The organism is Leifsonia shinshuensis (assembly GCF_013410375.1).
GTDB classification, from domain to species: Bacteria; Actinomycetota; Actinomycetes; order Actinomycetales; family Microbacteriaceae; genus Leifsonia; species Leifsonia shinshuensis.
The window spans coordinates 957216-1012442 of record NZ_JACCFL010000001.1 but is presented as its reverse complement, the minus strand read 5'-3'; the positions used below and the strand labels follow the sequence as shown (position 1 = coordinate 1012442).

The 55227-nt window shown below is 70.5% G+C and carries 53 protein-coding genes and 4 tRNA genes (2 of these 57 running past the window's edge); 22 read left to right on the top strand and 35 right to left on the bottom strand.

Annotation, left to right across the window (positions count from 1 at the left end):
* Positions 1–1964 carry the 5' portion of a vWA domain-containing protein gene (locus tag HNR13_RS04900; protein ID WP_179604719.1) on the bottom strand. The gene continues 142 nt to the left of window position 1, outside the view, so the window shows 1964 of its 2106 coding nt (coding positions 1–1964); its start codon is at positions 1962–1964; the stop codon falls past the left edge of the window.
* Positions 1965–2581: 617 nt separating this feature from the next.
* Between HNR13_RS04900 and HNR13_RS04895 the strand changes: the two genes are divergently transcribed.
* Positions 2582–3079: an NADPH-dependent FMN reductase gene (locus HNR13_RS04895; protein ID WP_179604718.1), complete on the top strand. Its 498-nt coding sequence runs from the start codon at positions 2582–2584 to the stop codon at positions 3077–3079.
* A 406-nt stretch (positions 3080–3485) separates the two neighbouring features.
* Positions 3486–4202 carry a GNAT family N-acetyltransferase gene (locus tag HNR13_RS04890; protein ID WP_179604717.1) on the top strand — a complete coding sequence of 239 codons (717 nt, stop codon included), beginning with the start codon at positions 3486–3488 and terminating at the stop codon, positions 4200–4202.
* Between the two features lie 22 nt (positions 4203–4224).
* On the opposite strand, the gene HNR13_RS21840 is transcribed toward HNR13_RS04890, so the two are convergent.
* On the bottom strand, positions 4225–4356 hold the full coding sequence (locus HNR13_RS21840) for a hypothetical protein (RefSeq protein WP_281369275.1): 132 nt from the start codon (positions 4354–4356) through the stop codon (positions 4225–4227).
* A gap of 152 nt (positions 4357–4508) precedes the next feature.
* Between HNR13_RS21840 and HNR13_RS04885 the strand changes: the two genes are divergently transcribed.
* Genes HNR13_RS04885 through HNR13_RS04875 form a run of 3 tightly spaced genes read left to right on the top strand, consistent with a single transcriptional unit; the run spans position 4509 to position 8193 of the window.
* The gene (locus HNR13_RS04885) at positions 4509–5858 is read left to right on the top strand and encodes an O-acetylhomoserine aminocarboxypropyltransferase/cysteine synthase family protein (protein ID WP_179604716.1); all 1350 of its coding nucleotides are present in this window, start codon (positions 4509–4511) and stop codon (positions 5856–5858) included.
* A gap of 9 nt (positions 5859–5867) precedes the next feature.
* Positions 5868–7187, top strand: a complete 1320-nt coding sequence (locus HNR13_RS04880; protein WP_179604715.1) for an LLM class flavin-dependent oxidoreductase — start codon at positions 5868–5870, stop codon at positions 7185–7187.
* Complete coding sequence (locus HNR13_RS04875) at positions 7174–8193, top strand: DMT family transporter (RefSeq protein ID WP_179604714.1); 1020 nt, start codon at positions 7174–7176, stop codon at positions 8191–8193. Before HNR13_RS04880 ends, HNR13_RS04875 begins: the two co-directional genes overlap by 14 nt.
* On the opposite strand, the gene HNR13_RS04870 is transcribed toward HNR13_RS04875, so the two are convergent.
* The 3 genes from HNR13_RS04870 to HNR13_RS04860 are packed head-to-tail and all read right to left on the bottom strand — an operon-like array spanning position 8127 to position 11811.
* Positions 8127–9452: an LLM class flavin-dependent oxidoreductase gene (locus HNR13_RS04870; RefSeq protein WP_179604713.1), complete on the bottom strand. Its 1326-nt coding sequence runs from the start codon at positions 9450–9452 to the stop codon at positions 8127–8129. The two genes, HNR13_RS04875 and HNR13_RS04870, sit on opposite strands and share 67 nt — an antisense overlap.
* On the bottom strand, positions 9449–10783 hold the full coding sequence (locus HNR13_RS04865) for an LLM class flavin-dependent oxidoreductase (RefSeq protein WP_179604712.1): 1335 nt from the start codon (positions 10781–10783) through the stop codon (positions 9449–9451). The genes HNR13_RS04870 and HNR13_RS04865 overlap by 4 nt, the downstream gene beginning before the upstream one ends.
* Complete coding sequence (locus HNR13_RS04860) at positions 10780–11811, bottom strand: LLM class flavin-dependent oxidoreductase (protein WP_179604711.1); 1032 nt, start codon at positions 11809–11811, stop codon at positions 10780–10782. Before HNR13_RS04860 ends, HNR13_RS04865 begins: the two co-directional genes overlap by 4 nt.
* A gap of 144 nt (positions 11812–11955) precedes the next feature.
* Between HNR13_RS04860 and HNR13_RS04855 the strand changes: the two genes are divergently transcribed.
* The 5 genes from HNR13_RS04855 to HNR13_RS04835 are packed head-to-tail and all read left to right on the top strand — an operon-like array spanning position 11956 to position 17895.
* Entirely contained in the window at positions 11956–12750 is a 795-nt protein-coding gene (locus HNR13_RS04855; RefSeq protein ID WP_179604710.1) for a DUF427 domain-containing protein, read from the top strand.
* A 53-nt stretch (positions 12751–12803) separates the two neighbouring features.
* Complete coding sequence (locus HNR13_RS04850; RefSeq protein WP_179604709.1) at positions 12804–14351, top strand: ABC transporter substrate-binding protein; 1548 nt, start codon at positions 12804–12806, stop codon at positions 14349–14351.
* A gap of 46 nt (positions 14352–14397) precedes the next feature.
* Complete coding sequence (locus HNR13_RS04845) at positions 14398–15438, top strand: ABC transporter permease (RefSeq protein ID WP_343063462.1); 1041 nt, start codon at positions 14398–14400, stop codon at positions 15436–15438.
* 1 nt (position 15439) lies between these two features.
* Positions 15440–16372 (top strand): ABC transporter permease, encoded by a 933-nt coding sequence (locus tag HNR13_RS04840; protein ID WP_179604708.1) that lies wholly within the window; start codon positions 15440–15442, stop codon positions 16370–16372.
* Positions 16369–17895 carry an ATP-binding cassette domain-containing protein gene (locus HNR13_RS04835; RefSeq protein ID WP_179604707.1) on the top strand — a complete coding sequence of 509 codons (1527 nt, stop codon included), beginning with the start codon at positions 16369–16371 and terminating at the stop codon, positions 17893–17895. Before HNR13_RS04840 ends, HNR13_RS04835 begins: the two co-directional genes overlap by 4 nt.
* 35 nt (positions 17896–17930) lie before the next feature.
* On the opposite strand, the gene HNR13_RS04830 is transcribed toward HNR13_RS04835, so the two are convergent.
* The gene (locus HNR13_RS04830) at positions 17931–18917 is read right to left on the bottom strand and encodes a zinc-dependent alcohol dehydrogenase family protein (RefSeq protein ID WP_179604706.1); all 987 of its coding nucleotides are present in this window, start codon (positions 18915–18917) and stop codon (positions 17931–17933) included.
* An 83-nt stretch (positions 18918–19000) separates the two neighbouring features.
* Between HNR13_RS04830 and HNR13_RS04825 the strand changes: the two genes are divergently transcribed.
* The gene (locus HNR13_RS04825) at positions 19001–19363 is read left to right on the top strand and encodes a winged helix-turn-helix transcriptional regulator (protein ID WP_179604705.1); all 363 of its coding nucleotides are present in this window, start codon (positions 19001–19003) and stop codon (positions 19361–19363) included.
* Between the two features lie 113 nt (positions 19364–19476).
* Here the strand turns inward: HNR13_RS04825 and HNR13_RS04820 are convergent, their stop codons facing one another.
* The 3 genes from HNR13_RS04820 to HNR13_RS04810 form a co-directional block, all read right to left on the bottom strand.
* Positions 19477–20574: an FAD-dependent oxidoreductase gene (locus tag HNR13_RS04820; protein WP_179604704.1), complete on the bottom strand. Its 1098-nt coding sequence runs from the start codon at positions 20572–20574 to the stop codon at positions 19477–19479.
* Positions 20571–21083 carry a GNAT family N-acetyltransferase gene (locus HNR13_RS04815; protein ID WP_179604703.1) on the bottom strand — a complete coding sequence of 171 codons (513 nt, stop codon included), beginning with the start codon at positions 21081–21083 and terminating at the stop codon, positions 20571–20573. Before HNR13_RS04815 ends, HNR13_RS04820 begins: the two co-directional genes overlap by 4 nt.
* A 175-nt stretch (positions 21084–21258) precedes the next feature.
* Positions 21259–21348 (bottom strand) — tRNA-Ser (locus HNR13_RS04810).
* Between the two features lie 104 nt (positions 21349–21452).
* Here HNR13_RS04810 and HNR13_RS04805 point away from each other — a divergent pair.
* Positions 21453–22220, top strand: a complete 768-nt coding sequence (locus HNR13_RS04805) for an SGNH/GDSL hydrolase family protein (RefSeq protein ID WP_179604702.1) — start codon at positions 21453–21455, stop codon at positions 22218–22220.
* On the opposite strand, the gene HNR13_RS04800 is transcribed toward HNR13_RS04805, so the two are convergent.
* From HNR13_RS04800 to HNR13_RS04775, 6 genes are all read right to left on the bottom strand, one after another.
* Complete coding sequence (locus tag HNR13_RS04800; protein WP_179604701.1) at positions 22217–23158, bottom strand: alpha/beta fold hydrolase; 942 nt, start codon at positions 23156–23158, stop codon at positions 22217–22219. The two genes, HNR13_RS04805 and HNR13_RS04800, sit on opposite strands and share 4 nt — an antisense overlap.
* A gap of 288 nt (positions 23159–23446) precedes the next feature.
* Positions 23447–24808, bottom strand: a complete 1362-nt coding sequence (radA, locus tag HNR13_RS04795) for a DNA repair protein RadA (RefSeq protein ID WP_179604700.1) — start codon at positions 24806–24808, stop codon at positions 23447–23449.
* 126 nt (positions 24809–24934) lie between these two features.
* Positions 24935–25576: a hypothetical protein gene (locus HNR13_RS04790; RefSeq protein ID WP_179604699.1), complete on the bottom strand. Its 642-nt coding sequence runs from the start codon at positions 25574–25576 to the stop codon at positions 24935–24937.
* 45 nt (positions 25577–25621) lie between these two features.
* The gene (locus tag HNR13_RS04785; RefSeq protein WP_179604698.1) at positions 25622–26137 is read right to left on the bottom strand and encodes an amino-acid N-acetyltransferase; all 516 of its coding nucleotides are present in this window, start codon (positions 26135–26137) and stop codon (positions 25622–25624) included.
* A gap of 105 nt (positions 26138–26242) precedes the next feature.
* Positions 26243–28765 (bottom strand): ATP-dependent Clp protease ATP-binding subunit, encoded by a 2523-nt coding sequence (locus tag HNR13_RS04780; RefSeq protein WP_179604697.1) that lies wholly within the window; start codon positions 28763–28765, stop codon positions 26243–26245.
* Positions 28766–28868: 103 nt separating this feature from the next.
* The gene (locus tag HNR13_RS04775) at positions 28869–29300 is read right to left on the bottom strand and encodes a hypothetical protein (protein WP_179604696.1); all 432 of its coding nucleotides are present in this window, start codon (positions 29298–29300) and stop codon (positions 28869–28871) included.
* Positions 29301–29410: 110 nt separating this feature from the next.
* Here HNR13_RS04775 and HNR13_RS04770 point away from each other — a divergent pair, with 110 nt between their 5' ends.
* A complete protein-coding gene (locus HNR13_RS04770) occupies positions 29411–30394 on the top strand; it encodes a pirin family protein (protein WP_179604695.1) in 984 nt (327 codons plus the stop codon).
* A gap of 101 nt (positions 30395–30495) precedes the next feature.
* On the opposite strand, the gene cls is transcribed toward HNR13_RS04770, so the two are convergent.
* Positions 30496–31974 (bottom strand): cardiolipin synthase, encoded by a 1479-nt coding sequence (gene cls / locus HNR13_RS04765; protein ID WP_179604694.1) that lies wholly within the window; start codon positions 31972–31974, stop codon positions 30496–30498.
* Between the two features lie 67 nt (positions 31975–32041).
* Positions 32042–32215 carry a hypothetical protein gene (locus HNR13_RS04760; protein ID WP_179604693.1) on the bottom strand — a complete coding sequence of 58 codons (174 nt, stop codon included), beginning with the start codon at positions 32213–32215 and terminating at the stop codon, positions 32042–32044.
* A gap of 113 nt (positions 32216–32328) precedes the next feature.
* Between HNR13_RS04760 and HNR13_RS04755 the strand changes: the two genes are divergently transcribed.
* The gene (locus tag HNR13_RS04755) at positions 32329–33153 is read left to right on the top strand and encodes a cytochrome c oxidase assembly protein (RefSeq protein ID WP_179604692.1); all 825 of its coding nucleotides are present in this window, start codon (positions 32329–32331) and stop codon (positions 33151–33153) included.
* Between the two features lie 28 nt (positions 33154–33181).
* Here the strand turns inward: HNR13_RS04755 and lysS are convergent, their stop codons facing one another.
* The 14 genes from lysS to tilS all read right to left on the bottom strand — a co-directional run bounded on the left by lysS (position 33182) and on the right by tilS (position 45713).
* On the bottom strand, positions 33182–34708 hold the full coding sequence (gene lysS / locus HNR13_RS04750) for a lysine--tRNA ligase (RefSeq protein ID WP_179604691.1): 1527 nt from the start codon (positions 34706–34708) through the stop codon (positions 33182–33184).
* Between the two features lie 56 nt (positions 34709–34764).
* On the bottom strand, positions 34765–35640 hold the full coding sequence (gene panC, locus HNR13_RS04745; protein WP_179604690.1) for a pantoate--beta-alanine ligase: 876 nt from the start codon (positions 35638–35640) through the stop codon (positions 34765–34767).
* Positions 35641–35704: 64 nt separating this feature from the next.
* Entirely contained in the window at positions 35705–36523 is an 819-nt protein-coding gene (locus HNR13_RS04740) for a Rossmann-like and DUF2520 domain-containing protein (protein WP_179604689.1), read from the bottom strand.
* On the bottom strand, positions 36520–38139 hold the full coding sequence (locus HNR13_RS04735; protein ID WP_179604688.1) for a PH domain-containing protein: 1620 nt from the start codon (positions 38137–38139) through the stop codon (positions 36520–36522). Before HNR13_RS04735 ends, HNR13_RS04740 begins: the two co-directional genes overlap by 4 nt.
* Complete coding sequence (locus tag HNR13_RS04730; protein ID WP_179604687.1) at positions 38136–38621, bottom strand: PH domain-containing protein; 486 nt, start codon at positions 38619–38621, stop codon at positions 38136–38138. Before HNR13_RS04730 ends, HNR13_RS04735 begins: the two co-directional genes overlap by 4 nt.
* Positions 38605–39081, bottom strand: a complete 477-nt coding sequence (locus HNR13_RS04725; RefSeq protein ID WP_179604686.1) for a DUF3180 domain-containing protein — start codon at positions 39079–39081, stop codon at positions 38605–38607. The genes HNR13_RS04730 and HNR13_RS04725 overlap by 17 nt, the downstream gene beginning before the upstream one ends.
* Positions 39078–39647, bottom strand: a complete 570-nt coding sequence (gene folK / locus HNR13_RS04720; protein ID WP_179604685.1) for a 2-amino-4-hydroxy-6-hydroxymethyldihydropteridine diphosphokinase — start codon at positions 39645–39647, stop codon at positions 39078–39080. Before folK ends, HNR13_RS04725 begins: the two co-directional genes overlap by 4 nt.
* Positions 39644–40042, bottom strand: a complete 399-nt coding sequence (gene folB / locus HNR13_RS04715) for a dihydroneopterin aldolase (RefSeq protein ID WP_179604684.1) — start codon at positions 40040–40042, stop codon at positions 39644–39646. The genes folK and folB overlap by 4 nt, the downstream gene beginning before the upstream one ends.
* Positions 40035–40838 carry a dihydropteroate synthase gene (gene folP / locus HNR13_RS04710; protein ID WP_343063461.1) on the bottom strand — a complete coding sequence of 268 codons (804 nt, stop codon included), beginning with the start codon at positions 40836–40838 and terminating at the stop codon, positions 40035–40037. Before folP ends, folB begins: the two co-directional genes overlap by 8 nt.
* A 79-nt stretch (positions 40839–40917) precedes the next feature.
* On the bottom strand, positions 40918–41493 hold the full coding sequence (folE, locus tag HNR13_RS04705; RefSeq protein WP_179604683.1) for a GTP cyclohydrolase I FolE: 576 nt from the start codon (positions 41491–41493) through the stop codon (positions 40918–40920).
* Between the two features lie 12 nt (positions 41494–41505).
* Entirely contained in the window at positions 41506–43509 is a 2004-nt protein-coding gene (gene ftsH / locus HNR13_RS04700; RefSeq protein WP_179604682.1) for an ATP-dependent zinc metalloprotease FtsH, read from the bottom strand.
* A 110-nt stretch (positions 43510–43619) separates the two neighbouring features.
* Positions 43620–43970, bottom strand: coding sequence for a nuclear transport factor 2 family protein (locus tag HNR13_RS04695; protein ID WP_179604681.1), 351 nt, complete (start codon positions 43968–43970; stop codon positions 43620–43622).
* A gap of 59 nt (positions 43971–44029) precedes the next feature.
* Positions 44030–44581 (bottom strand): hypoxanthine phosphoribosyltransferase, encoded by a 552-nt coding sequence (gene hpt, locus HNR13_RS04690; protein ID WP_179604680.1) that lies wholly within the window; start codon positions 44579–44581, stop codon positions 44030–44032.
* 16 nt (positions 44582–44597) lie between these two features.
* The gene (gene tilS, locus HNR13_RS04685) at positions 44598–45713 is read right to left on the bottom strand and encodes a tRNA lysidine(34) synthetase TilS (protein ID WP_179604679.1); all 1116 of its coding nucleotides are present in this window, start codon (positions 45711–45713) and stop codon (positions 44598–44600) included.
* A 44-nt stretch (positions 45714–45757) separates the two neighbouring features.
* On the opposite strand from tilS, the gene HNR13_RS04680 reads away from it, so the two are divergent.
* Positions 45758–46249, top strand: coding sequence for an inorganic diphosphatase (locus HNR13_RS04680; protein ID WP_179604678.1), 492 nt, complete (start codon positions 45758–45760; stop codon positions 46247–46249).
* Between the two features lie 99 nt (positions 46250–46348).
* Here HNR13_RS04680 and HNR13_RS04675 read toward each other — a convergent pair whose 3' ends face one another.
* Together HNR13_RS04675 and HNR13_RS04670 are read right to left on the bottom strand one after the other, a co-directional pair.
* On the bottom strand, positions 46349–47641 hold the full coding sequence (locus HNR13_RS04675; protein ID WP_425485000.1) for an NlpC/P60 family protein: 1293 nt from the start codon (positions 47639–47641) through the stop codon (positions 46349–46351).
* Between the two features lie 55 nt (positions 47642–47696).
* The gene (locus HNR13_RS04670; protein ID WP_179609128.1) at positions 47697–48956 is read right to left on the bottom strand and encodes a peptidoglycan DD-metalloendopeptidase family protein; all 1260 of its coding nucleotides are present in this window, start codon (positions 48954–48956) and stop codon (positions 47697–47699) included.
* Positions 48957–49299: 343 nt separating this feature from the next.
* Between HNR13_RS04670 and HNR13_RS04665 the strand changes: the two genes are divergently transcribed.
* The 4 genes from HNR13_RS04665 (at position 49300) to HNR13_RS04650 (ending at position 50930) form a co-directional block, all read left to right on the top strand.
* Positions 49300–49372, top strand: a tRNA-Glu gene (locus tag HNR13_RS04665).
* Between the two features lie 40 nt (positions 49373–49412).
* A tRNA-Asp gene (locus HNR13_RS04660) sits at positions 49413–49489 on the top strand.
* Between the two features lie 65 nt (positions 49490–49554).
* A tRNA-Phe gene (locus tag HNR13_RS04655) sits at positions 49555–49627 on the top strand.
* 106 nt (positions 49628–49733) lie between these two features.
* Positions 49734–50930, top strand: a complete 1197-nt coding sequence (locus HNR13_RS04650) for an AAA family ATPase (protein ID WP_179604676.1) — start codon at positions 49734–49736, stop codon at positions 50928–50930.
* A 13-nt stretch (positions 50931–50943) separates the two neighbouring features.
* Here the strand turns inward: HNR13_RS04650 and HNR13_RS04645 are convergent, their stop codons facing one another.
* Positions 50944–52407, bottom strand: a complete 1464-nt coding sequence (locus tag HNR13_RS04645; RefSeq protein ID WP_179604675.1) for a purine-cytosine permease family protein — start codon at positions 52405–52407, stop codon at positions 50944–50946.
* A gap of 147 nt (positions 52408–52554) precedes the next feature.
* Here HNR13_RS04645 and HNR13_RS04640 point away from each other — a divergent pair, with 147 nt between their 5' ends.
* Both HNR13_RS04640 and HNR13_RS04635 read left to right on the top strand, forming a co-directional pair.
* Positions 52555–53409: a protein kinase domain-containing protein gene (locus tag HNR13_RS04640; protein ID WP_179604674.1), complete on the top strand. Its 855-nt coding sequence runs from the start codon at positions 52555–52557 to the stop codon at positions 53407–53409.
* 97 nt (positions 53410–53506) lie between these two features.
* Positions 53507–53770, top strand: a complete 264-nt coding sequence (locus HNR13_RS04635; protein WP_179604673.1) for a hypothetical protein — start codon at positions 53507–53509, stop codon at positions 53768–53770.
* A 31-nt stretch (positions 53771–53801) separates the two neighbouring features.
* On the opposite strand, the gene HNR13_RS04630 is transcribed toward HNR13_RS04635, so the two are convergent.
* Positions 53802–54563, bottom strand: coding sequence for an EAL domain-containing protein (locus tag HNR13_RS04630; protein ID WP_179604672.1), 762 nt, complete (start codon positions 54561–54563; stop codon positions 53802–53804).
* A 177-nt stretch (positions 54564–54740) separates the two neighbouring features.
* Here HNR13_RS04630 and HNR13_RS04625 point away from each other — a divergent pair, with 177 nt between their 5' ends.
* On the top strand, positions 54741–55227 hold the start of the coding sequence (locus tag HNR13_RS04625; RefSeq protein ID WP_179604671.1) for a diguanylate cyclase. The gene runs 839 nt beyond the window's last position; only the first 487 of its 1326 coding nucleotides appear in the window; its start codon is at positions 54741–54743; its stop codon lies off the right edge, out of view.

The window sequence follows — 55227 nt, the reverse complement described above, 5'->3', positions numbered from 1 at the left end:
CCCTCCGAGCCTGTCGATCCGCCCGGCGGGGTCACTGGTGGAGTCGTGCAGTCGACCACGTTGGTGACCGTGTAGTGGGAGGCCGCGACCGTAAGCGTCGCCGCGTACGGGAGGGCTGCATCCACCGTGGTCCCGTCCGCCTCGGTCACCCGTGCACTCGTGAGCGTGCAGCCCGCCAGAGTGAGCGCGGTGGTCTCTGAGAACGAGACGGGGTCGCCGATCTCGTAGCCGGGCACGACCGCACCGAACGCCTGATCCACTGGAGATCCGCCACCGGGCGGGGAGAGCCGCAGCGCGGCGGAGATACCGGACGGCTGCGAACCGTTCGCGTAGGTCACGCCATCGACGACCCAGTTCTTGTCCACCTCGACGGTCGCCGGATCCAGCTGCCGGTTGTAGACCATGCAGCCGACCGCCTGGTCGGCGCCGACCGCTACCCGGAACCCCAGGCCGCCGTCGTTGGTCACCGTCACCGGCGCGCCGTCGGCGAGGTCGGTGCAGACCGCATTGATCCCGCCCTGCGTCACGAGCGAGTACCCGGAATGCTGGGTCTCCGCCACGCTCAGCACCGCCTCGGCGCCTCCGTCGGGCAGCTCGGCGCGGAAGGCGACGCCGCCCGTCCCGTCGGCCTGCGTAGTCGCCGTGCCGGGGGTGACCGTCGCACCCGGTGTCAGCGCCGCAGCGTCGAAGGTCCAGCCCGCGCCTGCCGGCGCAGCTCCGGAGATGTCCTCGCCGATCGTCGTGCCCGGCACGATCTGCTTGATCACTGTCAGTGCTGGCGTGCAGTTGGCGAGCGCGAGCTTGCGCAGTTCGTCGCCGGCGCCGGAGAAGTCCGGGATCTGGAAGTAGTCGGCCGTCGCGACGTTGCCGGTCGCGGCGTCGAACGCCTCCTGACCGGAGATCGCGGCGAGGTTCAGGCTCGTGATGCCGGAGACACCGCTGCCGACTCCGAAGGAGATGACGCGCGTGCCCTGCGCTTTGAGGACGTTCGCGGAGAAGATGGCGGCCTCGGTGTCGGTGAAGTGCGTGCTCGACCCGTTGCCGTGCAGGGTCGTACCACCCCAGCGTGTCGGGTTGCCGTCGGTGAGGACGACAACGGCGTCGTAGTGGACGCCCGAATCGGCGACGCGCTGCAGCGCAGCGTCCCAGTTGGTGCCCGCCCCGAGGCCCCATCCCGCGTACTCCGCCTTGAACGCGTCGGCGCCGGCCTGCGTCGATACGGACTGGAGCGCGGGCCGGTTGGTATCGACGGTGCCGGTCGCCGCCTGCGTGCTCGGCGACTCGGCGGAGAAGCTGTAAGCCGCCATCCGGGAGGGCGTGCCGACGAAGGCGTCGGCGAACGAGTCGGCTGCGGTCTTGAGCGTCGGGAGGTTTGACCCGACCGACGCCGACAGGTCGAGCACGAGCGCGACATCCATTCCGCAGTTCGCGGGCAGCGGCGGATTGGTCCGCGACTGCTGCCAGACGCCGTTGGAGCGGGTCGGCTGGGAGTTGGATGCGCTGAACATGAACTCGGAGGTCGAGCGGTACGTGTTCGACGCGACCAATGTGGGCGTCTGGAACTCGTAGGGGCTGGCGACGCTCCCGCTTCCGCTGCCCGGGCCCGTGCGGAGGGCGTCGTTGGCGAACCAGCCGGCCGGGGCGGCGATCTCCTTGACCCACGGCGCCGTGCCGAGCACGCCGCCGGTCACGACGAACGAGCAGTCGCCGTCGGCGTCGGAGGTGCAGGTGAGCAACGGCGTCGTGTCGGCCTGGTTCGCATAGAGGCCGAGTTCCACGCCGGCGAGACCCGCGATGGTGGTGTCATCGACACGGTCGCCACCCACCTTCACGGTGACGACGGCGGAGGCCGGGCCCGGCGCGGGGACCGCCGCCCCCGCCGGGCTCGCAGATATCGCCACCGTCGCACCCAGTGCCACCACGGCGGCCACGACGACGGACAACGTGCGAGCCCCGATTCCCATCCTTTCAACCTTGTGGTTCGAGCAGCGTCAGCACAAGCCCTAACCGGAACCGAAGGCATCGGCATGGCCGCGGCGCTGCTCCTCGGCGGCACCGGGAAGCGGGGCTCTGTACTCAGAGCGCACCCGCCCGGCATGCAAAACGCCCCGGGTCCCTGTGTTTTCAAGGGATTCCGGGGCGTTTTCGTGGCGGTACCGGTGGGATTTGAACTCTAGTTCGGGGCTTTAAGCCCCTTAGTATTCGGAGCAACTTCCACGGAACGTCAACCAAATAGGGCTCTTGTGATCTCGTAGAACCTCATTCGAACTCACACGGTTGTAGTCAAAATGTAGTCAAAAGCCAGTAGCCCTAGCATCTGAAATTCGCGCGTTAGACTCCAGCTCGGCCGGGGCAGCTGAGGTTCAGCGTGGCCGCGCCGCCGACACCAGAATTAGGTTCCGGCAGGTCACTTGGATGGAGTGAGCCGGTTTTCGCCGCGCGTCGAGCTGGATTCGCTTCAGTGCGCGGTAACTAAGGGGCGCGACACGGGATGCCCTCCTAAATAGGACGCGCTTATCATCGCGGCGATCTATTACGCGCGTATGGAGCGAGACGTCAGTCTCCTTGCATACTCGGGCGCATGAGCCTGCATGCTGTCGCCGTCGTCGGAAATCCGAAGCCCGCCTCCCGAACGGCAGACGCCGCCGTACGTCTCGCCCGCGCACTGGGGGCGGATGACGTCGAGTTGATCGATCTCGTGGACTTGGGAGCCGGCCTGCTCGGCTGGGGCGACCCGGTCGTCGTCGACGCCGTCGCGCGAGTTCAGGCCGCCGATCTCGCCATCGTCGCGTCCCCGACGTTCAAGGCGACCTACACGGGCCTGCTCAAGCTCTTCCTCGATCAATTCGCCACCGGCACCGGATTGCAAGGTGTCGTCGCGGTCCCGCTCATGCTGGGTGCCGCACCGGGGCATCAGCTCGCGCCAGAGTTGCTGCTGAAGCCGGTGCTCGTCGAACTCGGCGCCACGGTGCCGACGCCGGCGGTGTATCAGCTCGACTCGACCTACCTGGACGACCCGAAGCTCGTCGACTGGTTGGAGCGCTGGGGTCCGACCGTCCGCACACTCGCATCACGGTAATCCCCGGACCGTCGCAGCCGAGGTCGAAGATTGTTCTCTCTACTGGCCCCATCGGTGGGCGACGACATCATCGGTGAACCCCCGCGTGCCGGTACGCCTCCATCAAGTCCTCGCGCGCCCTGCACAGTGCTTCATTCGCGCGCCGGAACTCGTCACGAGCAAACTCGAGCTCGTTCTCCCCTTGGGCTGCCCTCGGCTTCTGGGACAGCCCAATGGTCTGGGAACTGTCATTCGTGTCCATGGGCGGCACCGTACGTCGCGGTCAGCACGCGCATCCAACATCGACGTCAGAGTCCGTAACGCGAACGGCGCACCCTGGCGACCACCACCACTCTGGAGCCGCGTCGACCTTCACTGAGAGTAACGCCCGGTTGCGCGGCGGCGGCGGTCAGCACAGAGTTCACGGGTGACCGATGCCCCCGTACTCGAGCTCTCGCCCGCTGACGCCGTTGTGTTGGACAACGCCGCCTGGCACTCGCTCGCCGGCCCGCACGCCCGTTTCGCCATCGGGGGCGATCTCGTCCGGCGCTACCCGGCCGAGGTCGCCCCGTTCGTCGCCGTGCGAACCTGGGACGCTCCCGGGGTATGGGACGCACTGTCCGATCTGGTCGGACCCGGGGCGGAGGTCGGCCTCACCGGCTACGAAGGCCCGCTTCCCGAAGGCTGGCAGTACCTCGGGGGCGGCGATGGGGTGCAGCTCGTGGAGACCTCAGCACTACGCGCACGGCCCGACGACGAGGCGGTCGAGCTCGGCGCCGACGACGCGGCCGACATGCTCGCCATCGTCGAACGCAACCAGCCGGGCCCGTTCCGCCCCCGCACCTACGAGCTGGGCCGGTATATCGGCATCCACCGAGCCGGGCGACTCGTCGCCATGGCCGGCGAGCGCCTGCACCCGACCGGCTGGACGGAGATCAGTGCCGTTTCTGTCGACTCAGAGCACCGCCGGCAGGGACTCGCCTCCCGTCTCGTCCTCGATGTCGCCTTCCACATCCAGCAGCGCGGCGACCGAGCGATGATGCACGCCGCCGCGACGAATACCGGTGCCATCTCCGCCTACGAACGGCTCGGCTTCACACTGCGCCGCCGCAATCGCTTCGCCGCGGTCAGGACACCCGCCTGACCCGCGCGGTGCGGCCGCGCTGTCATCTGCGATCCGTACCCGCATCCGGCGGGGAACCCGGCGACGGTTCATCGGATTCTTCCTCGCTCGCACTCAGGAGGATCAGCCGCTCGGCCAGGGCACTGCCGCACACCCACCAGTGATCGATCACCATGGCATGTGGTCTAAACCTGCCGCAGTGGACGCGCAACGATTGTTACGAATGTGTCGGCGACGCCCGCCACGACAGGCCCTCCGCCACCTCCGAGGCGTAGTTTTACGCAACACGGGCTCTGCCGTCTGTGCCGAGGGGCGCAGGATATGCCAATGCCCGAATTCACCACAGCGCAGGTCCACGCCGGAGAGACCCGCGAAGCCGCCCACGGCGCCCGTGTCACTCCGATCTATCTGACCGCCGGTTTCGAGTTCGACAGCTTCGCGAATGCGGAGGAACGCTTCGGCGGCGACGTCCCGGGCTACACGTACAGCCGGTCGGGGAATCCGACGGCAGCTTCGCTGGAGCGGCGGGTCGCCGCACTTGAAGGCGGCAGGGAAGCCATCGCGGTCGGCAGCGGGCAGGCCGCCCTGACCGTGGCTCTGCTCGGTCTTGTGCAGTCGGGCGACCACCTCCTCTCCGCGCAGAGTGTCTACTCCGGCACCCGCGGTCTCTTCGAGACCGGGTTGAAGCGCCTCGGCGTCCAGGTCGAGTTCGTCGACGGGCCCGGCGACCCGGAGGAGTGGCGGCGGCGGATCCGTCCGAACACACGTGCACTGTTCGGCGAGTCGATCGGCAACCCGGGCAACGACGTGCTCGACATCGCCGCGGTCGCGGACGTGGCGCACCAGAACGGTCTCCCGCTGATCGTGGACAACACTCTCGCCACGCCGTACCTGCTCCAGCCGGGCGAGCACGGCGCCGACATCGTGGTGCATTCGGCGAGCAAGTTCCTCGGGGGCCACGGCTCGGCGCTCGGCGGCGTCGTCGTCGATCAGGGCAGCTACGACTGGGGCGTCTCTCCGTTCGAGCATCTGAGGGCTCCGGACGACTGGCTGCACGGCGACAGCTACGTCGGAGCGTACGGTCGCGGCGCGTACATCGCGTTCGCGCGCTCGGTCGTGGCCTCGCTGTTCGGGCCGGTGCTGTCGCCGGTCAACGCCTTCCTCATCCAGCAGGGCATCGAGACCCTGTCACTCCGCCTCCGACAGCAGTCGGACACCGCGCTGGCCGTCGCCCGCTGGCTCGAGCGGAAGCCGGAGGTCGCGAGCGTCGATTACGCCGGTCTGGAGTCGCATCCCTCGCACGACCTCGCGCGGCGTTACCTGCCGCGCGGCGCGGGTGCGATCCTCGGTTTCACGCTCGTCGGCGGCGCGGCCGCCGCCCAGCGCTTCTACGATGCGGTGACGCTGTTCAGCCGGATGACCCACATCGGGGACGTCCGCTCGCTCATCCTGCACCCGGCGACGACCACGCACGCCCACCTGCAGCGCGACGTCCGGGAGGCCACCGGGATCGGCGACGGGCTCTTGCGGCTCTCCATCGGCCTCGAAGACCCCACCGATCTCATCGCGGATCTGGAGCGCGGGATCGCCGCGGTCACCGGGCAGGCCGGGGTCGCCGCCACGACCGCCACCACCCCGAACCGCGAGCCCCGCCTCGTCGTGGCAGCAGGAAACTAGGGGGGACGCATGGCCAGGCTGCAGCACTTCGGCTGGTTCTTCGCCCGCGGGTTCGGCCCGCAGGGCTGGGGGCATCCGTACTACGAGTGGAACTACGACTGGACCAAGCCGCGCCTCTACCAGCACGCCGCGCGCGAGCTGGAGCAGGCAGGGCTCGACCTCGTGATCATCGAGGACGCCCTCTCGATCGGATTCCCGGAGACGATCGACCTGCGCGTGCGGGAGGCCTACGGAGGCCCCAAGCACGACCCGCTCATCCTGTCGCCCTACCTGCTCGACGCGACACAGTACCTCGGCGTCGCGCCCACCATCAACGCGGGCGCCTACCCGCCCTATGTCGCCGCGCGGCAGTTCGCCACCCTCCACCATCTCAGCGACCATCGCCTCGGCATCAACGTCGTCACCGACGTCGGCAGCGCTCGCCACCTCGGGCTCCCGCCGCTGCCCCACGACGCCGCGTACGACCGCGCCGAGGAGTGGCTCGGCGTCATCCGCCGGCTCTGGCACAGCTGGGACGACGACGCGCTCATCGCCGACCCGCGCACCCATCACTACGCCGACGGGTCGAAGATCCGCGCCTTCGAGCACGAGGGCGAGTACTTCCGCGTGACCGGGCCGCTCAACGCGGTCCCGTTCACGCGCGGTGACCCGGCGATCGTCTCCCCCGGCGGTTCGCCGCGCGGCATCGCGTTCGCCGGAGCGCACTCCGACGTGCAGCTCGCTCTCGCACCGCTCGACGCCGAGAGCGTCCGCGCCTACCGGCAGAAAGTGCGCCAGGCAGCGGTCGACGCCGGTCGCGATCCCGACGCGATCAAGGTGCTCTTCGTCTTCAAGCCGGAGATCGTCGCGAGCGACGAGGAGGCCGACCGCGTCGTCGAGGCATCGAAGCACCCGACGGACGAGGAGCTCTACCGCGTGCTCGCCGGCCAGTCCAGCGACCTCGAGACCGACCTGAACGCCCTCTCGCTCGACGAGCCGTTCGACGCGTCGATCTTCGGCGACCACGTCTCGCTGGGCAGTATCAAGGGGCTCTTCGGCAAGGAGGGTGTGCGGGAGGGCGTCACCCTCCGCGACCTCATCACCCCGAAGACGGTCAAGGGCCGGATCACGGACCGTGAGGGCTTCGTGGGCACGGCGGAGCAGATCGCCGACTTCATCGAGGAGCTCGGCGAGGAGGCCGACAACGACGGCCTGATCTTCTCCGGCGACCTGCACCCGGTCACACTGCACCGCAACCTCGACGAACTGGTCCCGATCCTGCGCCGCCGCGGAGTGCTGCGGACGGAGTTCGGCAACGGAGGCATCCGGGCGAACCTTGCGGACTTCTGACGCGCTCGCGGTCCGCGGCCGCACCGGCTTGGCCGCCGCGCTCGGCGCCGCGATCGCGTTCAGCACCAGCGGCATCCTGCTCAAGCCGCTGCTCGACGCCGGCTGGTCGCCTGCGGCAGCGGTGGCCGTGCGCGTCGCACTCGGCGGCCTGGTGCTCGCACCGGCGGCCCTGGTCGCACTGCGCGGAAGCCTGCGACCGTTGCTGCGGTCGTGGCGGCTGGTGCTCGGTTACGGGCTGATCGCCGTCGCCGGCACGCAAGTGCTGTACTTCGCGGCGATCCAGCGCCTCCCGATCGCCGTCGCGCTGCTGGTGCAGTACTCGGCCCCCGTGATGATCGCCGTGCTGGGCTGGGCGACGCGGCGCGTGCCCGTGCGTCCGATCGTCGTCGCCGGCGTCGTGCTCAGCGTCATGGGGCTGGTGCTCATCGTCGGCGTCGACGGGATCGGCCAGGCCGGCGACGGGCTCGACACCGCGGGAATCGCGCTCGCCCTCGCGGCCGCCGTGTGCCTCGCGGGCTACTACCTGCTCTCCGCGCTTCCGACGCCCGGACTGCCCCCGCTCGCCCTGGTGAGCTCCGGCCTGGTCGTCGGCGCGGTCGCCACCGTGGGCGTCGGCCTCACCGGCATGCTCCCGCTCACTGTCTCGACCGACCCGGTCGAGCTCGGTGGTGCGACGCTGCCCTGGTGGGTGCCCATGCTCGTCGTCGCCCTGGTCGCCACGGCCGCGGCGTACTCGCTGAGCATCGCCGGGTCGCGCCGTCTCGGATCGCGCATCGCGTCGTTCGCCGGCCTCACCGAAGTGGTGTCGGCCGTGTTTCTCGCGTGGCTCCTGCTCGGCGAGCAGCCGGATGCGCGCCAGCTCGTCGGCGGTGCGTGCATCCTCGCCGGCGTCGTGCTCGTCCGCCTCGAACGCCCGACCGACACCGCCGCGGCGGACCGTCAGGCTGGAACGACGCGCGCCGGCCTCTCCAGCCCCAGCCGGTCGCGCAGGGTGCCCGGAGCGTAGGACTCCGGGGTCAGGCCGCGGCGCTGCAGTTCCGGAGTGACCAGCTCGACGAACCGGTCGAGGCTGTACGGGAGTGTCAGCGACTGCACGATGAAGCCGTCGGCCGCGCGCGTTTCCACCCGCTCCTCGATCGTGTCGGCGACCTCGGCCGCGGTGCCGACCACGATCCCCTCGCGGAACGAGCGGGCGTACACCTGTCGCGGCGTCGCCGGGTGGTCCCCGGTGCGCAGCGCGTCTGCCCTGCGGTTCGGCGAACGTGACTCGTTCGACGTGTCGGTGTCCGGCTCGAACTCGAACGGCTCGTCGGCCGACCGCCCGGTGAGATCCTGGCCGATCGAGTGCGAGACGTCCTCCACGATCAGCGCATCCGGTGTCGACGCGAGCAGCTGCTCGGCGAGATCCTCCGCCTCGCTCCGCGTGCTCCCGACCACGGGCTGCAGCGTCGGGAGGATGTGGAACGCCTCCGGATCCCGACCGGCGTCCTCCACCTGCTGCTTGAGCCCGGCGTAGAACGCCTGCGCCTCGGCCAACGGGCGGTAACCGGCGAACACGGCGTCGGCAGTGCGGGCAGCCAGCTGCTGGCCGGCGGGGGAGCCGCCCGCCTGGAACTGAACAGGATAGCCCTGCGGCGGGCGGGCGATGTTGAGCGGCCCCCTCACCCGGAAGAACTCGCCGCGATGGTCAGCCGTGTGGAGCCGGCTGCGGTCGGCGAAGATACCGCTCTGCCGGTCGGCGGGGAAGGCGTCGTCATCCCAGCTGTCCCACAGCTCTTCGACGGTGCGGACGAACTCCTCGCCTCGCTCATAGCGGCGGGAGTGATCGAGGTGGTGATCGCCGCCGAAGTTGCGGGCCTCTTCGTCGTAGCGCGACGTGACCAGGTTCCACGCTGCACGTCCTCTGCTGAGGTGGTCGAGCGACGCCAGTGAGCGCGCCACGTGGTACGGCTCGTTGTAGGTCGTGGAGATGGTCGCCGCGAGACCGATGTGCGAGGTGTGGACGGCGAGCGCCGACAGCAGGGTCAGCGGTTCGAGCCGCAGCTGCCCGTAGTGGTCGACGCCCGACGGGTGACGATCCCAGAAGTAGAGGCCGTCGGCGAGGAAGATCGTGTCGAACACCCCGCGCTCGGCCGTCTGGGCGAAGTGCTTGTAGTGCCCGATCGTGAGGTGCCGGTCGGGCCGCGCGGTCTCATGGCGCCATCCCGTGACGTGGGCTCCGCCGGGGTGGAAGGCGAACGCGCCGAGGTGGATGCGGCGGGTCATGCGGCATACCTGCTTCCGGGTCGTGCGAGCCCGAGGTGCTCGCGGAGGGTGTCGCCCGCGTACTCGGCCGGATACACACCCCGGTCGGTGAGCCGCGGCACGATCTCGGTGACGAAGTCGGTGAGGGTGTCCGGGAGCGTCGGGAACATCAGGATGAACCCGTCGGCGGCGCGCTCCTCGTAGGCGGTGGCGAGCTGGTCGGCCAGCGAGTCCGGCGTCCCGAGCACGAAACGGCGGCGCAGCACCGTGCGGCACAGCTCCCGGAGGGTGTAGTCGCGCTCACCCAGGAGGGCGATGATCGAGGCGTAGAGCGACTTCGACTGGTTGAACCCGGCGACGTCCGGGTCGAACTCGAACTTCTCGTCGAGCTCGCGCGCTCCGAGGTCTTCGCCGAGCCAGTGCGACAGCAGATCGAGCGCGACCTGCTCCGGTGTGAGCTCTTCGATGAGTCGCAGCTTCTCCTCCGCCTCGGCGAGGGTGCGGCCGATCACGGGCTGCAGCGCGGGGAGGACCTTCACCGCCTCCGGGTCTCGGCCGCTGCGGCGGGCCCGGAGCTTGTAGTCGCGGTAGAGCCGCTGGGCCGCGGCGAGGTCGTCGGAGCCGAGGGTGAACACCGCGTCGGCGGTGCGTCCTGCCAGCGCACGGCCGGCCTCCGACGCGCCCGCCTGGAACAGGGGCGGATGGCCCTGCGGCGGTCGGGGGATGTTCAGCGGGCCGCGGACCGACAGGAATTCGCCCTGGTGGTCGAGGACGTGCACCTTCTCGCGGTCGGCGAAGAACCCCGACGCCTTGTCGTAGCGCAGCGCGTCGTCGTCCCAGCTGTCCCAGAGTCCCTGGACCACCTCCACGAACTCCTCGCCACGGCGATAGCGCACGGCATGATCGAGGTTCGCCTCCTTGCCGAAGTTGCGCGCCTCCTCGTCGCTCGCGCTCGTGACCAGGTTCCAGGCCGCCCGGCCTTCGCTGAGGTAGTCGAGCGAAGCGAGCTTGCGGGCGACGTGGTAGGGCTCGTTGTAGGTCGTCGAGACCGTCGCCGCCAGGCCGATCTTCGTCGTCAGCTGCGAGAGGGCGGAGAGCAGCGTGAGCGGCTCGGGCCGGATGTTGACACCGTGGTCGATCCCCGAGTCGTAGCGATCCCACACGTAGAGCTCGTCTGCGATGAATACGGTGGCGAACCGGCCGTCCTCCGCCGTCCGGGCGAACTCGGCATAGTAGTCGAGGTCGAGGTACCGGTCGGGCTCCGCGGCCGGCGATCGCCACCCGGTGATGTGCTCCCCACCGGGATAGAACAGCCCGGCTCCCAAGACGATCGGGTGCCGCTGCGCGCTCATCGTCCGACCCCCGCGAGCAGGGGCGACGTCCAGCCGAGGGCCGGCGCGATCTCCGCCGTGAACTGCTCCAGAGCGTCATGGCGCCGCGCGAAGCCGTCGTACACGAGCTCGAGCTGCACCTGGAGGTGCGTGGTGAAGCGGAACGCGGGCTGCGACGCGATCGACTCCACGATGTCGTCGGTCGTGCCGTAGTGCAGGCCGACCGACGCCGCCTTCTCGGCGAGCGTGCTCGCCGGTGGCAGGAAGTCCTTGCCCCACGCCCACTTGCGCTCGATGCCCTCTCGAGCCGCGGCGAGAGCTTCCTCCCGGGTGCGCCCAGGAAGAACCAAGGTGGACAGCCCCAGCCGGGGTGCCGCTCCCGAGACGCGCAGCCCCTCCAGATAGGCGGCGGCCGTGACCTCGGCGGGGACGGTCTGCGTGGTGCCGACCAGGACTCCATAGCCGCGCTCTCCCGCGGCCCTGGCGCTCTCCGCGGTTAGCGTCGCCTCCCAAATGCGGTCGGGAAGAGACGGCGCTGTCGGGGCGAGAGTGTGACCGTCCGCAGTGACCGGCTTGCCGCGGAGGGCGTCCAGCAGCACGTCGAGCGCGTCGAGGAACGCCCGTCTGCGCTCCTCCCGGTCCTCCGGGAGCCGCCGGCCCAACGCCTCCGCGGCAGCGGGCGCTCCCGCGCCGTTCGCGACGCCGAGCTCGAGACGGCCACCGCTGATCGCGTCGAGGACGGCGGCGTCCTCTGCCACCCGGATCGGGTTCTCCAGTGGCAGGGTGATCGCCGCGGTGCCGAGCCGCAGCCGGGATGTCGTCGCGGCGAGAGCGGCCAGCAGGACGAACGGCGACGGAAGACCTCCGGATCGAGTACTCCCCGGGTTCCGGAAGTGGAACTGCCGGACCCAGGCGTAGCCGAACCCGGCCTCCTCGGCGTGTTCGAACAGGTGCAGGAATTCGCGGTACGACTCGGCCTCGGCGGCCTCTTCCGCGAAGTGCGCGAAGAGTCCGAGTTGCAGGGGCGCGTCGACGATCCGATCAGTCACCGGGGTCTCCGTTTCTCGTGAAGGCGGCCAATCTAGCCACGGCTCCCGGCGTCACGGGAGCCTCTATTGCGGGATATGTCAGAGATTTCGTTGTGTGTCGGCGAGGGTGGCGCGCCCGACGCGAACGACGTGAAGGTTCCACCCATGCCCACCGATCAGACCTGGCTCCCACCCGTGACCGCGAACCTCGTGCAGCGCTTCCCGGCCTACCCAGAGACCTGGAGCTTCCATCCCAGCGAGCGCTGGGTCCGCGGCTTCGCCGGGGATGTCGCCGTCGTCGACAGCCGGCGCCAGCTCCTCGTCTGGGAGCCTCGCCACAAGGTCCCCGAGTACGGATTCCCGCTCGCCGACGTCCGAACCGATCTGCTCGAGGAGACGGACGCGCCCGAGGGCGACCTCGGCTACTACCGTCCGCGACAGGCTCCCGCCCAGTGGTACGACCTGCGCGTCGGCGATCGGCTCATCCGGCACGCGGCCTGGAGCTGGGACGTTCCAGAGCTCGGCGGTTTCCTCGGGGTCAGCTGGTTCCCCGGAGTGCTCGACCGCTGGCTGGAGGAGGAGCAGCCGGTGTTCACGCACCCGCGCGACCAGTTCAGCAGGGTGGATGCGCTCCCCAGCAGCCGACGGGTCACCGTCTCGCGCGATGGAGTCGTCCTCGCCGACAGCGACGAGACCGTCATCGTGTACGAGACCGGGCTCCTCCCCCGCTACTACTTCCCGCCGGAGCATGTGAATTTCTCGGCGCTGAAGACGAGCAGCACAGAGACCTCCTGCCCGTACAAGGGGCACACCACGCAGTACTGGAGCCTCGCCGACGGAACTCTCGACGACGTCGCCTGGTCGTACGGCAACCCCAAGGACGATGTCGCCGCGATCGCCGGACGCGTCGCCTTCTACACAGAACGCCTCGACCTGACGGTCGACGGCGGACCTCACTGACCGCACCACCCGCACCACGCCACAGCCCGAACGCTCACAGCCAGGAGACCCGAATGACCATCCGAACGTCCCCGCGACGACGTGCGGCCGCACTCGCCGCCACTCTCGCCTCTGCAGCCCTGCTCCTCGCCGGCTGCGCCACCTCCGGAGGCGCGACACCGACATCCTCGAGCAGCGCGAGCGGCGTCTACCGCATCCCGATCACCGATCCGGGCGGCGACATCGATCCGCTCACCGCAGCCGACTACAACGCCATGCTCCTGACCGGCCTCGCCTCCGAAGGCCTGATCAGCCTCGACGCGAAGGGCGACCTCGTGCCACGGCTGGCCACCTCATGGAAGCCGTCGGCGGACGGTCTCACCTGGACGGTCGCGCTGAGGAAGGGCGCCGACTTCAACGACGGGAAGCCCGTCACCGCGAAAGACGTCGTCGCCACCTTCGACGCCATCACCGCCAAGGACAGCAAGTCGCCGGGCAAGAGCTCGTTCGACGGCATCCTCTCGTCCGTGGCGGCGGGGAACGACGACCAGAGCGTCGTCTTCACGCTGGCACGCCCGTTCTCCGACTTCCCCCGTCTGCTGACGGGCGCGAACACCGCCATCCTGCCCGCCGGCTACACGCCGGGCGACTGGCTCAAGCACCCGATCGGCGCCGGCCAGTTCGTCCTGGACAAGTTCACTCCCGGCCAGGGGGCGACGTTCTCGAAGAACCTCAAGTACTGGGACGCCAAGGACATCACGATCTCCGGCGTCGAGCTCAAGGTCTATGCCGACACCCAGGCCGAGTTGCTCGCGTTCCAGGCCGGCGAGATCGACCGCATCGACCAGTCGAGCGAGGTCGCCGCAGCGGTGAAGGCCTCCGACTACAACGAGGTCAGCTCCGGCTACAACAAGTTCGACGGCATCTTCCTCAACGTCACTGCGGCGCCGTTCGACGACCCGAAGGTTCGCCAGGCCGTCGCCTGGGCGATCGACCGGCCCGGCCTGGTGAAGAACGTCTACGGCGGCAACGCCGTCGTGGCGAACGATACGACCTACTTCCCGGACTACCCGATCCAGCCCCAGGGACTGGACCAGCGTCAGAAGGACACTGCCAAGGTGGCCGAACTCCTCGGCGGCAAGACGGTCTCGTTCGACATCACCACCGACAACAAGCTCTACGGCGAGGTGCTGCAGCAGCAGCTCAACGCGGTGACGGGCTTCAAAGTCGGCCTCAAGGTGCTCACGAGCGAGCAGTACTACGCCGACGGCGCGAACTCGCCGTGGCTGAACGCGCCGCTGACCATCACCAACTGGGCGGTGCGCGCCCCGTCGCAGTACATCTCGCTCATCTTCACCGCGGGGGCGGCGTGGAACGCGTCTCACTACTCCAACCCGCAGCTGGAGGCCACCTCGGCCGCCTACGACAAGGCGACCGACAAGACCGAGCGCCAGAAGCTCGTCAACGAGATCGCCGCCACCCAGTGGAAGGACCTCGCCGTGATCGTGCCCACGTTCGCCAAGGCCAAGGTCCTGCAGAACAAGCGGGTGCACGGCCAGTTCCCCGGAGCGCTGGACTTCTACACCGGCTACTCCTTCAAGGGCATCACGATCACCGGCTGACCCGGCCGCGATCCCACCACGACCGAATCCCACCAGGAGCCGACCCGTGACGACCACCAGCCCCCGCCTCCGCGACGCCGATCCGTCGCGCGGGCGGGGGCTGCGTGCGCTCGCGCCGCGCCACCTCGCGCTCACCCGGCTCGCCGGCCGGCGGCTCGTGCAGATCCCGCTCGTGCTGCTCGTGGTCTCGGTGCTGGTGTTCTGGCTCGTCCAGGTCGTCCCCGGCGACCCGGGGAGGAACGCTCTCGGCCCGTACGCCACCGCCACGCAGGTGGCCGCGTGGAACAACGCGCACGGACTCGACGGCAGCATCGTCGAACGGTACCTGCACTGGCTCGGCGGATTCGTCACGGGCGACTGGGGCGTCAGCCTCATCTACGCGCAGCCCGCGTCCGAGCTCATCCTCGGCCGCCTCGGCAACTCGCTGCTGCTGGGCCTCTATGCCTTCGTGATCGTCGTGCCGGTGGCGATCGCCCTCGGCGCGGTACAGGCGTACCGGGAGGGCAGACGGACCGATCGACTCATCACCGTGGTGCTCATGTCGCTGTCCGCTGTGCCCGAGTTTGTGATCGGCGTCGTCTTCCTGATCGTCTTCTCGGTGTGGCTCGGCTGGGTGCCGGTCAGCTCGGCCGCGGATGCGACCTCCGCCGATCCACTGCTGCACCTGCGGGCCATGACCCTGCCGGCGATCACGCTGGCGCTCGGGTACCTGGCCGTTCTCGTGCGGATGGTCCGCACCGGAACGCTCGAGACGCTGACCTCGCAGTACCACCGTACGGCGGTGCTCAAAGGGCTGCCCCCCTCGCAGGTGGTGCGATCGCACGTCGCCCGCAACGCACTGATCCCCACGATCTCGCTCCTCGGCATCTACCTGGGCACCCTGCTCGGCGGCAGCGCCATCGTCGAATCCCTGTTCGGCTACCCCGGGCTCGGGGCACTGCTCGTCACCGCGACGCAGAAGAAGGACATCGTTCTCCTGGAGGCCGGGGTGATGGTTACCGGAGTCGTCTCCCTGCTGGCACTCCTGCTCACCGATCTGGTCTTCGCGCTCGTCGACCCGCGGATCCGCTTCGATGCGAAGGACTGAGATGGCGATCGACGACGTGGGCCTGGCGGGCACTGAAGCGCTCGAGGCGACCTCCACGACCCGGACATCGCCCGGCGAACCGCCGGAGGCCGCCGGGCCGGCGGATCCCCGTCCCGCGGCACGGCACCGAGTCGCGCTCCAGCTGCTGCGGCGCCCGACGTTCGTGCTCAGCGCGCTCGTCGTGCTGTTCTGGATCGTCGCCGCCGTCGGCTGGCGGTGGTTCGGCCTCCACCCGTTCGCCGACACCGGTCAGCACCTGGCGCCTCCCTCGGCCGCGCACTGGTTCGGCACCGACGACATCGGCCGTGACGTGTTCGCGCGCGTTCTGGCCGGAGCCGAGCCCGCGCTGGCCATCGGGCCGGCCGGAACCATCCTCGCGACCGTGCTCGGAAGCACGCTCGGACTCATCGCCGGCTACCACCGCGGCTGGGTCGACACGGCGTTCATGCGGGCCTTCGACGTCTTCCTGGCACTGCCGACACTCATCTTCATCCTCGTGATCGTCGGAGCCTTCGGCGCGAGCGTCCCGACTCTGATTCTCACGGTCGGCCTCGTCTTCGCCCCGGGTATCGCGCGAATCATTCGCGCGGCGGTGCTGACCGAGATGGGAAAGCAGTACGTCACGACCGCGAAACTGCAGCGGGAGTCCACCGTGCGCATCCTGTTCCGCGAGCTGCTGCCGAACATCTTCCCGACCATCCTCATCCAGGCCACGCTCAGCCTCGCCGCGGCGATCTTCATCTCGTCGTCGCTGTCGTTCCTGGGCCTCGCCTCCGCCCCGCCGTCGCCGGACTGGGGGCTCGCGATCAGTGACAACCGCGCGTATCTGCAGAGTGCGGGCTGGACCGTGCTGTTCCCGGCCGCCGCGATCGCGTCCCTGGTCGTGGCCGTGCACCTGATCGCCGACAACCTCAAGGAGGTGCTCGACCGATGAGCGACCCCATCGTCGACGTGACGAACCTGAACATCGACTACCGGATCGGTGGTGCGACGCGCCGGGTGGTCTCCGGCGTCGACCTGACCATCCACGCGGGCGAGTCGTACGGGCTCGTGGGCGAATCGGGCTCGGGGAAGAGCACCATCGCCCTGGCCCTCACCCGTTATCTGCCCGCCAACGCGACCATCACCGCCGATCGGCTCATCGTCGACGACCACAACGTGCCGGCACTCGACGTCGCCGAGCTTCGCCGGTACCGCGCGGGATCCGTCGGAGTCGTCTACCAGGAGCCAGGGCTCGCACTGAACCCCACCTCCAGCATCGGAGCCCAGCTCGCCGAGGTGTACCGCATCGCGGGCTCGTCCCGCTCGGCCGCCTGGGCTGCCGCCGCCGACGCGGCGGCGAGCGTCGACCTTCCCGAACCGGACGCCATCCTGCGCCGCTATCCGCACGAGCTGTCCGGGGGCCAACAGCAGCGCGCGGTCATCGCCATGGCGCTCGCCACCGATCCGCGACTGCTGATCCTCGATGAGCCGACCACCGGTCTCGACAGCAAGGTGGAGGCCGGGATCCTCGACCTCATCGAGCGGCTACGGAGGGAGCGCAGGTTCGCAACGCTGCTCATCAGCCACAATCTGCCGCTGGTGGCGACGCACTGCGATAGCGTGGCCGTCCTCCGTCAGGGAACCGTGGTCGAGCGCGCCGAAGCGCGCCGGCTGCTGACCCGGCCGACCCACCCGTACTCCCGCGAGCTCGTGGCAGCCCTCCCCTCGCTCGACGGCCGGCCAGGGCGCGAACGGCAGGAGTCACGGACGCTGCTGGACCTCCGGTCGGTCACCAAGGACTTCGGCCGCAAGCGCGCACTCGACGGAGTCTCCCTGACCGTCGCCGCAGGAGAGACGCTCGGCGTCGTCGGCGAATCGGGCAGCGGCAAGTCGACGCTCGGCCGCATCGCCGCCGGGCTCACCTCGCACGGCGGCACGCGCGAACTGCACGGCCCCGCGGGACGCATCCACGTTCAGATGGTCTTCCAGAACCCCGACGCCTCCCTCAACCCCCGCCGCACCGTCCGTCAGGTCCTGACCCGATCCATCCGACTGCTCGGCGGCGACTGGGAGTCCCGGACGCTCGCCGACGCGGTCGGCCTGCCCAGCGACGTACTCGACAAGCTGCCCCGAGAGCTGTCAGGTGGTCAGAAGCAGCGCGTGGCCATCGCCCGCGCGTTCGCGGGTCCCGTGCCTCTCGTGGTGTGCGACGAAGTCACATCGGCACTGGACGTCTCGGTCCAGGCGCACATCCTCGACCTGCTGGCCGAGCTCAAAGACCGCACGGGTGTGGCGTACCTCTTCATCAGCCACGACCTCGCGGTCGTCCGCTCACTAGCAGACCGCATCATCGTGCTCAAGGACGGACGCATCGTGGAGGAGGGGCGACCCGACGACCTCTTCACCTCCCCACGCGAGGAGTACACCCGAGAGCTCGTGGGCGCCGCGACCGCACTGCGCGCCGCGCTCCGCTGAACGCGGCAGCGGGACCTGAGCGTTCGGATCGAGGCTCAGCCGGCCGCGACGACGATCTTGCGCCCGCCGTTCTCGCCGCTCTCGAAACGTTCGTGCGCCTCCGCGATCCGCTCCAGCGGGACCACGGTGTCGAGGGCCGGGCGGAACGTGCCGGCCCGAACACCGGCGTTCAGGGAGGTCTCCATGCGGGCGACGACGTCGGCATCCGAAAGGAAGTCGAATCCCCGGTAGTTCGCGACCCGCACGGTCGGATCCCCGACCACGGGCGTCGGTCGGTTGTCCAGGAAGCCCGCCGCGACGAGTGTCCCGGAGGGACGAAGCGCCCGGATGAGATCCCTCTGTCCCGGTCCCCGAACCAGATCCAGTGCCATGTCAGCTCCCGCGCCGCGGGTGATCTCCCGAACGGCGCCGACGAGATCGTCGTGGTCCGTGGCAACGACTTCGGCCGCCCCGGCCGCTCGCAGCTCCGCGCGCCGGGCCGAACGGCGGGTGACCGCGATCGGCACGGCGCCGATGCGGTTCGCGAGCTGGATCGCCGCCCGCCCGACGCTCCCCGATGCGCCAGAGATCACCACCCGGTCCCCCGGCCGCATCCCCGCGACTTCCACCAGCGCACCGAACGCCGTCGAGAAGGCCACCCAGACGGCCGCAGCCTCCGGAACAGTGAGTCCGGCGGGACGAGGGATGACGGAGGTCGCAGCAATCGTGATGCGATCCGCATAACTGCCCCGGAGGTGCGCATCAGGGATGGCCGTGACAATCACCGCGTCGCTCACCGAGACACCTCCGACTCCGTCTCCGACCGCCTCCACGATCCCCGTCGCCTCCACACCCAACCGGGCGCCCGGAAGGGGCACCGGCGCCGGCGACGTTCCGGCGCGCATCATCGCATCGATCGGATTGACCGCGGTCGCCTCGATCCTCACCCTGACGTCCCCCGGAGACGGTTCCGGCGCCTCCTCCTCCACCACCTGCAAAACCTCCGGCCCTCCGAACCGGTCGAAGACGACGACGCGCGACATGTGAACTCCTCTCCCGCCAGGACGTGCCCCCAGCCGTCTTCCACACTACGAACGCGACGGTTACCGAGAGGTAACGTGGGGCCATGCTCGATCAGGCCGGCTCCGTGTTCCTCGCCGATTGCCCCACGCGGCTGGCCATCGAGATACTGTCCGATAAATGGGCCGTACTCGTACTCCACGCGCTGCGCGACCGACCGCGCAGACACACCGAACTCATCGAGCTGATCGGCGGGGTCTCACGCAAGGTCCTCACCCAGACAGTGCGACGACTCCAGAGCTATGGACTCGTCGAGCGCGTGCCCCTGAACGGTCGGCACGTGGACTACACCCTCACCGAACTCGGTCGCACCCTGGACGAACCGATCGAAGCACTCACCCGATGGGCACGCGAATACGGCCCGGCGATCACCGACTTCCAAGAAGCGGCTCCCCGAGGACCCGAGTGAAGCTGTTGGCCGGGTGCGGAGAGACGCCGCCCGGTCGAAACCCGTCGCGTACGACCGAGCCTCGGCGCGGGACCCACCGACGCGCTACCGCAGATCGGCTCAGTGGAAACATGTCACCTCGAGGCGAGTGCCGCGAGCGTCCGCCCGATCACGGGCGTGAACTTGAAGCCGTGTCCGGAGAAGCCGGCGCCCACGACCACCGGCCCCGTGCGGTCGAGCACGAAGCGGGCGTCGACGGTCGAGGTGTAGGTGCACGTGATCTCGGTGAACGCCGTGGCATCCACGCCGGGAAGCCACTCCTGTGCGTACCGGACGAGCGCCGCGGTCCGCGCGGGGTCGGGAACGTAGCTGCGGCGGTCGGGATCGACTTGGGGTCCGGCCGCGTGCCAGCCGGCCTTGACTCCCTCTCCCGGGGTCAGCATGCCGTACACCGGGGCGGGGAACCAGGCCGTCGCGGGGTCGTCGCCAGCGGGATGGTGGTTGAACCCGGGCCAGGATGCCGAAGCATCGCGGGGGCGGAAGTGCGCGGGCTGCTCCTGCGTCACCCGCAGCGCGGGGAGAGTCACCCCCTTCACCCCGGCGAGCGCCTTCACGGTCCACGCGCCGGCCGTGCAGACGAGTCGTCGCGCGTGGACCCGATGACTCCCGTCCGAATCCGTCACGGTGAAGCGCACGTCGTCGTCACCGTGTATCTCGATATCCGCGACCGCCGTACGCCAGACCAGTTCCGCTCCGGATGCCGCGGCTCCGCTCAGGAACGCTCGGACGGAGGCGTCGGCGTGCAGGCGGCCGGCACCGGGGTTGTGGAGCACCGGACCATCGAAACGGAGGCCCGGCCAGCGTGCCTCGGCGGCGGAGGCGTCGAGCAGTTCCGCCTCGAAACCGCCCTCGGAAATCGCGACCCGCGCGGCCTCGAGATCCCGGCCCCGCCCGTGCGTGACGATGCCGGTCGGCTCCAAGAGCGCGACCTGCGACTCCGCCTCCAGCTCGCCCCAGAGCACTCGGGCGTCACGGAGCCAGGCGAGATACTCGGGCTCGGTGTATGCGACGTTGAAGTTGCGGGAGGCGCCATGCGAGGCGCCCCGAGCGTGGCCCGGCTCGAACTGCTCGAACACCGCGACATCGCGACCACCCCGCGCGAGGTGCCACGCCGTGGCCGCCCCCATCGCGCCGGCGCCGACCACAGCGACGTCGACGGTCCGCGCGCTCATCCGGCGACCGTGACGAGCGTCTTAGCGAAGCAGCGCGATGCGCTGAAACGCACGTACGGCGGGAAGATCGGAATCGCCCGGTAGCCGATGCGCTCGTAGAGCGCGATCGCCTCGGGTTGGCGGTCGCCGGTCTGCAGGATGAGCCGGCTTGCGCCGCGCACGGCTGCGAGCCGCTCCAGCTCGGCCATGAGCGTCCGACTCGCTCCGCGCCCGCGCGCGCGAGGATCGACGTAGACGCGCTTGACCTCGAGCTCGTCGCCGAGGGCGCGGAGGGCCGCGTGCCCGACCGCCTCGCCCGCGTCGTCGAGCACAAGGACGACCTCGACGATCGTCGACGGGTCCACGGCGAAGTCCTCTGTGAGAGCCGCTGCGGTCTCGTCATCGAACGCGGCAAAGGTCTCGGCGTAACGGGGGCCGATCTCGGCATCCATCGCAGCGCGCAATCCGACCGCCCGCTCGTCGGCCCAGTCGACCTTCTCGATCCTCCACACGCTGCGCGCCTCCGTCATGCTGCCCAGTATCGTCACCGAGACAGTGATGTCCTTCACGACGTGACAGCGCATTACGCGCGAGCGGCCCCCATCGTGCGGGGCGGCATGCAGTCAACATGTAATCAGACGAACGTTCGTCTCCAAGAAAAACGCCCCGGATCCCTGTGTTTCAAGGGATTCCGGGGCGTCTGCGTGGCGGTACCGGTGGGATTTGAACCCACGGTGGGCTTTCACCCACACAACTTTTCGAGAGTTGCACCTTCGGCCGCTCGGACACGGTACCGCGGACGAGTTTACTGGAAGCGCGCGAGCACCGCGAATCGGAGGCCGTGGCCGGGCGCGTCCCGTGTCCACGGTTGTCGCAGGAGCGCGTTGTACGCTGCCGGGATGGGGTACCTGAAGCCGTCGCTCTGGGTGGGGGGCGGCGCTGTCGTCGCCGCCGCCGGCGCGCTCGCCGGGCGCGCGTGGGTGCGGCGGCAGCGCGCCTCGATCGTCGCGGGGAAGGAACGGATCAACCAGACCCTGCCCGTCCACTCCGCGTGGTGGCGCGACCACGCCAAGGCCGAGGGCGAGATCCTCTACGTCGCCATCGGGGACAGCGCCGCGCAGGGGATCGGCGCCACCGCGCCGCGCAACAGCTACGTCGGCGTGATCGCCGACCACATCCGCTCGGCGACCGGGCGGAGCGTGCGGGTCGTCAACCTGTCCGTGTCCGGGGCGACCGTCGCGCTGGCCGTCGCCGACCAGCTGCCGCGGCTCGCCGACCTGCGGCCCGACATCGTCACCGTGTCCATCGGCGCCAACGACATCGGGGACTTCGACGCCGAGCGGTTCCGGGAGGGCATCGCGCGCGTGCTCGCTGCGCTGCCGGCCGACGCGATCGTGGCAGACCTGCCCTGCTTCTACCTGCCGCGCAACGAGCGCAAAGTGGCCGTCGCGAACGGGATCCTGCGAGCCGCGGCCGCCGAGCGCGGGCTCACGGTCGCGCCGCTCCACGAGGCGATGCGGCGGGAAGGCTGGCGCGGGATGCTGCACCAGTTCGCCGACGACTGGTTCCACCCCAACGACCACGGCTACCGGGTGTGGGCGTCCGCGTTCCTCCCCGCCGTCATCGAGCGGGCGAACGCGAAGTTCCCGCGGCGGACCGCCGCCTAGTTCCCCGAGTCGTGCAGCGGCTCGGGGTGCGGGGCCAGGAACGACAGCACCCGCTCCCACGCCGGTGCGATGACGAGGTGGCCGACCCCCGGGAACATCTCCATGCGGGAGTCCGGGAGGACCCGCTCATACCAGGCGGCGTGCGGGTGGCCGGCGATCGGGTCCGCCTCGCCGCCGATGATGAGCGTCTTCGCCCGCACCGCCGACGGGTCGAAGCCCCACGGGCGGGCGGTGTAGCTGAGGATGTCGGCCGCGACGCCGCCGGGACCCTGGCGGTAGGCGTCCTTCAGCATCCGGCCGAGCCGGTCCTCCAGGCCGCGGCGGGCGAGCACCTGGGCGTCCACCGGTCCGACGCCGAGCGCGTCGAGGGGGACGCCGCTCTCCAGGTCGGCGGCCCGCATCGCGTCGGACTGGCCCTGGAGCATGGCCGACAGCCGGCTCCGCGCCTCGTCGGGCGAGAGGCGGCCCAGCTCGTCGGACTGCTTCTGCAGTTCCGGCGGGATCCACGGCACGTACTCGTTCGGGGCGGGCGTCGCCACCACCGCGACGCGGTCGACGAGCTCGGGATGCCGCGCGGCGAAGGCCAGGGCCACCCGGCCGCCGGCCGACCAGCCGGCGATGCCGATCGTCGGGGGCCGGTTCACCCCGATCGGAGACTCCAGCCGCTTCATCTCGCGGATGTACTCGGCGATGTCGTCGGCGGCGCCCACGATGCTCGGCCAGGAGCCGGCCGGCCACGGGTCGCTGGAGCCGTAGCCCGGCCGATCCAGCGACACGATGTGAACGCCGCGGTTCGCCGACGCGTCGGGGTCGGGGTCGAAGACCGAGGAGCCCGGAGCCGGATGGCAGAACACGATGACACGTTCGGCGACCGGGTCGCCCAGCGTGGTCACGCCGACACGTCGGCCCGAACGGAGGGTGAACGTCAGGTTGGCCATGCGGCCCATTGTGCTCCGCACCCCCGACGGCGAGAACCCCGGGATCGTGCGGGCGGCAACGGAGGAGATCCGGTCCGACACACCGCGCGACGGCGGCCGGCGGAGGAGTTGCGGCCCGTAGGCCACGCGATCTCCTCCGTTAGGCGCTGTGGACAACGTGCGCGAAAGACTCCGGAGGGTGGGCAGCGGAGGAACGGGGCAGCGTGCGACGGGCGATCTCCTCCGTTGACTGCGATCCGAAGGGCGAAGCGGACGGGTCTCCTCCGCGAGCAGCGTCAGCGCCCGACGTCAGAACGCCGCGTCGAGTTCGCGCTCGCGCGGCGTGGCCGCGGCGGAGAAGGCCACCCGCAGCGCCTCGCGGACGGTCGCGCTCCGTTCGTCGATCCGGGTCGCGAAGCCCAGGCGCGAGGCCTCGGTCGCCCGCTGCTTGCCGCTCGTCACGGGGCGGATCTCGCCGGCCAGACTGATCTCGCCGAACGCCGCGAGCGTGTGCGGGATGGCCCGGTCGGTCGCGGCGGAGGCCACGGCCAGCGCGATGGCGAGGTCGGCTCCGGGCTCGGCCAGCCGGACGCCGCCGACCGTGGACACGTAGACATCCTTGTCGCCGAGCCGGATGCCGGCGCGGCGCTCCAGGACCGCGAGCAGCATGGCGACCCGGGAGGAGTCGACGCCGTTGGTCACGCGGCGCGGGTTGGGGGCCGTGGTCGCCACGACGAGCGCCTGGACCTCCACCGGCAGCGGGCGGCGGCCCTCCATCGCGACGGTGACGCACGTGCCGGACACCGGGGTGGTCGTGCGGCTGAGGAAGAGGCCGCTCGGGTCGGGGACCTCGGCGATGCCGTCGCCGGCCATCTCGAAGCAGCCGACCTCGTCGGTCGGGCCGAACCGGTTCTTGAGGGCACGCACGAACCGCAGCGAGGTCTGGCGGTCGCCCTCGAACTGGCAGACCACGTCCACCAGGTGCTCGAGCAGCCGCGGCCCGGCGATCGAGCCGTCCTTGGTGACGTGCCCGACGATCAGCACCGGGAGATCGCGCTCCTTGGCCACCCGGATCAGCGTGCTGGCGACCTCGCGGACCTGGCTCGGGCCGCCGGCGATGCCCTCCGTCGACCCGCTCGACACGGTCTGCACCGAGTCCACGATGACGAGCGACGGCCGCACGGCGTCGATCTGCCCGACGATGGTCGCCAGGTCCGTCTCGGATGCCAGGAACAGCTGGTCGTGCAGCGCCCCGGTGCGCTCGGCGCGCATCCGCACCTGGCTCACCGACTCCTCGGCGCTCACATACAGCACCGGCCGGCCCTCGGCGGCGGCACGGGAGGCCACCTCCAGCAGCAGCGTGGACTTGCCGACGCCCGGCTCACCGCTCAGCAGGATGGCCGCACCCGGCACGATCCCGCCGCCGAGCACGCGGTCGAACTCGCCGATCCCGCTCGCGCGGCGCTCCGCCGCCTCCGTGCCGATCGACGTGATCGCGCGCGCGGCCCGGTCAGCGCCGACGACGACCGGCTTCAACGCTCGCAGCACGCCCGTGGGCGCCGACGCCTCCGTGACCGTGCCCCACTCCTGGCACTCGCCGCACCGACCCGCCCACTTGACCGTCGTCCAGCCGCACTCGGTGCAGCGATACGTCACAGCGGCTTTTGCCACGGAACCTCCTCAGTCGCGCTCCACACTACGGTCGGCCACCGTCATCGGCGGGAGGATCGCGGAAGTCGTGGAGGAGTCGGCTCCCCACCCGACCTGTGGAGGAGAACCGACACCAACAGAACAGCGTCAGCGCAGCGCGAACTGCTTCGTCGTGGCCGAGGTGATCCCCGCCACCGACACCTGCAGGTGGTACGACGCGCCGCCGGCCGGGACCTGCGCCCGCTGCGCCTGGCAGGTCGAGGGGTCGGAGCGGGTGCGGTCCCAGGTGATCGGCGTCTGCGACGAGATGGTCTTGCCCGGCTGCAGCAGCACCTGGGCGTCGACCTTCGAGCTCTGGCAGTCGGTCGACTTCCAGTAGACCTCGGAGCCGCTGGTGATCGTGAACACCTGCTGGGCGGTCCCGGCGTCGATGACGCAGGCGTTCGACCCCGTGTTGGTGAGGGCCACCGAGAGCTGCGGCAGTTGGCCCGCGGCGTAGTTGTCGGCGTCGGTCACGGCCTCCACCTTGACGTCGGCGGGCTTGCACGGCTGGCCGCTCGCGCTGGCGCTGGAGGTCGGGATGCTCGTCGACGCGGCGCGCGCGGCCGTCGGCGCGGGGGTATTCGTCGTGACGGGAGCCTTGGCGGGCTCCCCGCTCGACGCGCCGGGACGGACCACGATCAGGACGATGACCACCACGACCGCGATGAGGCCGATCAGGACGATGAGCCGACGGCGCCAATACACGCCGCTCGGCTGCGGGCCGACTGGATGCTTGAACGTCGACATGCCCGAAGGTTAGCGCCGACCCGCGACACGCCGACGCAGGCGCGCTCAGAGGTGCTTCAACATGCGCGTGTTTCCCAGGGTGTTGGGCTTCACGCGGGCCAGGTCGAGGAACTCGGCGACACCCTCGTCGCGGGAGCGGACGAGCTCGGCATAGAGGGCGGGATCCACAGTCTCCGAGCCCATGTCCTCGAACCCGTTGCGCTCGAAGAAGCCGACCTCGAAGGTCAGGCAGAACAGCCGGCTGAGGCCGAGGTCCCTGGCATCGTCCTCCAGCCGGGCCAGCAGGGCACGGCCGACACCGCGCCCGAGCCAGGGGTCCGCGACCGCGAGCGTGCGCACCTCGGCGAGGTCGCTCCACATGACGTGGAGGGCGCCGCAGCCGATCAGCTGGCCGTCCTCGGTCTCGGCGACGCGGAACTCCTGCACCGACTCGTAGAAGGTCACCGCCTCCTTGCCGAGCAGGATGCGTCGCTGGACGAGCGGCTCCACGAGCTCCTGGATGCCGGGCACGTCGCTGGTCCGCGCCCTCCGAACCACATACGCGCTGCCCTCAGAACTCACCCCACAACCCTACCGACCCCTCCCCCCGCACGAAAAAACCGCCGAGTACGCAGATTGTCTGCGTACTCGGCGGTTCTCAGCGGATTATTCGCGTACTCGACCGTTTCAGTCGTTCGCGGCGAGGTCCGGGGTGGCCGGGCCGGTGCCGATCGCGGCGGCGGCGTTGACGCCGGCGCCGACGGACTCCTGGCGGGCGGTCGTCGTGAAGACGAACTCGCCGTTCTGGAAGTCGACGTGCACGTGGTCGCCCGCGTTCAGCTCGCCGTGGAGGATCTTCTCGCTCAGCCTGTCCTCGATCTCGTGCTGGACGGCGCGGCGCAGCGGCCGGGCTCCCAGCGTCGGGTCGAAGCCGACCTCGATCAGGCGCTCCTTGGCGGGGACCGCGAGCTCGATCGTCATGTCGCGGTCGAGCAGCCGGTCGGAGAGGCGCTTGATGAACAGGTCCACGATCTGCAGCAGCTCCGCCTTGTTGAGCTGCGGGAACACGATGATCTCGTCGACACGGTTGAGGAACTCCGGCTTGAAGTTCTTCTTGAGCTCCTCGTAGACCTTGCCGCGCATCCGGTCGTAGCCGGTGGTCGGGTCGCCCTCGATCTGGAAGCCGACAGGGCCGCCGGAGATGTCCTTCGTGCCGAGGTTCGTGGTCATGATGATCACGGTGTTCTTGAAGTCGACGACGCGACCCTGACCGTCCGTCAGACGTCCCTCCTCCAGGATCTGGAGCAGCGAGTTGAAGATGTCCGGGTGCGCCTTCTCGATCTCGTCGAACAGCACGACGCTGAACGGCTTGCGGCGGACCTTCTCGGTGAGCTGGCCGCCCTCCTCGAAGCCGACGAACCCGGGAGGGGCGCCGAACAGCCGGGAGACCGTGTGCTTCTCGCCGTACTCCGACATGTCGAGCGAGATCATCGCCGACTCGTCGTCGAACAGGAACTCGGCGAGCGCCTTGGCCAGCTCCGTCTTACCGACACCGGTGGGGCCGGCGAAGATGAACGAGCCGGAGGGACGCTTCGGGTCCTTCAGGCCGGCACGCGTGCGGCGGATCGTCCGCGAGAGGGCCGCGATGGCCTCCTCCTGGCCGATGACGCGCTGGTGCAGCGCCTTCTCCATGTAGACCAGGCGGGCCGACTCCTCCTCGGTGAGCTTGAACACCGGGATGCCGGTGGCCTGCGCCAGCACCTCCGCGATCAGGCCCTCGTCGACCTCGGCCGTCGTCTTGACGTCGCCCGAGCGCCACTGCTTCTCCAGGCGCAGCCGCTCGCCGAGGAGGTTCTTCTCCTCGTCACGCAGCGATGCGGCCTTCTCGAAGTCCTGGTCCTCGATCGCGGCCTCCTTCTGGGACCGGACGGCGGCGATCTTGTCGTCGAACTCGCGCAACTCCGGCGGGGCCGACAGGATCGACAGGCGCAGACGGGCGCCGGCCTCGTCGATCAGGTCGATGGCCTTGTCCGGGAGGAAGCGGTCCTGGATGTAGCGGTCGGCGAGGTTCGCCGCGGCGACGATGGCGCCGTCGGTGATGGACACCTTGTGGTGCGCCTCGTAGCGGTCGCGCAGCCCCTTGAGGATGTTGATCGCGTGCGGCAGCGACGGCTCGGCCACCTGGATGGGCTGGAACCGGCGCTCGAGCGCGGCGTCCTTCTCGAAGTGCTTGCGGTACTCGTCGAGCGTGGTCGCGCCGATGGTCTGCAGCTCGCCGCGGGCCAGCAGCGGCTTGAGGATGCTGGCGGCGTCGATCGCGCCCTCCGCGGCGCCCGCGCCGACGAGGGTGTGGATCTCGTCGATGAAGGTGATGATGTCGCCGCGGGTGCGGATCTCCTTGGTGACCTTCTTCAGGCGCTCCTCGAAGTCGCCGCGGTAGCGGGAGCCGGCGATGAGCGAGCCGAGGTCGAGCGTGTAGAGCTGCTTGTCCTTCAGCGTCTCCGGCACGTCGCCGCGGACGATCGCCTGGGCGAGGCCCTCCACGACGGCGGTCTTGCCGACGCCGGGCTCGCCGATCAGCACAGGGTTGTTCTTGGAGCGGCGCGACAGGATCTGCATGACGCGCTCGATCTCCTTCTCGCGCCCGATCACCGGGTCGAGCTTGTTGTCGCGCGCGGCCTGCGTGAGGTTGCGGCCGAACTGGTCGAGGATCTGGCTGCCGGCCTGCGCGGTCGCCTGATCGTTGCCGCCCACCTGGACCTGCTCCTTGCCCTGGTAGCCGGAGAGCAGCTGGATGACCTGCTGGCGCACGCGGTTGAGGTCGGCGCCCAGCTTGACGAGCACCTGGGCGGCGACGCCCTCGCCCTCGCGGATCAGGCCGAGCAGGATGTGCTCGGTGCCGATGTAGTTGTGGCCGAGCTGGAGGGCCTCGCGCAAGCTGAGCTCGAGGACCTTCTTGGCGCGCGGCGTGAACGGGATGTGGCCGGTCGGCTGCTGCTGACCCTGGCCGATGATGTCCTGGACCTGCTCGCGGACGGCGTCCAGCGAGATACCGAGCGATTCCAGAGCCTTTGCGGCGACACCCTCACCCTCGTGGATCAGGCCGAGCAGGATGTGCTCCGTCCCGATGTAGTTGTGGTTGAGCATCTTGGCCTCTTCCTGGGCCAGGACGACGACGCGCCGAGCGCGGTCGGTGAATCTCTCGAACATGTCTACTCCTCGCGACGCCGTTGCAGGGTCGGCGCCGATACATCGAGAGTAACCGCGGCATCCCGTGCTGCGGAGGCATGTTCGCTGGAGGCGTTACGACGTGTCAGCCGCGCAGCGCGGCGATCGTGAGGGTGGTGTCGGGGAGCTTGACGGTGACGTCCGACGACGTCGTGAGACCGCTCGGGGTGTCGAACACGGTGGTGTGCGGGACGATGTCGTGCGTGCAGACGCCGCCCGACACCGGGGCGAGCGTGGCCTCCAGCTGGTTGGACGCCACGACCTTCACCGACTGCACGGTGGGCGGGCAGGTGGAGCTGCCGTTGAGCACGATCCCGAACTGCTTGCCGTTCTGCAGCCAGGTCGCCCAGGAGGCGCCGCCCGCGCTGCTGGCCGGGGGCTGGACGCCCTGCGGCTCGCCCGCGTAGTCCTTCGCGGGTTTCACCTGCGTGCTCGTGCATCCCGCGAGGAGCAGGGCGGCAGCGACGAGGACGGCGGTGGCGGCGACGGGGGTCCGGGGGCGCGCTGCACGGTTCACGCGCTCATTCTAGGGGCGGCCTCCTGGGCCGCGGCAGGAGTGTCGTTACGGCAGGCGCCCGGCGGTCCCTGGACGACCCGGACGGCGTCCCGGGAGCCTAGGATGCCGCTATGAGCAACCTCGAGCGCGACCCGGTGGAGGTCCTCGCGGGCGACGACGCGGTCGTCGCGGACGCGGGGGTGGAGATCCTGGAGCCGCGCGAGGTCCCGCTGGGCGGACCGCGGGCGATGACGGTGCGGCGCACCCTCCCGCAGCGCAGGCGCTCGCTGATCGGCGGCTGGTGCTTCGTCGACCACTACGGCCCGGACGACGTCTCGCTGACCGGTGGGATGCAGGTGCCCCCGCATCCGCACACCGGGCTGCAGACGGTGAGCTGGCTGTTCGAGGGCGAGATCGACCACCGCGACAGCGTCGGCAGCCACGCGCTGGTGCGGCCGGGCGAGCTCAACCTGATGACGGCGGGGCGCGGGATCAGCCACTCGGAGGTGTCGACGCCGGGGACGCAGCGGCTGCACGGCGTCCAGCTCTGGGTCGCGCTGCCGAGCGCGTCGAAAGACGTCGCCCCCTTCTTCGAGCACCACGTCCCGTCTCCGGCTCCGCTCGGGGACGCGACGGTGCGCACCTTCGTCGGCGCGCTGGCCGGGAGCGGGACGGACGCCACCGTGTTCTCGCCGCTGGTCGGCGCCGAGCTCGCCGTGCCCGCGGGTGCGCGGGTGACGGTGCCGCTCGACCCCGCGTTCGAGCACGGGATCCTGGTCGACGCCGGCGATGTCTCCGTGGCCGGGTCGCCCGTCCCGCTCAGCCACCTGGCGTACCTGTGCCCCGGACGCGACAGCGTGGAAGTGGTGGCCGGGGAGGCCGGCCCGGCGCGGCTGCTGCTGCTGGGCGGCGAGCCGCTGGGCGAGGAGATCGTGATGTGGTGGAACTTCATCGGCCGCAGCCACGAAGACGTCGTGGCCGCGCGGGCGGAGTGGCAGCGCGACGTGATCGACGGGGAGGACCCGGACGGCCGCTTCGGGACCGTGCGCGGGTATGAGGGCGGGGCGCTGCCGGCGCCGGCGCTTCCGACGGTGCGGCTGAAGCCGCGGGGGTAACGGAGGAGATCCGCCCCGACACGCCGCCGCGCGACGGTCTGCGGAGGACTCCAGCAGCAACGGAGGCGCGATCTCCTCCGTTGGCAACGGCGGTCGGCGCGCTACTGCAGGGCGGAGGTGAGCCGGGCCAGGTTGTCGAGCACGGTGGAGCGGAGGGGCTGCTTCATCCACTCGTCGAGGGTCAGCTCGCGGCTGTCGCGGCGGTAGCCGTCCTCCACCTCGCGCATCTGCTCCACGAACGGACGCCCGCGGACCATCAGCGAGACCTCCATGTTGAGCAGGAAGGAGCGCATGTCCATGTTGCTCGACCCGATCACGGCCACATCGTCGTCGATCGTGAAGTGCTTGGCGTGCAGGATGTACGGCGCCTTGTACATCCAGATCCGCACGCCGGCGCGCAGCAGCGCCTCGTAGTAGGAGCGCTGGGCGTGGTACACAAGCGCCTGGTCGCCGATCTCGGAGACGAACAGGTCGACGGCGATGCCGCGCTGAGTGGCGGTCGTGATGGCCGTGAGCATCGCCTCGTCCGGCACGAAGTACGGCGACGTGATGACGATGCGCTCCTGCGCGTAGTACAGCAGCGCGAGGAAGAGCCGGAGGTTGTTCTCGCCCGCGAATCCGGGGCCGGACGGGACGACCTGGGCGTCCAGCTCCTCGGGGTCGTTGGCGTTCTGGACGTCCTCGTCGGTGATCGGCTCCGTCTCGCGGCGGAGCAGCTCGTCGGTCTCGCTGTACCAGTCGGTGATAAAGATCGCGTTCAGACCGGCGACGATCGGCCCCTCGAGCCGGACGATGAGCTCTTTCCACTTGAGGCCGCGCTTGATGTTCGACTTCTTGTTGTAGCTGCGGTCGATGACGTTCTGGGACCCCATGAACGCCACCCGGCCGTCCACGATGAGCAGCTTGCGGTGGTTGCGGAGGTCGGGCCGCTGGTACTTGCCCTTGAACGGCTGCACGGGCAGCATCAGGTGCCACTTCGCGCCCATCGCCGTCAGGCGCTTGATGGTGGCCTTGTAGTCGGGGGTCCGGACCGAGGCGATGTGGTCGAGCAGCACGCGCACGACGACGCCGCGCGCGACCGCGGCCTCCATCGCCTCGAAGAACGGAGCCGTCGTCTTGTCGAGCGTGAGGATGTAGAACTCGACGTGGACATACCGCTTCGCGGCGGCGATCGCCGCGGTCATCGCGGCGAGCGACTCCTCGTAGTGCCCGTTGAGCGTGGCCCGGTTGCCGCCGACGAGCGGCATCGCGCCGAGGTTGCGGTTGAGCTCGACCACCGACTCCAGCCACGGCGGCCACGGGTGGTCGCGGCGCACCCGCTCGATGCCCTCGGTGCTGTCGATGATGAAGCGGTTGATCTCGTCCTGCTTCTCCCGGCGCTTCTTCGGGAGCTTGTAGCTGCCGATCAGCAGGAAGAACAGCACGCCGATGTACGGGATCAGGAAGATGGCGAGCAGCCACGCGGTCGCGGAGGTGGGCTTGCGGTTGCGCGGGACCACGATGATCGCGATGACGCGGATGACGAAGTCGAGGAGGAGCGCGAGCACGACGATCGTCGTGGTCAGGAAACCCGCATCCATTCGGCCCCCTCCGGCGTCAGGCGTCGAGGACCGGGATGTACGCCCTCTCCGCTAACCGTAGTGGGCGCTACGACTTGGGAGCGAGACCGCGGCGGGCGCGCTCCTCGTTCTCCATGCGGGAGTAGACCTTGCGCTCGGTGCGGTCGGCCCGGACGATGGCGCGCATGATCAGCCAGAACAGCAGGCCGACGAGCACGGTCGGGGCCAGCGACCAGACGATTCCACCGATGATGTCTCCCATAGCGGGATAATGGTACCTCCCGCACATGTGAACGTCGTCACCCGGAAAGCAGCACCACGCCTCCCTTCCTCGTCTTCCTCACCACCTGGTCGTTCGACCCGGCGGCCGCGGTCATGCTCGTCGCGGCGGCCGCTCTCTACCTGGGCGGGGTGCTGTCGCTGCGGCGGCGCGGCCACCACTGGCCGGCGCGGCTGACGTGGATGTACTTCCTGCTGGGGCTGGGGTCGTACGCGGTCATCTCGTTCGGCTTCCTCGGCGCCGAGAGCCGGGAGCTGCGCTGGGCCTTCACGACGCGAATCGCGCTGCTGCTGTTCGTGGTCCCCGCCCTCGTGAGCCTCGGCCGGCCGATCGCGCTCGCGCGCGTGGCGCTGGGCCCGACCGGTCAGGCCCGCACCGACCGGTTCTTGCAGTCGCGCGCGGTGAAGCTGTTCGGCAACGCGATCTTCGCGACGGTCTTCGCCTGCGCGGCGTTCATGATCTTCCTGACGCCGGTCGCCGCCGTCCTCCGGGACTCGCCGTGGTCGGAGTGGACCATCTCGGTGCTGGTGCCGCTCGCGGGCCTGCTCATGGTGCTGCCGATCGCGGCGCACTCCGTGATGCACACCAGCTTCTTCATCACGGTGGAGTTCCTGCTGGCGTTCGTCGCGCTGCTGCTGGACGCGATCCCGGGGCTGCTGCTGCGGCTCAACGACACGGTGCTCGACCACGCGCCGGCGATCGTGGGCCCGCTGCCGCTGTGGTTCCCGAGCGCGCTGCACGACCAGCATCTCTCCGGCGACTTCCTCTGGTTCATCGCCGAGGTCGCGGACATCCCGATCCTTATCATCCTGTTCATCCGGTGGATGCGCCTGGACCGCCGCGAGGGCAAGAAGCTGGACGAGCTCAGCGACGAGGAGATGGAGGCGCTCACGCAGGCGCACCTCCACCAGCGCGGCTGAACCCCGCCGCCCCTCGGCGGGCTGCGGGCTACTTGACCAGGGGGAAGAGGATGGTTTCTCGGATGCCGAGGCCGGTGAGCGCCATGAGCAGGCGGTCGATGCCCATGCCCATGCCGCCGGTCGGCGGCATGCCGAACTCGAGCGCGCGCAGGAACTCCTCGTCCAGGCGCATCGCCTCGTCGTCGCCGGCGGCCGCCAGGCGCGCCTGCTCCACGAAGCGCTCGCGCTGGACGACCGGGTCGATCAGCTCGGAGTAGCCGGTCGCCAGCTCGAAGCCGCGCGTGTAGAGGTCCCACTTCTCCACCACGCCGTCGCGCGAGCGGTGCGCGCGCACGAGCGGGCTGGTGTCGACCGGGAAGTCCATGACGAAGGTCGGCCGCACGAGCCCGGACTTCACGTGGTGCTCCCACAGCTCCTCGACGTACTTGCCGGGCAGCGGGTGCGGCACCTCGATGCCGGCCTCGGCCGCGAGCTCGCGCAGCCGCGACATCGGGGTCTCCGGCGTGATCTCCTCGCCGATCGCCTCCGAGAGGCTGTCGTACATGCGGATGCGATCCCACTGGCCGCCGAGGTCGTACTCGGTGCCGTCCGCCCAGGTGACCACGTGCGAGCCTGAGACGGCGAGCGCCGCGTCCTGGATGAGCTGCTGAGTCAGGTCGGCGATCGAGTTGTAGTCGCCATACGCCTGGTAGGCCTCCAGCATCGCGAACTCGGGCGAGTGCGTGGAGTCCGCGCCCTCGTTGCGGAAGTTGCGGTTGATCTCGAACACCCGGTCGATGCCGCCGACGACGGCGCGCTTGAGGTACAGCTCCGGAGCGATGCGCAGGTACAGCTCGGTGTCGAACGCGTTGGAGTGCGTGACGAACGGCCGGGCGGAGGCGCCGCCGTGCATCACCTGCAACATCGGCGTCTCGACCTCCACGAAGCCCTGGCCCGCGAAGGTGCTGCGGAGGCTCGCGACGGCCGCGGCGCGGTCGAGCACGTTGCGGCGGGCCTGCTCGCGCGCGATCAGGTCGAGGTAGCGCGAGCGGACCCGGGTCTCCTCGTTGAGCTCGTTGTGCAGGTTCGGCAGCGGCTGAATGGCCTTGGACGCGATCATCCAGCCGCTGACCATGATCGACAGCTCGCCGCGGCGGCTGGAGATGACCTCGCCGGACACGAAGACGTGGTCGCCGAGGTCGACCAGCTCCTTCCAGCGCGCCAGCGACTCCTCGCCCACCTCGGCGAGGGAGACCATCGCCTGGATGCGCGAGCCGTCGCCCGCCTGCAGCACGGCGAAGCAGAGCTTGCCGGTGTTGCGCTGGTGGACGACGCGCCCGGCGAGGCCGACGGTCTCGCCGGAGGCCTGGTCGGCCTCCAGGTGACCCCAGGCCGCCCGCACCTCGGGGATGGTGGTCGTCACGGGGACCTGCACCGGGTAGGCGCCGCCGCCCGCGTCGCCGGCCTCGGCGATCAGGCGCTCGCGCTTGGCCAGGCGGACGGCCTTCTGCTCGCTGATCTCGTCGGCGGTGAGGCCGCCGTCGTCGCTGAGGTCGGTGGCGGGCGCTTCGGTCATCGTGTCTTTCCGTTCCGGCGGTTCTGGTGCGGTGGAGGGCGTGCGGTTCTCGGGGCTCAGCCGACCGTGATCCGCGCGTTGTCGATCAGGCGGGTGGAGCCGACGCGCGCGGCGATCAGCAGGAGCGCGGGACCGCGGTGGTCCGCGCCGGCCTCGAGGAAGGTGTCCTGATCGACGATCGCGAGATAGTCCAGTTTAACGACCGGCTCGGCCTCCACGCGCGCGTTCGCCGCGGCGAGCGCGGCCGCCACTCCCCCGGACGCAGCGGCCGCTCCGGCGGCGAGCGCCTGCGACAGCGCGACGGCGGCCGTGCGCTGCTCGGCGTCGAGGTAGCTGTTGCGGCTGGAGAGGGCGAGGCCGTCGTCCTCGCGCACCGTGTCCACCACGGCGATGGTGACGGGGAGGTCGAGGTCGTCGACCATGCGCCCGACCAGGTGCACCTGCTGGGCGTCCTTCTGGCCGAACACGGCGACGTCGGGCTGCACGATGTTGAGCAGCTTGGCGACGACCGTCAGCATCCCGTCGAAGTGGCCGGGACGCGAGGCGCCCTCGTACAGCCGTCCGACCTCCCCCGCGGTGACCCGGGTCGAGCTGGGGCCGCCCGGATACATCTCGGCGGGCGACGGCGCGAACACCAGGTCGGCGAGGCCGTCCAGCGCGGCGACGTCGGCGTCCAGCGTGCGCGGGTAGCGGTCCAGGTCCTCCCCCGGCCCGAACTGCAGCGGGTTGACGAAGATCGACACCACGACGATCCCGCCGAGGTCGCGGGCCCGGCTCACCAGGCGCAGGTGCCCGCGGTGGAGGGCGCCCATCGTCGGGACGAGGACGACCCGTCCGGCCGGGGCGTCCGCCGGGCCGTCGAGCGCGGCCTCCCGCCGGGCCTGCGCCACGCGCTCCCGCAGTCCGGCGATGGTGGTCACGACGTCGGGCATGACGGTCCTCTCGTGCGTTGCTGCCGGCGCTGGGCCGGTCGGCCGTGCGGCGGCCGCATCCAGGCTACTCGCCGCGGAGGAACCAGCCGCGACCGTCGTCGCCGGGGTCGCCGTCGCCCGGCGCCTCCGCCGGTCCGCGGCCGGCGTCGCCGAGCGCGCCGAGCACGTCGCCGACGTCGAGCGCGGTGGGCGCCCCCGCGCGGGTCAGGGCGTTGTCGACGGCAGAGCGGAGCAGCGAGCTGAGGAAGGATCCGGGGTTCTCCACGCCGATCCCCGCGAGGATGCCGGTGGACTGCTCCACGATGGAGCGGGAGAACGCCGTGGCGGTGGCGATGGCCTCCGCGTACGCGGCCCGGTCCTCCTCGGCGATCACGACCGGCTCGCCGCCCATCTCGACGACGAGGGCCTGTGCGATCGGCAGCACCGGCGCCGGCGCGGTGACGGCGAACCAGCTCTCCGCGAGCCGGGCGAGGTCGAGGCTGGTGCCGGTGAACTCCAGCGCCGGGTGCACCGCGAGCGGGATGGCCCCGGACTCCGCCGCCGGGCGCAGCACCCCGACGCCGTACCCGGGGGCGGTGTGCAGGACGAGCTGGCCCGGCTGCCAAGTGCCGGTCGCGGCCAGGCCGCCGACGAGGCCGGGCAGCTCCCGGTCCGGCACGGCGAGGATGACGAGCTCGCTGCGCTCGACCAGGGTCGGGACCTCCAGGATCGGCGCCTGCGGCAGCATCGCCTGCGCGCGCTCGCGGCTCTCGGCGGAGACCGCGGAGATGCCCACGATCGCGTGGCCCGCTCCGGCGAGCGCGGCGCCGAGGACCGGGCCGACGCGTCCTGCGCCGATGATGCCGAGGCCGAGGCGGCCGGAGCGGCGGGTGGTGTCGTTCATGCGTCCTCCCCTGGTGGTCGCTGTTCGGTGGTGGAGTCGGAGGTGGGCTCGGCGCGCCAGCGGTGGCTGCGGTCGGCGGTCGCGGCCGCCACCGCCCGCGCCGCGACCGTCTCGAAGAGCCGCTCGCCGGCGGCCGCGTCCATCGCGCCCAGCCGGGGATGGACCGGGCCGGACACCGTGTGGAAGCGCGCCTCCGCGAGGCCCAGCAGCCGGTCGAGCGGGCCCTGCTGGAGCTCCAGGCTCTGCAGCCGGGCCAGCGGGACCACGGCGAGGCTGCGCCAGACGAACCCGCGGCGCAACAGCACGGCGCCGTCGACCATCCGGAAGCCGGTGCGCTGCCACGACAGCGGCCGCAGCCAGATCGCGCGGCGCGGGCTGCCGGTGAAGGCGTCGCGGCCGCGGGAGGTCATGCCCTGCAGGATCGCCGCGTCGTGCTCCGCGGTGAAGTCCGGGAGCACCAGCGACAGCACCTTCGCCACGTCGGCTTGGTCGCCGACCGGCAGCATCGTGGTGTTCGGCTGGCCCGCCGCGCCCTTCTCGCGGGTGTGGCCCGCCGTGTCGATGCGGATCTGCCACCAGCCGAACGGGCGCCACAGCAGCGGCTGCAGCACCTCGACGGCGTGGATGCGGCCGGGCGGCAGCGTCTCGTTGCTCGTCGTGAGCAGGCCGAAGCCGACCCGGACGCCGTCGGGGGTGCCCGCGATCGAGTACCGCAGCGACTTGGTGAACCGGTTGATGTAGAAGCTCGCCGAGCCGAGCAGGCCGGGGAGCACGACGATCAGCAGCCAGGGCGCGCCTCCCGCCGAGCCGATCACCAGCAGCACGATCACGGCGATGACGAACATCGTGAACCCGCTCAGCACGAGCGAGCCGGCCAGCCGGAGCGGCGGGATCTTCACGACCGACTCCGGCGGCGCCGCGTTCGGGTCGAGCTCCGGCGCGAGGAAGTCGTCGATGCGGCGGCTGACGAAGTCGCCGACCTGTGCGGCGCGGGAGGCGGGGGCGCCGGTCGCGGCCGGCGCGGCGGCCTCGGCCTCCCGCACCCCGGACGCGAGCCGCAGCACGTCCGACCGCAGCCCGTCGGCGAGCACCGAGCCGAGGTACGCCAGCGTCACGTTCGCGTCATGCCCGGCCACGGAGATCTCCAGCTTCGCCGCGCCGAAGATGCGGGCGAGCAGCGGCCGGTGCACGTTGATCCCCTGGATGCGGTCGAGCCGGGCCTTCCGCTGCGTGCGGAACAGGATGCCGCTGCGCACCTCCACGGCGTCGTCGGTGATCCGGAAGCTGTGCATGCGCCAGGACACGTAGAACGCGGCCAGGCAGCCGAGCAGCACGACCGCGACGCCGAGCAGGGCCCAGCCCTCCCAGCCGTGGGTGTAGATCGCGTCGATCGGGTCGCCGCCGAGGTCGGGCGCCCCGACGAAGAAGCTCACCAGCCGCTCGCGCAGGTTGGACAGCACGAAGCCGAGCACTGCGATGAACACGATCCCGCCGCGCAGCAGCGGTGTCGCGGGGTGGAGCCGGTGCCACTCACCGTCGGTGAAGCGCTCCGCGGCGCGTTCCGCCGCGCTCAGCGGGCCGCCCGGGAGCGGCGCGCCGGGCTGCGGGACGGTCACAGTCCCGCCCGGCGGCTCTCCGCCAGCTCCACCAGGCGGTCGCGCAGCCCGGCGGCCTCCGGCTCGGGCAGGCCGGGGACGACGACCCCGGTCGACGCGGCGGCGGTGACGAACTTCAGGTCGGCGAGGCCCAGCATCCGCCCGACCGGCCCGCGCGTGATGTCGATGAGCTGCATCCGGCCGTACGGGACGGACACGAAGCGCTGGAACATGATCCCGCGCCGGAACAGCAGGTCGTCCTCCCGCAGGATGTAGCCGATCGACCGGGTGCGCCGGTTCGCGATGAACAGCCCGATCAGCGTCGCGACCACGACGACAATCAGCGGGATCCACGCCCACGACCAGCCGGCGACCAGCCAGAGGAACACCGTCGCCGCGCTGAGGACCAGCCCGCTCAGCAGCGTGCTGACCACGACCACGACCACGTACTTGGGCGACACCCGGTTCCACTCCCCGACGGAGAGGTCAATGCGAGCGGGCACGGGCGGTCTCCACGTCGTCGTCATCGTCCGGCGGGAGGGTGCAGAAGAACTCGGCGACCAGGCCCGCGATGAGCAGGATCACGGCGCCCGCCGTGCCCAGCGCGGTCATCAGGATCGCGTTGGAGGAGGGCAGGACGTCCCGGGTGAGGACGTACACCAGGATGCCGATGCCGGCGCCCGTGAGCAGTGCGCCGCTCAGGCTGCACGCCTTGGCGAACACCACGATCCGCATCGCCTGGAACGGGTCGATCCGCCGCGAACTGCGGCCGCGCACCGCCCGCCGGATCGGGATTGCGAACGCCACCACGATGATGGCGACCGCGACCAGGGTGATCGGCAGGGTCAGCGGCGGGATGAAGACGGCGAGGCCGGTGCCCGCGGCCGCGAGCTCGCCGAGGAAGCCCACGACCAGTCCGAGCACCCCGAGGCCGATGAGCGAGGTGGGGCGGGTGCGCTTCATGCGTCGCCGTCCTCGTCCGCGCCGGCGTCGGCGTTCCCGTCCCCCGGCTCGTACAGCGTCACCGGGTCGGTCGCCTCGGCGGCCAGCGCGGCCACCGGTCCGTAGCCGGGAAGCACGGCGTCCGGGTCCACGTCGAGCCACGGCACCAGCACGAAGGCGCGCTCGTGCGCGCGCGGATGCGGCAGGACGATGCGCGGGTCGTCGTCGGCGACGATGCCCTGGTAGTCGACGATGTCGATGTCGATGGTGCGATCGCCCCAGCGCTCCTCGCGCACCCGGCCGAGGGCGTCCTCCACCTGGTTCACCGCGGCCAGCAGCGCGAGCGGGTCGAGGATCGTGTTCACCAGGGCGACGGCGTTGAGGTAGGCGGGCGCCTCCTCGTCGATGCCCTCCGGCTTGAGCGCCGGCGTCTCGTACAGGCGGGAGACCGCCTCCACGCGCAGGCCGGGGTCGTCGGCGAGCAGGCGCAGCGCCTCCCGGATCGTGGCGACGCGGTCGCCCAGGTTGCTGCCGAAGGCCAGCACGGCGGGCACGCCCACGCGCAGGCGCTCGGGCCGCGGCCTCATGGCCGGCCCCGCACGATGCGCACGGCGACGTCGCCGAAGGGCACGTCGATCGGGGCGTCCGGCTTGTGGACCGTGACCTCCACCGAGTGCACCGGCTCATGCGCGAGGACCACCCCGGCCACGCGCTCGGCGACGGTCTCGATCAGGTCGACGGGGTCGCGGCGCACGGCGTCGGCGATCTCCGTCGCCAGTTCGCCGTAGTGGACGGTGCGGGCGAGGTCGTCGGAGGCCGCGGACGGCGACAGGTCGAGGTGCGCGGTCACGTCCACGACGAAATCCTGGCCGTTCTCGCGCTCGAAGTCGAACACCCCGTGGTGAGCCCGCACGCGCAGTCCCGTCAGCACGATGGCGTCCGACGGCCGGGGCGAGGCGGACACGGCAGCGGAATCAGTCATCGCGTCCAGCTTGCCACGCCTGCACGACATCCAGGGCCATCCGCGTCGACGCCACGTCGTGCACGCGCACGGCCCAGGCGCCGGCCTGCGCGGCGAGCGCGGAGATGACGGCCGTCGGCGCGTCGCGGTCTTCGACGGTGGCGCCGTCACCGAGCAGCGTGCCGAGGAACCGCTTGCGGGAGGCGCCGATGAGCACCGGGTAGCCGAGCGTCTCGAACTCGTGGAGGCCGGCCAGCACCTGCCAGTTGTGGTGGGCGTTCTTGGAGAAGCCGAGCCCGGGGTCGAGGATCAGCTTGGCGGGGTCGATACCGTGGTCGAGGAGGCTGGTGACCCGGGCGGACAGCTCGGAGCGCACCTCCCGGACGGTGTCGGTGTAGACGGCCCGCGAGTCGGCGGCGTCGAGCCGCCCGCGCCAGTGCATGACGACGTACTGGAGGCCGGTGTCGAGCACCGCGTCCGGCATCGTCGCGTCCGCGAGGCCGCCGGAGACGTCGTTGATGATCGCTGCTCCCGCGTCGGCGGCGGCGCGCGCGGTGGAGGCGTTGAGGGTGTCGACGCTGACGGTCACGCCGTGCTCGGCGAGCGACCGGATGACGGGGACGACGCGGGCGCGCTCCTCCTCCGGGTCCACGCGCAGAGCGCCGGGGCGGGTGGACTCGCCGCCCACGTCGATCAGGTCGGCGCCCTGCGCGACGAGGTCGAGCGCGTGGGCGACCGCCGCCTCCGGCTCGAGCCACAGGCCGCCGTCGCTGAAGGAATCGGGCGTCACGTTGAGGACGCCCATGATGAGGGTCACGAGCGGCAGCCCGTCCGCGCTTCGGCACGAATGTCGCGTTTCCCGGCGCGAAAGTCGACATTCGGCACGAATGTCGGAGTCATTCGGCGCCTCCGCCGATGAGCGCGATCAGCTCGGCGCGGGAGGCCGGCTCGCTGAAGGCGCCGCGCGCGGCGATCGTCACGGTGGTGGCGCGGGTCTGCCGGGCGCCGCGGGTGGTGACGCACTCGTGGGCGGCGTCCAGCACCACCAGGACTCCGCGCGCGTTCGCGCCGTCCTCGATGGTGTCCGCGATCTGCTCGGTGAGGCGCTCCTGCAGCTGCGGCCGGGCGGAGAGCGTCTCGATGACGCGCGGGATGCGGCCCAGGCCGATCACGGCCTCCCCCGGCAGGTAGGCCACGTGCGCGACGCCGAGGAACGGCAGCAGGTGGTGCTCGCACACCGACCGGAACGCGATGTCCCGCAGGATCACGGTCTCGGCGCGCACGTTCTCCAGCGGCACCGGCTCACCGAGCTGCTGACGCGCGTCGACGCCCACGCCGGAGAAGAACTCGGCGTAGGCGTCGGCGACGCGCGACGGCGTGTCCGTCAGGCCCGGACGCGACGGATCCTCGCCGATGGCGGCGAGGATCTCGGCGACGGCCGCCTCGATGCGTGCGCGATCGAATCCGGTCATGCGGTGCGCGGCCTAGGCCGTCGCCGGCCGCGGCTTGATGGCGGGGGAACGCTTCGGCTTCGACGACGGCGGCTCGGAGTCGACGCCGCCGTCCACGGCGCCGGCGTCGATCGGCGCCTTCGGGAACTCGATGGGAGGCAGGTCGGAGATCGGCCGCTTGTCGCTGGAGAGCCACTGCGGGCGCTCCGGCAGCTTCTTCACGTCCGCGAAGATCTCCGCGATCTGGTTGTGGTCGAGCGTCTCGTGCTCCAGCAGCGCGGCGGCGAGGCGGTCGAGCACAGCGCGGTTGTCGTTGATGACCTCCCACGCCTCGTCGTGCGCCTTCTCGATCAGCGCGCGCACCTCGGCGTCGACGCGCTCGGCGATCCGCTCGGAGTAGTCGCGCTGGTGGCCCATGTCGCGGCCGAGGAACATCTCGCCGTTCGCCTGGCCCAGCTTGACCGAGCCGATGTCGGCGCTCATGCCGTACTCGGTGACCATCTTGCGGGCGATGGAGGTCGCCTTCTCGATGTCGTTGGAGGCGCCGGTGGTCGGGTCGTGGAAGACGATCTCCTCGGCGACACGGCCGCCCATCGCGTAGGCGAGCTGGTCGAGCAGCTCGTTGCGGGTCACCGAGTACTTGTCCTCCAGCGGCATGACCATCGTGTAGCCGAGGGCGCGGCCGCGCGGGAGGATGGTGATCTTGGTCACCGGGTCGGTGTGACGCATCGCCGCGGCTGCGAGGGCGTGGCCGCCCTCGTGGTACGCGGTGATCAGCTTCTCCTGGTCCTTCATGACCCGGGTGCGCTTCTGCGGTCCGGCGATGACGCGGTCCACGGCCTCGTCGAGGGCGCGGTTGTCGATCAGCTGCGCGTTGGAGCGGGCCGTCAGCAGCGCGGCCTCGTTGAGCACGTTGGCCAGGTCGGCGCCGGTGAAGCCCGGCGTCTTGCGGGCGAGCACCTCGAGGTCGACGGAGGCCGCCAGCGGCTTGCCGCGGCCGTGCACCTCCAGGATCTTCTTGCGGCCGAGCAGGTCCGGCGCGTCGACGCCGATCTGCCGGTCGAAGCGGCCTGGGCGCAGCAGCGCGGGGTCGAGGATGTCGGGACGGTTGGTCGCCGCGATCAGGATGACGTTGGTCTTCGGGTCGAAGCCGTCCATCTCCACCAGGAGCTGGTTGAGGGTCTGCTCGCGCTCGTCGTGCCCGCCGCCGAGACCGGCGCCGCGGTGACGGCCGACCGCGTCGATCTCGTCGATGAAGATGATGGCCGGCGAGTTCTCCTTGGCCTGCTGGAACAGGTCGCGGACACGGCTGGCGCCGACGCCGACGAACATCTCCACGAAGTCCGAACCGGAGATGGAGTAGAAGGGGACGCCCGCCTCACCCGCGACGGCGCGGGCCAGCAGCGTCTTGCCGGTGCCGGGAGGGCCGTACAGCAGCACGCCCTTGGGGATGCGCGCGCCGACCGCCTGGAACTTGGCGGGCTCCTTGAGGAAGTCCTTGATCTCCTGCAGCTCCTCGATGGCCTCGTCGGACCCGGCGACGTCGTCGAAGGTGACCTTCGGCGTCTCCTTGGTGACGAGCTTCGCCCGCGACTTGCCGAACTGCATGACCTTGTTGCCGCCGCCCTGCATGCCCGAGATCATGATCCAGAAGAACACGCCGATGAGCAGCGCCGGGATGAGGAAGCCGAGGATGTTGACGATCCAGTTGGGCTGCGGGACCTCGTCGTCGTAGCCCTTGGGCAGGTTGGCGTCGTCGATCGCCTTGACCACGTCCTGCCCGCGCGGGGTGACGTAGTAGAACTGCACCTGCGTGCCGTTAGCGCCGTCGGCCTGCTTGAGCGTGAGGTCGACGCGGTTCTCGCCGTCGACGATCTTCGCGCTCGACACCTTGTCCTGCTGCAGGAGGTTGAGCCCCTCCTGCGTGGTGACGGACTTGAAGCCCGACATGGTGATCAGACTGGAGCCGATCCACACCGCGATGATCGCGAGCACGACGTACAGGATCGGGCCGCGGAAGATCTTCTTGAGGTTCATGGTGCGACCACAGTACCGCCTGGGCGCTGTGGGTCGGCTGCGTGTTCGCTCTGGGCGCGCTTACCGCCCGGACCCGCGTTCGCGCCGGGCGACGCGCCCGTCGTGCCGCGTCACGAGGCCGGGAGGATGGCGGGCCAGTACTCGGCGATCACACCGTTCTCCACCCGCATGAAGTCGTGCCCGGCGAAGGACATGGTCTCGTCGCCCAGCCGGCAGGTCATCACCCAGCGCGCGGCGACGAAGCCGTCACCGGCCAGGGGCCCCGCCTGCACCTCGAACCCGACCTCGTCGAACTCGTCGACGGTCTCGGCGATGGCCCGCGCGAACCCGCGCGGCCCGGTGACGTCGCCCTCCGGCCAGTGCCCGACGGCGTCCTCCGCGATGATCGGCTCCAAGGACGCATGCCTGTCGCTCCAGGCGGCCAGCCAGCGTCGGTAGAGCTCGGTGGGTTCGTACGGCATGGGGTCATCGGACCACTCCGCGGGCGGCGGCGCAAGTCGAGCCGGGTGGTCGGACCGCCTCAGCTGTAGACGGCCGGGGCCAGGATGCCGACGCCGCGGAGGTTGCGGTAGCGCTCGGCGTAGTCGAGGCCGTAGCCGACGACGAACTGGTTGGGGATGTCGAAGCCGACGTACTTCACGTCGATCTCGACGCGGGCCGCCTCCGGCTTGCGCAGCAGCGTGAAGATCTCGATCGACTCCGGGCCGCGGCTGCGCAGGTTCGCGAGCAGCCACGAGAGCGTGAGCCCGGAGTCGATGATGTCCTCGACGATCAGCACGGTCTTGCCGCTGAGGTCGGTGTCCAGGTCCTTGAGGATGCGCACGACGCCGCTCGACGCGGTGCCGCTGCCGTAGGAGCTGACCGCCATCCAGTCCATCGTGACCGGGATGCGCAGCTCGCGGGACAGGTCGGCCATCACCATGACGGCGCCCTTGAGCACGCCGACCAGCAGGACGTCCTTGCCCGCGTAGTCGGCCTCCACCGTCCGGCTCAGCTCGGCGATGCGGGAGCGGATCTGCTCCTCGGTGATCAGAATCTCGGTCAGGTCGTCGTGAACGTCCGTGAGTTCCATGGGGGAGGCGCTGTCCTTAGCTGTCGGGGTGAAACGTGAGCAGGCCGTTCTGCCTGACAACTCTAACGCCTGGCAGGCTGAGCGGTCCCTGGCCGTGCCACCCCGTGATCAGCTCCGCGACGGCGAGGGTGTGCGCCCTGCTGAGGGACACCCCGAACTCGGCCGAGACGACCAGCCGGATGATCCGCTGGCGGAGCGCAGCCGGGTCCGCGGCCAGGCCGCGCACGTCGAGCGCGACCGCGCCGTCCTCGGTCTGGCTGACCAGCTCCTGCGCCCACTCCAGGGCGAGGCCGTCGAGCGCGTCGTCGTCCTCGCGGAGCTGCTCCGCCGTGCGCGCGAGCGCCTCGGCGACGCCGGGGCCGAGCGCGTCCTCGAGCGCGGGCAGCAGCCGGGTGCGCACCCGGACGCGCGCGTACGCGGGGTCGTCGTTGTGCGGGTCGTCCCAGGGGCTGAGCCCGCTGTCGGCGCAGAAAGCGCGCGTCGTCCGGCGGCGGAGGCCCAGGAAGGGGCGCAGCAGGGTGCCGGTGTCGGGGCGCATCCCCTGCAGGCTGGACGGGCCGGAGCCGCGGGCCAGGCCGAGGAGCACCGTCTCGGCCTGGTCGTCGAGCGTGTGCGCCAGGAGGATGCGAGCGGCGCCGGTGGCGGCGCGGGCACGGTCGAAGGCGGCGTGGCGGGCGGCGCGGGCCTCCCCCTCCGGCCCGGAAGCTCCTTCGGGGACCGTGACGCGCTCCACCAGCACGGGGTCGAGGCCGAGCTCGCGCGCCTGGGACGCCGCGGTCTCGGCGACTTCGGCGGAGCCGGGCTGGAGGCCGTGGTCGACGACGATCGCGCCGGCCCGGTAGCCGCGGCGGGGCGCCTCGAACGCGGTCGCCGCCGCGAGGGCGAGCGAGTCCGCTCCCCCGCTCAGCCCGACGAGGACCAGCGAGCCCGCGGCGAGCGGCGCGGGGCCGGCCGGGCCGTGATGGTCGTCCGGGTCGACGGCGGGGAGGGCCGCCGCTGCGGCCAGGGCCTCCCGGACGGCGCGGCGCGCGTCGGCGATCGGCGGCGTCAGACGGGGGCGCCGCGGGCCGCCGGCCGCCGCTCCGGCCGCCGCTTCACCGGCCGCTTCACCCGAGGACCCGTTGAGGCGCATCCAGTAACGTTAGTGCAGATTTCCAACACCGAAGGAGCACCGGCATGGCCGAATACGACGTCGTCATCGAGATCCCGAAGGGGAGCCGCAACAAGTACGAGGTGGACCACGAGACCGGCCGCGTCTACCTGGACCGCGTGCTGTTCACCAGCTTCGTGTACCCGACCGACTACGGATACTTCGAGAACACGCTCGGCCTCGACGGCGACCCGGTCGACGCGCTGGTGCTGCTCGAGTACCCGGTCTTCCCGGGCGTCGGCGTCAAGGTGCGCCCGGTCGGCGTGCTGAACATGTCCGACGAGGCCGGCAGCGACGCCAAGGTGATCGCCGTCCCCTACAAGGACCCGCGCTGGCTGCACATCCAGGACGTGAACGACATCCCGGAGCAGACCCGCAAGGAGATCGAGCACTTCTTCGCCCGCTACAAGGACCTGGAGCCGGGCAAGTTCGTCAACATCGAGGGCTGGGGCGACGCCGCGGAGGCCGAGGCCATCGTCGAGGCGGGCTTCGTCAAGCTCGCGGCCGAGGGCCACTGACCCTCGCTCAGACAGCAACCGCCGAGTACGCAGACTCTCTGCGTACTCGGCGGTTTTCTGTTGATTTATCGCGTACTCGGCTGTTAGGCGAGCGACCGGTTAGGCGGAGGGGCGGGCTACCTGGCCCCAGGGGGAGCCCCAGACGGACTGGATCTTGACGACATCGCCCTCGGTGGGCGCGGCGATCATCTTGCCGCCGCCGATGTAGATGCCCACGTGGTAGAAGTTGCCGGGAGAGTCGCCCCAGAAGATGAGGTCGCCGGGCTGGCGCTGGCTGTACGGCACGATCTGGCCGCGGCCGAGCGCCGTGTAGTACTGGTTGTTGACCGAGTGCGAGCCGATCCACACGCCGGCGTAGGCGTACGCCTTCATCGTGAGGCCGGAGCAGTCGTAGCCGACCGGGCCCTCCCCGCCGAAGATGTACGGCTTGCCGAGCTGCGCCATCGCGTAGGAGATCGCGGTCTGGACGACGTTGCCGTTCGGCGGGGCAACCGGGCCGCCGCCACCTCCGCCGCCGCCGGTTTGGCCGCCACCGCCGGAGGACCCGCCGGACGAACCGCCGGAGGATCCGCCGCCGTTCTGCTGCTGCTGCTGTTGCTGTTGTTGTTGTTGTTGCTGCTGGCGGCGCTGGGCCTCGGCCGCGGCGGCTGCTGCCGCGGCGGCCGCCTCCTGCTGCGCCTTGATCTGCTGCCCCTGCAGGTAGGCCGCCTCCACCTGGGTCGAGGTGTTCTTGAGGGTCGCCAGCTGCGCGACGAGCTCGGTGGACTTGCTCTGCTGCTCGGCGAGCGCCGCCTGGGCCGCCGACTGCGCGTCCTTGGCGGCGGCGAGCGCCTGGTCGGCCTGGACCGCCAGCTTCTCGCGTTCGGTCTTGGCCGCCTTCGCCTGGGCGTTCAGCGACTCCGCGGTGTTCTTGTCCTTGGTGGCCTGGTCGTAGACCGCCTTGGACTGCTCGGTCAGCTTGCTCATGGTGCCGAGCTGGAACAGCAGCTTGTCGGCGCCCGCACCGCTGCCGCCGCCCTTCAGCAGGAGCTCGGTGCTGACGTCCGTGCCGCCGCCGGACTTGGCCAGGTGCGAGGCGAGGAGTCCCGCGCGCATCTGGGAGGTCTTCGCCTTGGCCGCGGCCTCGGCCGACTGCTTCTCGAGGTCGGCCTGCTTCGAGGTCGCGGCGGCGAGGGCGTCCTTCGCCTGGAAGTAGGCCTCCGCCGCCTTCTCGGACGCGACCCGCGCCGCGTCCACACTGGTCTGCAGGTTGCCGATCAGAGTGGTGATGTTGGCGATCATCGCCTGCTGGTTGGCGACGTTGTCCTTCGCCTGCTGCACGTCGTTCCAGGACGGGTAGTCGACCGCCTGGGCGGGGGCGACGATGCCGATGGAGGCCGTGACGGCTCCCATCACGCCGGCGCCGATCGCCAGCCCGGTGCGGGCGCGGGAGTTCTTCGAAGTGTCGCTAGCCAAGGGGTGCCTGCCTTGCTCTCATGAAGGGGATTCCGTCGATCTTCTGGCCGTTCACCAGCACCTCGTAGTGCAGGTGGCAGCCGGTGGACGCTCCGGTGCTGCCGACGTGGGCGATCGGCTGACCGGCGCTGACGCGCTGGCCGATGCCGACCAGGATGCCGCCGTTGCGGATGTGCGCGTAGCCGGTCTGGATGCCGCCGCCGTTGTCGAGCAGCACGTAGTTGCCGTGGGTCCCGTCGGGCCCCGCGTAGACGACGGTGCCGCCGTACGCCGCGTAGATGGGCGCGTTGCAGGAGGCCCCGATGTCGATGCCCATGTGGTACGTGCTGCCGATGCCGCCGGGCGACGGCCGCGGGCCGAACCCGTCGGTGATCGGGCCGGCGGCGGGGACCGCCCAGCCCTGCGGGCCGACGTAGCCGCCGGGGAGGCCGCCGGAGCCGCGCGCTGCGGCGGCCGCGGCTTCGGCGGCGACGCCGGCCTCGTAGCCGGCGACCTCCTTGGCGGTGACGTCGCGGAGGGCGGCGAGCTGCGCCTGCATGACGACGATCTGCTTCTGCTGCTCGGCGAGCTTGTCCTGCGCGGCCTTGGCGGCGGCGACCGCGGCCTGGAGGGCGGCCGTGGCGGTGACGCGCAGCTTCTCGCGCACGGCCTTGGCGGCCTCCGCCTGCGCCGCCAGCGCCTTCGCCGTGTTCTGCGCGACCGTGGCGTCGGTGTAGACCCGGTCGGACTGCTCGGCCAGCTTGGACATGCTGCCCAGGTTGGTCAGCAAGGTCTCCGGGCTCGTGCCGCCGGCCCCGTTGCCGCTGAGGAGGATGTTGGCGGTGAGGTTGCGTCCACCGGTGCGGTAGAGCTGGGCGGCGAGCTTGCCGGCCTGGGCGCCCGCGGCGTCGGCCTTCGCCTGGCTGGCGGCGGTCTGGGCCTCCAGGTCCCGCGCCTTCATGTCGGCCTCGTCGAACGCCGCGACCGCCGCCTGCAACTCCTCGCCGCGTTTGACCGCGGCGGCCTGGGTGTCGGAGACCTCCTGGTCGAGCTGGGCGATCAGGCTCGTGATGCGCGTGACCTGGGCGGACGCTGCCGCCTCGTTGGCTTTGGCGTTCTGGACGTCCTGCCAGCTGGGGTACTGGTCGGCGTACGCCGGCGCGGCGATCGATCCGACGACGCCGGCGAGGGCGACGGCGCCGACGGCGAGGACGCGCAGCACCGCGTGGCGGGGCCCCCGCCGCTGCGTCACGTCTCCGGTCGCGTATCTCATCGTCACCTCAGAACCCGTCGGATGGAGCATCAGCTGTCACACGAGTCACACGGGTCTCGTCATCACCGGAAGCAACTTTAGCAACAACGGTCGGCCGCCGCCCGGGTCGGAAGGGCGGCGGTGCTCGATCGAGACCACGTGCGGCGCGCACGGACGACAGGGGGGCCGTCGCTCGCAATCTACCCGGGCGCATCGGTTCTCACCGGGCATTTCACCGGGGCGTGGCGCGAACCCATGCGGATCGACCCGCCCGGGCTGCAGGCCCGATTCGCTTTCCTGCGGGGACTTCCGTATGCTTATGCGTCGGTGGTCATCGAAAAGCGAAAGCGATTCGAGACGATCCGGCCCCATCGTTTAGTGGCCTAGGACGCCGCCCTTTCACGGCGGTAGCACGGGTTCGAATCCCGTTGGGGTCACGATGGCATCCTTTACAATTCAATAGCAACAACACTGTTAGGCCCTGTAGCGCAGTTGGTTAGCGTGCCGCCCTGTCACGGCGGAGGTCGCGGGTTCAAGTCCCGTCAGGGTCGCCACGGCGACAAGCCCTTCCGGATGGAAGGGCTTCCGTCTAGGTAGGGACTGACTCTCAGTCCTTCCCGGCTCTGTAGCTCAGTTGGTAGAGCGTTCGACTGAAAATCGAAAGGTCACCGGATCGATGCCGGTCGGAGCCACTGAAGAAAACCCCCGGTCCTGTGCGGATCCGGGGGTTTTTCGTTTGCCTCGCGAGCCGCACGGGAGCTGCTCTGGGACGTCCGCGGCTCCCGATACGATCCGCGAGTGATCTCCACCATTGCTGTCGCGGGTTACCGCTCATTGCGTGACGTGGTCCTGCCCCTCGGGCGGCTGACCGTCGTCACGGGCGCGAACGGTGCGGGCAAGTCCTCGCTGTATCGCGCGCTCCGGCTTCTCGCCGGGTGCGGGACCGACGAAGTGGTCGCGGTGCTCGCCCGTGAGGGCGGCCTCCATTCGACGCTGTGGGCCGGGCCCGAGACCGTCGGTCGCAGCGTGCGTCACGGCGAGCATGTCGTTCAGGGAACCATGCGGCGAGGACCTGTCGCGCTTCGGCTCGGAGTCCAGCTCGCCGACGATCCCGATCTGGGCTACGCGTTGGATCTCGGCCTGCCTACGCCGGGCGGCTCCGCGTTCGGCCTGGACCCTGAGTTCAAGGCGGAGACCGTGTGGACGGGCAGCGCTCCGCGGCCCGCGAGCATCGCGGCGGAGCGACGCGGCGGTCACGTCCGCGTTCGAAGCGACGATGGCGGCTGGGTGGACCTGGGGCGGCCGCTCCGGGCCTTCGAGAGCATGCTCACCGAGGTCGTGGACCCGATCCGGGCGCCCGAGGTCCTGCAGATGCGCGAGCGCCTTCGCTCGTGGCGGTTCTACGACCACTTCCGGACCGACGCGGACTCCCCCGCGCGGCTTCCTCGCATCGGCACGCGGACTCCCGTGCTCTCGGCGGACGGAGCCGACATCGCCGCGGCGGTGCAGACGATCCACGAGATGGGCCGCGGGGCGGAGTTCGACGAGGCCATCGCCGAGGCTTTTCCGGGCAGCCGGATCGAGATCGTCGTCACCGGCACGCAGTTCTCGCTCACCGTCCACCAGCATGGATTGCTCCGGCCGCTCCTGGCGTCGGAGCTCTCGGACGGCACTCTGCGCTTCGTGCTGTGGGCTGCCGCGCTGCTCTCACCGCGGCCGCCTGAGCTGCTCGTGATCAACGAGCCGGAGACCAGCCTCCACCCCGCGCTGCTCCCCGCCCTCGGCTCGCTGATCGTCGGGGCGGCCCAGACCGCGCAGATCGTCGTGGTGACCCACGCTCTCGAGTTGCGGAACGCGATCACCGCGGCCGCTGAGCGGCGCGACGTGACGGAGCAGATCGAACACGTCGCTCTCGAGAAGCAGTTCGGCGAGACCCGCGTCGAGGGACAGGAGGGCCTGCTCGACCGTCCGCCCTGGCACTGGCCGAGTCGCTGACCTCAGCGCGTCCTCACGGCAGCTCGTGCGCCGCCGCCGCCTCCTCGATCTCGCGCGCCTGCCGGTGGGCCAGCTCCTGCTCGGCGGCGACGTCGATGTGCCGGGTCATCAGCCAGTAGGCGACCGCGGCCACCGGCAGGCCGATGAACAGGGAGATGTCGACACCGCCGAGGGCCTTCGAGACGGGGCCCTCGTAGAAGCCGGCGACGTCGAAGAACGGGATCATCACGACGAACCCGAGGAGGTAGGCCGTGATCCCGGGCCAGCCCCAGCGCTTGTAGATGCCCTTCGGGTCGAAGATCTCCGCGATCGCGTAGTGACCCTTGCGGACGATGAAGAAGTCGGTCAGGTTCACCGCGGTCCACGGGATGAACAGATACAGGATCAGCAGCAGGAAGGCGTTGAAGTCCCCGAGGAAGTTCGCGGTCGCGAACAGGGCGAAGAGGAGCGAGATCGCGGCGGTCACCACGAGCGTGACGATCCGGATGCCGAGCGTGGGCCGCACCTTCACGAAGCTGTCGATCGACGAGATGAGCGTGAGCGACCCGCCGTACATGTTCAGCGCGGTGACGGACACGAGCCCCAGCGCGGCGACGATCAGCGCGATGATGCCGAACCCGGGGAACAGCAGGTCGGCCACGTGCTTGAGATCCTCGACCGTGTTCGTGCCGATGTCCTTGGCGGAGACCGCGACCCACGAGCCGAGGAACATGACCCAGATGCCGCCGAGGGCGCTGCCCCAGAAGGTCCACTGGAACGTGCTGTTGGTGGAGGTCGTCGGCGGCAGGTAGCGGGAGTAGTCGGACACGTAGATCGCCCAGGAGATCTGGTAGCCGGCGGCCACACCGAGCTGGCCGAAGAAGGCCACCGCGTTGAAGTGCGACAGGTCGAACTGCGAGGCCGGGATGTGGATGTTCACGACCGCCGAGATCGTGAGGAGGATCAGCATGGCGACCGTGACGTACATGAGGTAGCGCTCGAAGGTGTGGATGAGGTCGTAGCCGACGAGGGCGATGACGACGGCGACGATGGTGACCACCCAGATCCAGAGCGGGTTGCTGGACTGCTCCTTGCTGATCGCGCCGCCGACGGCCTCCCCCGCGAGCACCGAGTTGAAGATGTTGAAGCCGGCGTACTGGATGTAGGCGAACAGCCACACCAGCAGCGCGCCGACGTACCCGAACTGCGGCCGCGACTGGATCATCTGCGGCAGGCCCAGGCGGGGGCCCTGCGAGGAGTGCGCGGCCATGAAGAACGTGCCGATGAGGATACCCAGCACGATCGCGATGAAGGACCAGATCAGGTTGCCGCCGCTCGTGATGCTGATGAGGCCGGTGGCGAGGGTCGCGATCTGCGCGTTGCTCATGAACCACAGCGGACCGATGTGCGAGACCTTGCCGTGGCGCTCGCTCAGCGGGACGTAGTCGATCGAGCGGACCTCCAGTCCGCGGGAGGTGGTGGCGGCTGAGGTGCTCATCGGTGCTCCTTCGCTCGGACGGCTGCGGCGCGGCGGCCCTCGCCGCGGACATCGCGATCGTAGACCCGCGGCGCGCTCTCCTATACCCCAGGTCGGCGACGCGGTCCACCGGGGGCGGCGAAACCGGGAATGCCGGAAGATATCCAGGTGAGCAAACCCGCGCCCCCGGTTCCGCTCCTGCTCGGGAGGTACCGGCCGAAGCGGCTTCTCGCGCGTGGCGGCACCTCGATGGTCTTCCGTGCCCGCGACGAGAACCTCGGTCGCGACGTCGCCGTCAAGCTGTTCTCCTCGGGAGGGCACGCCGACGTCGCGCGGTTCCGTGCCGAGGTGGGCGTGCTGGCCGGCCTCCGCCACCACGGCGTCGTGTCGATCCTCGACGCCGGCGTCGACGACTCGTCGCCCAAGGACCCTCGCCCGTTCCTGGTCATCGAGCTGGTCGACGGCGACACGCTCCGCGCGGTGCTCGACGCCGGTCCGCTGACGACCCGGCAGATCGGTGAGCTCGCGTTCGAGGTCGCCGAGGCGCTCGAATACGTGCACGCGCGCGGCGTCATCCATCGCGACGTCACCCCCGCGAACATCATGGTCGTCGACTACGGCACGCGGTTCTCGCGTCCGCGGGCGAGGCTGACGGACTTCGGCATCGCCATCCACGCGACGCACCCGCAGGAGTTCGCGGAGGGGACGTTCGGAACGGCCGCCTACCTGAGCCCCGAGCAGGTGCGGAGCGAGACCCTCACGCCGGCGTCGGACATCTACTCACTCGGTCTCGTCCTGCTGGAGTGCTTCACGAGGACCGTCACGTTCCCGGGGACGCCGGTGGAATCCGCGCTCTCCCGGCTGGACCGCGACCCCGAGACGCCCGAGGTCGTCCCCCCGCGCTGGCGCGCGCTCATCCAGTCGATGACGCTCGCCGACGCATCGCGGCGGCCGTCCGCTGCGGACGTCGCGACCGCCGCACGGGAAGCCCTGCGCGCGGACCGGGAGCTCGAGCCCGCGTGAGCGCGCGCAGGTGCGGTCGCGGGATACTCACGCCCGGGGAGTCGGAGTACTGTACGCGACGATGCATCCACGCCGACAGTGAGGAACGCGCCCCGGAATGATCGTGAACAGGCTGACCGTAGACGGCAAAGACTACTTCCTGCCCGACCCCGTCGACGACCTCCGTCGACGCATCCTGGAGGCGGTCAAGAGCGGCGGCGACTACGTCAACATCCCCGGCCTGCGCGGCGGGACGGGGCTCGACATCCTGTTCTCCCCCGGCATGCCCGTGACGTGGGTCCGGATGGAGATCCCGGACTCACCGCCCGTCGAGGAGCCGCACACCCTGAACCTGCCCGGCCTGGACGGCTTCGACCTGTAGCCGGAACGGCACGGGCGACCCCAGGTCGCCGTCAGCGTGCTCTGGCGGCCATCCAGGCGTCGAGCTCGCCCTGGGCAGCGGGTCGGGCGATGTAGTAGCCCTGGGCGCGGTCGCAGCCCGCCTCGCGAACGAGATCGAGCTGCCCGCGTGTCTCCACCCCTTCGGCGACGATCCTCATCCCTGCGCGATGCGCGTCGCTCACGACGGTCGCGATGGCGGCGCGGTCGGCCCGGGCCACCAGGCTGCGATCGAGCTTCAATTCGCCGGCGCGAAGCGACAGGGCACGATCCATCGACGAGTGCCCGGTGCCGAAGTCGTCGATGGAGACCGCGACGCCCCACTCGCGCACGATGTCGAGCCGCGCCGCGAGCACTCCCGGATCGGCCAGCTTCTCCGCCTCGGTGACCTCCAGGATCAGGTTCTCCGCCGGGACGCCGGAGTCGGCGATCTCGCGTTCGAGCTCGTCGAAGAAGGCGCTGGTGGCCAGTTGAAGGGGCGACACGTTCACGGCGACTGCGACGTCCTCCCCGCGATCGTGCCAGGTCGCGGCGTAACGGCAGCACTCCGCGAGGGCGAACCGGCCGAGTTCGTGGATGGCGCCCGTCGACTCGGCGAGCTCGACGAACTCCGACGGCGGGATCGGGCCGAGCGTCTCATGAGTCCAGCGGCAGAGGCCTTCGAGGGCGACCACGTCGCCGGTGCGCAGGTCGATCTGCGGCTGGAACACGATCCGGAGCCTGTCCTCCGCGATCGCGTCCGCGAGGTCGTGGGCGACGGCATCGCACGTCGTCATCGGTCACCTCCCGGAAAAGTCACTCCCGCGATGATCGCCTCTTCCGCGGAATGTGTCAACGGTCCTGCCCGGCTTCGCGTCGCGATGTCCGGTATCCGATCCGGACGTGGCACAGTGGGGAGTAGGTTTCATCACACGCGCGTCCTCGCGCGGCCTGAGCGAGCGAAGGAGTGCGCCGTGCGAGCTGTCCCCGCCGACGAGTTCCCGTGCGCCCTGGCGCGGCTCGATGCCGCCGGGAACCTTCTCGAGGCGAACGAGCTGTTCCTCGCGTGGACGGGCCTCGATCGGGAGAGCCTGCCCGGCCGGCCCGCGGCCGCGTTCGTCGACGCATCCACATGGGACGGTTCGGACCTGGGCGTGCTCCGCCACACCGACGGATCCCGTCGTCATGTGCTGGTCACCCGTTCGCGTTCCGCGGACGGAGAGCTGGTCGCGCTGATGGACGCCAGCGCCCGGGCCGCGTACGAGGGCGAGCTCACCCAGTCCTGGGCGCTCCAGGAACGCACGCGCGTCCGGCTGGAGCTCGTGATCGAGGCGTCGATCGCCTTCTCGGCCGCCAGCAGCGAGGCCGACCTCTCCCGGATCCTCGCCGGCACGACCGCTCGCGCCTATCAGGCCGAGCAGTCGGCCGTCTTCCTCCGCGACGAGCAGGACGCCTTCCGGC

Bases quoted from the DNA above. Each gene is read 5' to 3' on its own strand.
- HNR13_RS04895 (WP_179604718.1), top strand. From the start codon at position 2,582: ATGAGCCTGCATGCTGTCGCCGTCGTCGGAAATCCGAAGCCCGCCTCC.
- HNR13_RS21840 (WP_281369275.1), bottom strand. From the start codon at position 4,356: ATGGTGATCGATCACTGGTGGGTGTGCGGCAGTGCCCTGGCCGAGCGG.
- HNR13_RS04885 (WP_179604716.1), top strand. From the start codon at position 4,509: ATGCCCGAATTCACCACAGCGCAGGTCCACGCCGGAGAGACCCGCGAA.
- HNR13_RS04880 (WP_179604715.1), top strand. From the start codon at position 5,868: ATGGCCAGGCTGCAGCACTTCGGCTGGTTCTTCGCCCGCGGGTTCGGC.
- HNR13_RS04870 (WP_179604713.1), bottom strand. From the start codon at position 9,452: ATGACCCGCCGCATCCACCTCGGCGCGTTCGCCTTCCACCCCGGCGGA.
- HNR13_RS04865 (WP_179604712.1), bottom strand. From the start codon at position 10,783: ATGAGCGCGCAGCGGCACCCGATCGTCTTGGGAGCCGGGCTGTTCTAT.
- HNR13_RS04855 (WP_179604710.1), top strand. From the start codon at position 11,956: ATGCCCACCGATCAGACCTGGCTCCCACCCGTGACCGCGAACCTCGTG.
- HNR13_RS04850 (WP_179604709.1), top strand. From the start codon at position 12,804: ATGACCATCCGAACGTCCCCGCGACGACGTGCGGCCGCACTCGCCGCC.
- HNR13_RS04840 (WP_179604708.1), top strand. From the start codon at position 15,440: ATGGCGATCGACGACGTGGGCCTGGCGGGCACTGAAGCGCTCGAGGCG.
- HNR13_RS04835 (WP_179604707.1), top strand. From the start codon at position 16,369: ATGAGCGACCCCATCGTCGACGTGACGAACCTGAACATCGACTACCGG.
- HNR13_RS04830 (WP_179604706.1), bottom strand. From the start codon at position 18,917: ATGTCGCGCGTCGTCGTCTTCGACCGGTTCGGAGGGCCGGAGGTTTTG.
- HNR13_RS04825 (WP_179604705.1), top strand. From the start codon at position 19,001: ATGCTCGATCAGGCCGGCTCCGTGTTCCTCGCCGATTGCCCCACGCGG.
- HNR13_RS04820 (WP_179604704.1), bottom strand. From the start codon at position 20,574: ATGAGCGCGCGGACCGTCGACGTCGCTGTGGTCGGCGCCGGCGCGATG.
- HNR13_RS04815 (WP_179604703.1), bottom strand. From the start codon at position 21,083: ATGACGGAGGCGCGCAGCGTGTGGAGGATCGAGAAGGTCGACTGGGCC.
- HNR13_RS04805 (WP_179604702.1), top strand. From the start codon at position 21,453: ATGGGGTACCTGAAGCCGTCGCTCTGGGTGGGGGGCGGCGCTGTCGTC.
- HNR13_RS04800 (WP_179604701.1), bottom strand. From the start codon at position 23,158: ATGGCCAACCTGACGTTCACCCTCCGTTCGGGCCGACGTGTCGGCGTG.
- HNR13_RS04790 (WP_179604699.1), bottom strand. From the start codon at position 25,576: ATGTCGACGTTCAAGCATCCAGTCGGCCCGCAGCCGAGCGGCGTGTAT.
- HNR13_RS04780 (WP_179604697.1), bottom strand. From the start codon at position 28,765: ATGTTCGAGAGATTCACCGACCGCGCTCGGCGCGTCGTCGTCCTGGCC.
- HNR13_RS04770 (WP_179604695.1), top strand. From the start codon at position 29,411: ATGAGCAACCTCGAGCGCGACCCGGTGGAGGTCCTCGCGGGCGACGAC.
- cls (WP_179604694.1), bottom strand. From the start codon at position 31,974: ATGGATGCGGGTTTCCTGACCACGACGATCGTCGTGCTCGCGCTCCTC.
- HNR13_RS04760 (WP_179604693.1), bottom strand. From the start codon at position 32,215: ATGGGAGACATCATCGGTGGAATCGTCTGGTCGCTGGCCCCGACCGTG.
- HNR13_RS04755 (WP_179604692.1), top strand. From the start codon at position 32,329: ATGCTCGTCGCGGCGGCCGCTCTCTACCTGGGCGGGGTGCTGTCGCTG.
- lysS (WP_179604691.1), bottom strand. From the start codon at position 34,708: ATGACCGAAGCGCCCGCCACCGACCTCAGCGACGACGGCGGCCTCACC.
- panC (WP_179604690.1), bottom strand. From the start codon at position 35,640: ATGCCCGACGTCGTGACCACCATCGCCGGACTGCGGGAGCGCGTGGCG.
- HNR13_RS04740 (WP_179604689.1), bottom strand. From the start codon at position 36,523: ATGAACGACACCACCCGCCGCTCCGGCCGCCTCGGCCTCGGCATCATC.
- HNR13_RS04725 (WP_179604686.1), bottom strand. From the start codon at position 39,081: ATGAAGCGCACCCGCCCCACCTCGCTCATCGGCCTCGGGGTGCTCGGA.
- folK (WP_179604685.1), bottom strand. From the start codon at position 39,647: ATGAGGCCGCGGCCCGAGCGCCTGCGCGTGGGCGTGCCCGCCGTGCTG.
- folB (WP_179604684.1), bottom strand. From the start codon at position 40,042: ATGACTGATTCCGCTGCCGTGTCCGCCTCGCCCCGGCCGTCGGACGCC.
- folE (WP_179604683.1), bottom strand. From the start codon at position 41,493: ATGACCGGATTCGATCGCGCACGCATCGAGGCGGCCGTCGCCGAGATC.
- ftsH (WP_179604682.1), bottom strand. From the start codon at position 43,509: ATGAACCTCAAGAAGATCTTCCGCGGCCCGATCCTGTACGTCGTGCTC.
- HNR13_RS04695 (WP_179604681.1), bottom strand. From the start codon at position 43,970: ATGCCGTACGAACCCACCGAGCTCTACCGACGCTGGCTGGCCGCCTGG.
- hpt (WP_179604680.1), bottom strand. From the start codon at position 44,581: ATGGAACTCACGGACGTTCACGACGACCTGACCGAGATTCTGATCACC.
- tilS (WP_179604679.1), bottom strand. From the start codon at position 45,713: ATGCGCCTCAACGGGTCCTCGGGTGAAGCGGCCGGTGAAGCGGCGGCC.
- HNR13_RS04680 (WP_179604678.1), top strand. From the start codon at position 45,758: ATGGCCGAATACGACGTCGTCATCGAGATCCCGAAGGGGAGCCGCAAC.
- HNR13_RS04675 (WP_425485000.1), bottom strand. From the start codon at position 47,641: ATGGGAGCCGTCACGGCCTCCATCGGCATCGTCGCCCCCGCCCAGGCG.
- HNR13_RS04670 (WP_179609128.1), bottom strand. From the start codon at position 48,956: ATGAGATACGCGACCGGAGACGTGACGCAGCGGCGGGGGCCCCGCCAC.
- HNR13_RS04645 (WP_179604675.1), bottom strand. From the start codon at position 52,407: ATGAGCACCTCAGCCGCCACCACCTCCCGCGGACTGGAGGTCCGCTCG.
- HNR13_RS04635 (WP_179604673.1), top strand. From the start codon at position 53,507: ATGATCGTGAACAGGCTGACCGTAGACGGCAAAGACTACTTCCTGCCC.
- HNR13_RS04630 (WP_179604672.1), bottom strand. From the start codon at position 54,563: ATGACGACGTGCGATGCCGTCGCCCACGACCTCGCGGACGCGATCGCG.